This is a genomic window from Flavimaribacter sediminis (assembly GCF_019492055.1).
GTDB lineage: Bacteria > Pseudomonadota > Alphaproteobacteria > Rhizobiales > Rhizobiaceae > Flavimaribacter > Flavimaribacter sediminis.
Map to the genome: position 1 here is coordinate 1,368,136 of NZ_JAICBX010000001.1, position 57,671 is coordinate 1,425,806.

Below are 57,671 nucleotides of genomic sequence, written 5' to 3' on the forward strand. Positions count from 1 at the left end.
GCGCGCTGTCAAGTCCGAACGGGAACTCGACTACATGCGCATCGCCGGCCGCATCGTCGAAAAGATGCACCAGCGCATCTGGGACACGGTCAAGCCGGGTATCCGTAAATGCGATCTGGTGGCGGAGATCTATGATGCGTCCATTCGCGGCGTCGGCGAATTCGGCGGCGACTATCCGGCCATCGTTCCGCTTCTGCCGTCGGGCGAGGACGCGGCCGCTCCGCATCTGACATGGGACGACAAGCCTATGCAGACGGGAGAGGGCACCTTCTTCGAAATCGCCGGCTGCTACCGCCGCTATCACTGCCCGCTCTCCCGAACCGTGTTTCTTGGCAAGCCGACCCAGACCTTTCTCGACGCAGAAAAGGCCGTTCAGGAAGGGCTTGCAGCCGGTCTCGAAATGGCGAAACCCGGCAATCTCGCTGAAGATGTCGTCAACGCCTACTTCGCCATCCTGAAGAAGTACGGGATCGTGAAGGACAATCGCAGCGGCTATCCGATCGGTATTTCCTATCCTCCGGATTGGGGCGAGCGCACCTACAGCCTGCGACCGGGCGACAAGACCGTGCTTCAGGAGAACATGACGTTCCATTTCATGACAGGGCTGTGGATGGATGATTGGGGCTTCGAGATTACAGAGAGCGTCGCAATCACGGATGGCGATCCGGAGTGTCTCGCCGATCTGCCGCGGGAACTGGTCGTGAGAGGCTAGAAATGCAGGCAGTCGATCTCTCCCTGGACGTGGCCGAAGCACAGCAGCGCGCGGTTGATATTCTCGATCAACTGGTGCGCTTCCCGACCCTGTCAGGCGAAACCAATCTCGATATGATTGCTTTCGTCACCCGATATCTGGCCGATCACGGCGTTGTGTCTTCAATCTCACATGACGAATCCGGACTGCGCGCCAATCTTTACGCGACAATCGGGCCGGAGATCGACGGCGGCGTGCTCCTCAACGGCCACACCGACGTCGTGCCGGTGGAAGGTCAGGAATGGTCGAGCGATCCCTTCGAATTGCGCATCGCCGATGATCGACTGTACGGGCGCGGAAGCGTCGACATGAAGGGGTTTCTGGCCTGCATGCTCGCCATGGCGCCGGATTTCAAGGCGATGCCGCTTGCCAGGCCTGTCCATCTTTCGATGTGCTACGACGAGGAAAATGGCGGCTTTGGCGCGCCGGTGCTGGCGGACGATATCGTGTCCAAAACCTGGCGCCCGTCCGTCGCCATCGTCGGCGAGCCCACAGAGATGCGCATGGTCGGGGCGCACAAGGGCGGGCTGGAACTCCGCACGGAAGTCACCGGGTTCGCCGCCCATGCCTGCGATCCTTCCAAGGGCGTGAACGCCATCATGATCGCGGCAGACATGATCGCCCATCTGCGGAAACTGGCGCATGATCTTTCAGGGCAGATCGATTCCGAGAGTCCCTGCGATCCGCCGCATGTCACCATCAATGTCGGCACGGTTCACGGCGGCGCCGCCCGTAATGTTGTGGCCGGCGATTGCGCCTTCGATTGGGAAATTCGCCCGACGCGCAGCGGCCAGGCGGAGACGTTACTTGAAGAAATCGACGCCTATTTCAGCGCAAATCTGACGCCGGCCGGCGCTTCTTTCCAGACCACGGTTGAAGCCGTCGTTCCGCCGCTAATGTATGATCCTCAATCAGCCGCGGCCCAGCTGGTCGGGAAACTGACGGGCATGAACTCTGTCGGAGCAGTGTCTTTCGGAACCGACGCGGGACACTTTCAGGCGAACGGCATGTCGACCATCGTTTTCGGTCCGGGTTCCATCGATCAGGCGCACAAGCCGGACGAATTCATCGAACTCGATCAGATCAGGCAATGTCTGCGATTTCTGCACAAGCTGGGCGGTGAACTCTCCGCCTGACCGGCCATCATTCGACCAAATTGCTTTGAGACATTGTTACCAGTGTCGAAAGACCGGAATGGGCAATGGGCGGCTCGGTGTTATCCGGAATTATTGCGGAAAGACCTCTCAGGGGGCCAGTCGATCAGACAGGCTCGCCTGCGACCGGGGTCGTGGCGTCCGTTTTCGTCCACTTCCTCTTTTTCCTTCTGATCCTTATGCTGTTGCCTCTTCCCAAGCCGTTGAATCCTCTGATTCCCGACGTGGTCCGGGTGACGGTTGTATCCAGGCTTCCCGCACTTCAGCAGCAATCGCTAAAAGATGCGCCGCCTGAGGCTGCGCTTCAGCGTCCGTCAAAGCAGGTTTCAATCAATCCCGAACGGCTTCGGCCGCGACCGTCGGAGCCTCCGGCTCGGAAGGCGCCGGAGGAAAACAAGATGGTGCGCGCGACGCAGATCTTTGCCGGCGCGGTGCTCGCGACGCCGGAAGCCCGCCAGGCGCGGATGGCCTTGCCGACTCTCGTTGACGAAGACCGCAAGCTTCAGCTTTGCGGACTGGAAGCGATGGAGCAGATCCACGTCTGGGACAATACGTTCCAGCCGGAGCGGCTCGTCGCCTACGCGATGGAAGACGCGAGGGTCAGCGGAAACAGCGTCATCGCCGAAGGCGCGGCTTTCCGAAGCCGCAACCGCTGGTACAATCTGCAATTTCGCTGTGACGTGACGCCGGACATGCGCGATGTCGTCGCGTTCGAGTTTGCGCTCGGCGAACCAATTCCCTACGAGGACTGGCTCTCGCACAACCTGGCTGCCATTCACTGATGTAAAAAATCAGGAATAGCCCACCAAACCTATGTCCTAGTTATCACGAAAGCGGCGGGATCCTGAGCACCTGACCCGGATAGATCTTGTCCGGGTCGGACAGCATTGGCTTGTTGGCCTCAAAAATCGCATTGTATTTCGTTCCGTCGCCATAGGCCTTCTTTGCTACCGCCCAAAGGGTATCGCCCTTTTCGACAGTGTGGAAGGTTGAACCGTCAGCCGTGTCGTCCGTCTCGATATTTTCCTCGACCTTCGCGATTCCCTCGATGTTTCCGGCGGCGAGGATGAGCTTCTCCTTCACTTCCTGCGACGGCGCCTTGCCGTTGATGACGACCTTATCGCCCTCGACCTTCACGTCGAGATCGTCTTTCAGCCCTAGCATTCCGGCTTCCTTTGCGATGACTTCGGAGGCGTCGTCATCGTCTGATCCCCAGAGTTTCTTGCCTGCATCTTTTACGAAATCGAAAATTCCCATGGTGTGTTTCCTCTCTTGAAGCCGGTTGGTCTCCCACGGCGATATTACAATTCGGAGACTATAGAAATATTTCAAGTAAAACAGTGTAAATGCCGAGTATGCGTCGTTCTGAGGATCTGCGTTAATCTTCAGGTAGTACGAGAACAAAAAACTGGAAATGACTGGAACCTGGGCGTTGCGGGCTTGCAATGCCCGTTTTGGAGTTCGTGCCGTTCAGTTCGACGCTTCTTGGAGGCGCTGTCTGTCTGATCGCCATAGCTTTGGCGGCGAAAGACGGCGTAGTGGGCTTCCTTGCCCTGATCACCATGTGTGGGCTCGCCGTTGCGATGGCCACTGGCTTTTAACTTGGGCGGAAGCGGCCATTGGCCATCCGCTTCCGCCTGACAAGACGATACTATTCGGTCCAGACAAAGCGCCGTCTGGCTGATACGCCGAACATCACGTCGCCTCGCGCGATGGCGATGTCGCGATAGACATGCTCAGGCATGTCCAGCAGCGCTTCATTTTCCAGACGGCTGCGATTTGCCGCCCGCAGCCTTCCCGGCAGTCCAAAGATGCGATTCCACATCGAACCGCTCCGGCTTTTTTCCGTTCCACGATCGATGAAAGTAGTCATTTTCCTGTTTCCTTCCCGCTCAAATGTTGATCGGTCAGCCTGCAATCTAATGGAGTTCTGCGCGAGCCTCTGTGAGAAATGATACAGTTCGGAAAATTGCCGCAATGGTTAGGATTGACCGAATGGTTGGTTAATTTATACTGTCTGAATGGGATTGAACGGGAGGAAACGATGGGAGTGATGCAGGTATCGAGCTTTGCGGCAGGGCAGTGGATTGCGCCTTCCGGAACAACATCCAAATTATATTCTGCCGCAAATGGCCAGATGATCGGAGAGGCTGGCTGCGACAGTCTTGATTTCCAGCAGATGCTGGATTTCGCGCGGGACAAGGGCGGTCCGGCGCTCAGAAAGATGACCTTCCATGATCGCGCGAGAATGCTTAAGGCCCTGGCGCTTTATCTCAACGAGCGCCGTGACGGGCTCTATGCGTTGTCTCATATGACCGGGGCGACTTTGGCCGACAGCCGCATCGATATCGATGGCGGTATTGGCACGCTGCTGGTCTATGCGTCGAAGGGCCGGCGTGAAATGCCCGCTGATCAGGTCTATGTCGATGGCGAAACCGAAATGCTGTCGCGGGAGGGTACATTTATCGGGCGACATGTCTGCACCCCGTTGACCGGCGCTGCGGTCCACATAAACGCATTCAATTTTCCGGTCTGGGGCATGCTTGAAAAGCTGGCGCCCACATTGCTCGCCGGAGTGCCGGCAATCGTCAAACCGGCGACGGCCACCTGCTGGCTGACCGAGGCCTGTTTCAAGCTGATGATTGAAAGCGGCGTATTGCCGGAAGGGTCGATCCAGTTGATATCCGGCCGGACGGGTGATCTGCTCGACCGGCTCGACAGCCGGGACGTTGTCAGTTTTACCGGATCCGCGGCGACTGCGCTGTCTCTGCGGTCGAAGAACAATATATTGGCAAACTCTGTTCGGTTCACGGCAGAGCAGGACAGCCTCAACGCTTCAGTCCTCGGAACGGACATCGATCCCGGCACGCCGGATTTTGATATTTTCATCAAGGAAGCGGCGACCGAGATCACCACCAAGGCCGGCCAGAAATGCACGGCGATAAGGCGGATCATCGCGCCTGCGTCGCGGATTGATGCTGTTGTGGAAGCCCTGACAAAGCGGCTGGAAGCCGTCACCATCGGCGATCCCGCGCTCAAGGAATCAAGAATGGGAGCGCTCGCTTCTGCAGCGCAAAAACGCGATACGCTGGAAAACGCCGCGCGGATCGGCGTGGAGTGCGAGCGCGTCTTCGGTGACGAAGAGGCGCCGGAACTGACCGGCGTCGGTGTCGAGTACGGCTATTATCTGAAACCCATGCTCTTCGTCTGCAATGATCCAGACGCCGCCAAGGCGGTCCACGAGGTCGAAGCCTTTGGCCCCGTATCAACCGTCATGGGATATCGCGACGCCGAACACGCCATCGCGCTTGCAAACCGCGGCGGCGGGTCTCTGGTCGCCTCCGTCGTCACGCGCGATCCGCAGACGGCGCGGGAATTCGTCCTTGGGGCGGGGGCCTCCCACGGCCGGATCTACTTCAACAACGGGGATTCCGCGAAGGAAGCGACAGGTCACGGTTCGCCCTTGCCGCACATGGTTCATGGCGGTCCAGGCAGGGCGGGCGGCGGCGAGGAGCTTGGCGGCGTGCGCGGGGTCATGCATTACATGCAGCGCACCGCGATCCAGGCAAGCCCGGATCTGATGACCGGGATCACCGGAAATTGGTTCCGGGGCTCGAAGGAAATCACCGCACCGGCGCATCCCTTTACCCGGAGTTTTGGCGAACTTCAGATTGGCGAGACTATTCATACCCCGTCGCGGGAAGTCACGCTGGAGGATATCGAGCACTTTGCCAGTTTCACCGGCGATACCTTCTATGCGCATATGGATGAGGCGGCGGCGAAGGCGAACCCGTTCTTTCCCGGTCGCGTCGCGCACGGCTATCTGCTGTTGAGCTTCGCCGCCGGTCTCTTCGTGGAGCCGAATCCCGGTCCGGTATTGGCGAACACAGGGTTGAACAGCCTGAGTTTTCAAAAGCCTGTCAGTCCCGGTGATGCGATATCGGTTCGTCTCACGGTCAAGCGTAAGACGCCGCGCAATGAAGAGTATGGAGAAGTTGCCTGGGATGTCGTGCTGACCAATCAGGACGGAGAGCAGGTGGCGGAGTACGAATTGCTGACGATGGTTTCCCTCTGAATTTGCGTTGTCAAAGTTGCTGGCGTCGCCGATACTGCCGCGATGTGCGCACTGTCATCCGAAACGCATGAAGGCGGGTGCTTCTGCGGGGCGATCCGGTACAGGACGCTCGGCAAACCTGACCGTGTTTCCCTGTGCTCCTGCGAGTGGTGCACGAAGCGAACCGGCAGCGCCTTCGGGATTTCAGTCTATTTCCCGGAGGATCACATCGCCTTCTTTGGGGAAGACTGGAAGACCTTCCGGTTGACGTCCGACGCCGGGCGTTGGCTTGAAACCCGGTTTTGTGGAAATTGCGGCACGACTGTTGGCTGGACGCTCGAATTCCTGCCCGGCCACTGCGGCGTTGCCGGAGGCACCTTCGACAATCCAAAATTCTGGTATACGCCCGAACGATACGGTTTCGCCCGCTCCAAGCCAGACTGGCTGGAGGTTCCGGACGGTCTCCACGTTTTTCAGGCAATGCCCGGATCGCCGAATGAGTGATAAGGACGGCTCAGCCGCCGAAGGGGCCGAGCAACATAAGTGATTGCGGACCATAGACGGCCGACCATTCATCCATGATTTCTCTGACCAGAGGCAGGTTCCAGCCGGCTTCAGCCCAAAGCGGTGGGTTGAACTCCACATCGGTCTGCCATCTGCGCATTGCGGCGAGGGCGGCTTCCGGAGCGTCGATGTTGGAGAGGTTGGCGATCAACACGAGAGCGTTCGCCGAACCCTTCGCAGAGGCCGGAGACCAGGCAAGGAGGAACGGGCCGCGTCCGTCGATTTCAATTCCGGTCAGTTCCGCTTCGTAAATCGCCTGGTCCGCAGTTGCTGCGCCATAGTTCAGCACGGCGGTTTCGCATTTTTCGACGTCATTCAGTCTGGAAAGGGCGTCTGTATCCACGGAAGCCGACACCGGCCAGACGGTCGCCATGCGGGGCGCCGACGCCGGCAAGCCTTGCACAGGCTCATGCTTTCCGCTCTCGACATAGGCTGCACAGAATTGCGCCAGTCTCTCCGGGTTTCGTCTTGCCGTATCCAGAGGAAACGCCACCAGTCCATAAGCGGCAAAGCGGTCATCCGGACCGGCCTCCGGTTTCATGTAGACACGCGCCGAAGGCGCCGGAGCGATTATGGTTTCCCGACGGGACTGGACTTCTTCCTTTTCCTGCGCGGAGATTTGTTTCGTCACACGGCCGGTTCGCTTGTCAACAACCGTCGTTTTCACGACCGTGTCGGTGCGTTCACGGATTTCTTCCGTTTCGGCGACAACGCCCGTGCCGGTGTCGGCGATGACAGTGTCGATATCTTCCTCGGTCGTGATAGTTTCCTCGACACGTTCGACAATTGCTTCCGGCGTTTCGACGATTTCGACGGTTGAATCCGTCTTGCCCGGCGTTTCGGTCACGCGCACGGCTTCGACAATTTCTTCGGATGCAGGCTCCTCAGGCGATTTCTCAGCGGCCATCTCGGTGGCAGCCATTTTGGATGGATTCACAGATTCTTCCACTGTGTCGGAGCCCGCGACAGTTGTTGTCGTCGATTGAGTCTCGGTCTCGACTTCAGGCTCAGCGCCGGCCGCCAGCGTAGCCTTCGAGCCCTCATCCTGGGTTGCCGGCGTCTCCGCTGATGCGACTTGTGAAGGCGTCGTCCTTACGGGCGGCGCAGACTGTGCGGTCGTTGCGGAATTGTGGCTGCTGCAGCCGTGCAAAACGGCGCTTCCAGCCAGAAGCAAGGCGGTCGTCAAAAGATATTTTGAACCATGCGCCACTGGACCGTCCCCCGGTTGTATCCAGATGTTTGTGCATTCCGTCTTTCCTATAGTATGGCAAGTCTCGCGTTTCCGCAATCGAGGAGAAAACAGGACAATGAACACCGACACAATCCATTCACTGGCATGCCTGACAATTGCGATCGTATGGACAATGCTGTCTCTGTCTGGCGCATCGCTTGCTGCGAGTTTCGACTGCGCCAAAGCGGCGGCGCCGGATGAAAAGGCCATTTGCGCCAATCCCGATCTGTCGGCGCTCGATTCCGAAATGGCTGGATTGTATTACGGCTACAAGGCCTTGCCGCTGCTTATGGGCGCCAGCGGCATCCGTCAGGACGAGGCGGAGGCATTCCTGAAACAACGGTCCGGCTGCGGTTCGGACGTCTCCTGCCTGCGTTCGGCCTACACCCAACGCATCAGTGCTCTGAAATCGGATATCACCGAAGGCGTGAAGAATTACTGCGTCGGAAACTGACCGGAATTCATTACTTGTCTTCAAGCAACAACTCACCTGCGCGGAGATAGTCTGACTGCGCCTTTTCCATCCTGCCGATCTTTTCGTAGGCCGCCGCCCGGCTCAGAATGGTCTGGTAATCGTCAGGCTCCAGTTCCAGGGCGCGATTGTAATCGTCTATCGCCAGGGCGAATTCCTGGCCGTCGAAATAGGCGTTTCCGCGATAGGTGTAGGCAAGTTGGAAATCGGGCGCGAGGGCGATCGCCTGCGTGAGGTCTCTGATCGCCTCCCGGTCGGATTTCTCGATCCGATAGGACCAGCCCCGCATGAAATAGACGTGGGCGGTGTTCTCGCCCAGAGAGATGGCTTTGTCGAAGGTTTCGAGCGCTTGCCGCACATTCTGGGTGTCAAACTCGACAAGGCCGAGAACGTAGTAGGCGCCGGAAACAGTCGGATCGAGTTCCAGCACCTTTTCGATATCGCTCCGGGCATGATCGTAGTCGCCCGTATCGTGATAGGCGCTGGCGCGCTCCAGGTAGGACTCGACGTAGTCATCCCTGACGGCAATCGCCGAAGTATAGTATTCGATGGCCTTTTCGTAGCGCGCCTGGGCGTGGAGAACATTGCCCTGCGCAACGAGATAGTCAGGATCTTCCGGCTGCAACAGGGCGCCTTTGGCGAAATCCGCGAACGCCAGCGCATAGCGGCCGGCGCGATAGTGGATATATCCGCGATTGAACATCGCGCTCGACAAGGCAGGTTCGAGCCTGAGCGCCGTGTTGTAGTCCGCGAGGGCGGCTTCGTCGTCGCCCAGTTCGGCGTGAATGAAGGCGCGTCTGAAGTAGTAGCGGGATTGTTTCTCATCGAGCGCGAGCGCCTTGTCTATATCTGAAAGCGCGGCGCGCACGTCTCCCGCGCTGTCCAGCAATTCAGCGCGGTAGAAAAACGCCTCGTGGTAGTTTTCGTCGTTCTGGACGGTCCTGCTGAAATGCTCGACGGCCTTCTCCAAATCGCCGGCGTCCTTGTAGAGAAGGCCGCGATTGAAATAGGCGGTTGCGTAATGCGGATCGATCCGAATGGCCGCGTCGTAATCCATCGCCGCCAAATCCTGCAGACCGCTGCGTTCATAGGTTACGCCGCGATTGTTGTGGTAGGAGGCGACGGGTTCCAGGCCAATCGCCCGGTCATAAGCCGTAATGGCGAGACGGTACTCGTCGATTTCGCCATAGGCGTCGCCGAGTTTCGCCAGGCAGGAATGATTTTCCGGCTCCATATCAATGGCTTGCTTGTATGACTTCGCGGCTTCGTCGAAGCGATCCATGCCAAACATCAGATCGGCGAAGCTTTCCTTGTAGTAGGATACGTCCGGCTCGATCTCGGACGCCTTCTTGAGATCGATCATGGCCAGCATGTCATCGCCGAGCTCGTGATGCGCCCAGCCGCGACTGTCATAGGCGGCGGCGAATTTCGGGTAGAGGCGAATGGCTTCGTCATAATCAGGAATGGCCTTGCGATAATCTTCGGCGAAGAAACGGGCTTCTCCACGCCGGAAATAAACGTCGGCGTCATGCGGATCGATCGCGGCCGCCAGCGTAAAGTCGGCTATCGCCTTCTGATATTCCTCCAGGGAGTAATGCGCCAGGCCGCGATGGTAGAGAACAAAGAAATAGCGTTCATTGTCCTCTAACGCCTTGTTGAAGTCCTCGATCGCCTGGCGGTACTGGCCGCGATCCAGACGATATTTGCCGCGGCGGGCGAATTCATACGGGGTCTTTGGTCCGATCTGATAAGCTTCGTCGCCACGCTCGCGCTCCATGCGGTCGATCTCGCGGCTGGAGGGCGACTCCGCGAGCCAAAACCGGCTTTCGGCGTCGCCAGGCGGGGCGGTTAAGAAAAACGCTGACAGAAAGCCGAGAACAAGAGGTGTCATGCCGATGCAACTGCGATTGAAGCCTGTCCGCAATTGAACCGTAGTCGACGATCCGTTTCAACTGCAAATACGCGCGTCGCCGCTGCGTCTCGCCTGATGGGCTCCGACGACGCATAATTTATGCCGGCCGCGGCGATTGCAGCAGCATGACAATGCGGCTAGTGCAATGAATCTGTTCGGGATTTGAATGCGAAATGGATCTGAGACGCACGTTAACCGTCATCTTAATTCTGCTGGCGGGTTTCTACGCCGGCGGGCAGTTGGGCAAGATCGCGCCGGTGGTGCTGCTGCTGCGGGAGCAGCATGGCTATTCGCTGACCTATCTGGGATGGCTCACATCGCTGATCGGCCTGTTCGTGGCAGTCGCCGCGCTTCCGGTCGCCTTTGCAATTCGTTATTTCGGCGTCCGTCTGTCTCTGAACGCCGGCGCGCTGCTCTTGTTTGTCGGCGCGTTGTTCCTGTGGCCAACCACGGACCAGTTCCTGGCGCTCTTCGCGCGCGGCATTGAGGCGATCGGCTATGTGCTGGTGGTGATAGCCGCGCCGGCGGTTCTGAACGACATCGCGCCTGAACGGTTGAAGGCGCCGGCACTGGCTATTTGGGGCGGCTTCGTTCCAATCGGGTATGCGCTGGCGAACTATCAGGCTGCGGCCGTGCTTCCCGGGTTTGGACTGTCCGGTTTCTATCTCAGCATGGCGCTTGGCTACGGTCTGTTCGGCGTGCTTTCCGGTGTTCTGTTGTCGACGCTGCCGCGCGCGCAGCCAATCGCGCCTGCAGCCGAAACGACGAAAGCCAGAGGCAGGCTGCCTGCGCGAGCCTACTGGTTGGCCGGCGCATTCGGGTTTTACGTCATAGCGTCCTTGCCCCTGTTCACCTTCCTGCCAACCTATATCGGCTTGCTTGACGACAGGCTGGCGCTCTCGGCGGCTGCAATCGCACTCTTCGTCCCCGTGGGCAATATCGGGACAGGCTTTCTTGTCGTTGGCCGTCTGCGCAGCCATACGGCCAGCCTTACGATGTTCGCTCTCGTCGCGCTCGCCCTGGGGACGGCGGCGATATTTCTGCTCGATGCGCCTTCGGTAAAACTCGCCGGCGCAATCCTGTTTTCTCTTGCAAGCGGCGTCGTGGGGTCGGCCGTCTTTGCGACGCTTCCGGCGATTGTCCGCGATGGTCAATCGGCCTCCATCGCAATGGGCGCGATTGCGCAGACCGGAGGCGTTGGCACGGTGATCGGCCCGCCGATCGCCGGATTTGTCATCGAGGCCTACGGCTGGTCGGGCCTGAGCATCTATGTTGTCATTGTCTGCCTGCTGGGCGTCGTTTGCGCCTGGAAGGCGGTTGAGCAAAAGCGCTAGCGTCCCATCGGGAGCAATTCCTGACGCGCAATGTGTCAGTCGCCGTTGTGCGGCTTCAACTGGTTTCGCATAAAATTTGTGCAGCATGATGACGGCTGCGGCGTTTCCAGCCGCCTTTCAACCCAATAAATCCGATTTTATGGCTCGATCGCGAATTGGCATGGAACCTGCATCGCCAATGTTGAGTAGAAGCGGTCAGGATTAACGGCAGTCCGGGACATTGCTCGGCATTAACATTGCGGAACAGGTGTCCAATGCCGTCTTCTATTTCACAAGTAAAACTCTCCCAAGACTGCCGGGCAGGCGCTTTCAGCGTCTGCCCGGTGCTTTGGCGATGACGAAACGCCAGCAGTCACGAAAGGTAGTTCCATGCTGAAACACTCAATGAAACTTTTAACCGGAGCAGCCTTGGCGGCAGTGCTGCAAGTCTCCTACGCCGGCGCGGCTGACAAGGTCGTTTACCAGCTCGACTGGTTGCCCGGCGGCGACAAGGCTCCGATCTATGTTTGCATCCAGAACGGGTTCTGCGAAGAGGAAGGCATCGAAGTCTCCATCGAACCCGGCAAGGGATCGACCGAGGCCATCACCAAGATGGCGACCGGAACCTCGGACATCGGCACGGCCGGCATCAGCGCCCTCATGGCCGCCAAGGCCAACGAAGATGTGCCGGTGACGGCCGTCATGTCCTATTTCAACAAGGGACCGCACGCTTTCTTCGCCACCAAGGACTCCGGCATTGCAGAAGTCGCCGACGTCAAGGGCAAGAAGGTCGCGACGTCTCCCTTCACGTCCTCGAACGTGTTCCTGCCGCTGGTGCTGGACGATGTGGGATTGACGGAAGGCGACATTACGCTCACCAAGGCCGATCCGGCCGCGCTTGGTCCGATGCTGATGACCGGCAGCGCCGACTCCGTCATCGCTTGGCTCACCAACGTGACCGTTTTCACCAACCAGGCCAAGGAGGCCGGTAAAGAACTGGTCGTGCTGCCGTGGTCGGCCGCCGGTCTCGATCTCTATGAGGCAAGCGTCCTTGCATCCGACAAGTTCCTGACTGAACGTCCGGACGTGGCGAAGCGCTTCCTCAAGGCCTACAAGAAGTCCATCGAATTCACCCGCGATAATCCGGAAGAAGCGGCCAAAGCTGTGACCGCCATGATCCCGGAAATGTCGGCCGCAGATGTCGCCGGCGGCATCAACGACGCTTTCGTGCTGGTCTTCAACGACGTGACGGACACGGACGGATTTGGCGTGTTCGAGCCTGGCCGTCTTCAGGCGACCTGGGAACGCGTTTCGGCGTCTCAGGGTCTGGAGCCGGGCGCGCTTGATCCGGAGTCCATTGTTGACCGCAGCTACATGCCGGAGAGCTGAGAGTGACATTGCCTGAAATACCTGCCCTCGAATTCGACGATGTAGGGCAGGTATTCGATACGGCCTCGGGCCAGCTGGAGGCCCTCAGGGGCGTCAGCATGAAAGTGAGCCGCCACGAATTCGTGGCGGTTCTCGGACCCTCCGGCTGTGGCAAGTCGACCCTGTTGCGCCTGACGTCAGGACTGATTGCGCCGACCTCGGGATCAGTCCGGGTTTTCGGCAAGGAAGTGGACGGGCCGCGCGATGACGTCGGGATCGTCTTCCAGAAACCGACGCTACTGCCCTGGGCCAATGTCGAGGACAATGTCGTCTTTCCGATCCGCCACAAGACGGGGCGCGTCAGGCCCGAACACCGGGAGACCGCGCGAGAACTGTTGCGCAAGGTCGGCCTCGAAGGCTTCGAGAAGCGTCTGCCTTCCGAGCTTTCCGGCGGCATGCAACAGCGCGTCGGCATTGCGCGCGCCATGCTGCTCAATCCCGATATCCTGCTCATGGACGAACCGTTTTCGGCGCTCGATGCGTTGACCCGCGAGGAGATGGGATTCGAACTCCTCGATATCTGGCAGGCGCAGCCCAAAACCGTGATGTTCATCACCCATTCGATTTCGGAAGCGGCGCTGCTGGCCGACCGGGTGTTGGTGATGAGCGAGCGTCCCGGACATTTCATCGCGGATTTCGAAGTGCCGCTTCCGCGACCACGTAGCGTCGAAACCAGCACGCGCAAGGAAATGCATGAATTCGCAGCCCAGCTCCGCAGCCTCCTCCTCAAGCGCGCAGCCTGAGAAGAAGCCAGCAGGAAACCCGATGAAAGCGATCCTCGCACTGCCCATCTTGAGGCCGATTGCGACCTTCGCCGCTATCCTCGTCATATGGGAGCTATCGACGATCGTGTTCGAGATCCCGTCGTTCCTGCTGCCGGCCCCGACGCGAATCCTCACCGGATTCGACGCCGTCGAGTTTTCCCGCTGGATCGAGCACATATGGGCGACGCTTCGGGTCGCGCTTTACGGCTATATCACGGCGATCGTCATCGCCCTGCCGCTGGCGATCGTGCTGTCGCGGTCCAAGGTCGTGTCGGACTGTCTTTATCCGCTTCTGGTCGTGATCCAGTCGACGCCGGTCGTCGCCGTCGCGCCCATCATCATCGTCGTGCTCGGATCGGGCGACGCGCCGCGCATCGTGATCACCTTTCTGATCACCTTCTTTCCGCTTGTCGTTTCCATGACGACCGGGCTGATGGCGACGCCGCCGGAGCTTATCGAACTGTCGCGCAGCCTTCGCGCGCCGGTCTCGCGTGAGCTGAGCCAGATCCGCATTCCCTATGCGATTCCCTACATCTTCTCCGGTTTGAAAATCTCCATTACACTGTCGATCATCGGCGCCGTGGTGGCGGAGTTCGTCGCGGCGGAAAAGGGCATCGGGTATTTCATCCAGTTCTCGACATCCTATTTCAAGATACCGCAGGCATGGGCCGGACTGTTCCTTCTGGTGCTGATTTCTCTGCTTTTGTTCCAGATCATCTCGGCGATCCAGAAACAGTTTTTCCCCTGGAGCCTGCCGAAGGATAACAACTGACGAAAGGAGACCGAAAAAGGCCAAAAGGCCGGCAACGACTGTCAATGGCAACGGAGTAGAAGCAGTCAACGTCAAACGACGTGGTCATTGCTCCATAGGAAACACGGGGTTACCCGTATTGGAGAATAAAATGAACACAACTGTATCCGAAAAGAACTACAGCCTCGACGAGCTGAACAAGGAAACGACGTTCGGCGGCGCAGGCTCGGAAAAAATGCGCGACATTCCCCGCATCGATCTGTCGGATTTCGACGCCAGAAAGGCCGAAATCGCCGATGCGCTCTGGTCGGCGTCGACCGACATCGGATTTTTCCAGCTCATCAATCACGGCATTCCCCAGGACATGATCGACGACGCCTTCGAGGCTTCGGAAGCCTTCTTTTCGCTTCCGGAAGAGGTCAAGGCGCGCTTTCCGCTGTTGTCCGGCACAAACGCCGGCTGGGAATACAAGGCGCAGGTCCGCCCGTCGACCGGCACTGCGGACCAGAAGGAGTCCTACCAGATCACGCTGCCGCGCATGGCCGAGCTGTGGCCAAGCGAAGCAGAACTGGCCGGCTTCAAGACGACTATGCTCGCCTTTGAAAGGGCCAACTGGGAACTCGGCATGCGGGTTTTGTCCTGCTTTGCTCTAAAGCTCGGCTTTGTTGAAGACTTCTTCACCGAGCGCCACGATCCCGAGTCGCCGGAATACCAAAGCACGCTGCGCCTGCTGCACTATCTCGAACTGGTCAACGCCAAACCGGAGGACTTCACGTCATTCTGGCGCGCCGGCGCTCATACGGATTTCGACTGCCTGACGCTGTTGCACCAGCGGCCGGGGCAGGGCGGCCTGCAGCTCTGTCCGGGCAAGGAATCCAGCGAGCTCGCCTGGACGGATGTCCCGCCGCTGCCAGGCGTTGTCACCTGCAATATCGGCGACATGCTGATGCGCTGGAGCGACGACAAGCTGCAATCGACCCTGCATCGGGTGCGGATGCCGAAGCCGGAGGAGTCGCGCGGATCGCGCTATTCCATGGCCTTCTTCTGTCAGGCCAACAAGGATGCGATCATCGAGGGGCCGGAAAAGCACTACGCGCCGATCACGGCGCACGATTACCTCCAGCAACGCATAGCCGCGAACTTCGCGAAGTAGCAAATCCGAAAAATCCAGTCCCGCCTTCTTTTCGAAGGCGGGGCAGTCTTGCTTTACCTGGGATCTCGTTTCACGAGCAGCACCCAGTTTTCGCCTTCGCAGTCCCAGCCGTCTTCCTTGACGATCGGTCGGGCGTCGGTTTCGACGTAGCCGGTCTTCTCGTAAAGGCGTCGCGCGTTGGTATTACCATCTGAAACGATGATGCTCATCGGGCGTCCATCGGCCATTCGCTCGGCTTCAGCCAGGAGATGTGTTCCGCACCCCATCCCGCGAAACTCCGGATGGGTCGCCAGCACGTTGACGTACTGCGTGTCCGGAGCAAGGTTTTCAAGTTCCTGCAGCGGAACGAACATCGCCGGCATCGTATCGTAGTCGATTGGCTCCGGCTTGTCCGGAAGCGGGTAGGTGACCAGGCACGCCGCGACATCTCCCTCAACTTCAGCGATCACTGCATTCCTGTAAGTGAATGCGCCCTCGATGCGCCGGGCCCGAATGCGGCCGACCTCCCAGGGGTCCATGCCGGCCTCCGCGCTCTTTTGCCATACATGATAAGGCATGCCTTCGCCGGCGTAGTTGATCAGGCGAGCCAGATGATCGGCGTCATCCGGCGTCGCTGGCCTTGTCGGGAATATCTGATCAGTGTGCTTTTGATGCGCTGAATCAGCCATCAGGCGGCCTTTCTGTGCCCGTTACAGGCGTCGTGGATTGCCGCTACATGGCGGATATCCGTGCCACAGCATCCGCCGAGCACCATGAGATTGGGCAGCATATGCATGAGCTCGTGGTACTCCCGGCCAAGCTCATGCGGGTCGCCGGCGTCGAGTTCCTCGGCGTTGTCCAGTTCCGCATGGCTCATTTTGGAGGCGTTAGCCCTAAGGCCGCCGATGCGGGACAGCCAGCCTTCTCGATTGTCCACCACATCTCTGAAATGGGTCGGATGAGCGCAGTTGATCATGTAATAGGCCGGGTAGTTTCCGGTCTCCCTGTCGGTCTGTTCAATCGCGTCTCCAAGCGACTGGCCGGTCGGCAACTTTCCGTCGGTCTCAACGGTATAAGCCAGAATGACAGGCATGTCCGCCTTTTTTGCGGCATGCGCTATTCCGAGGGCTTCCTCGACATAGTTCATTGTCACGGCCGAGATGACATCGACGCCGGCGTCGGCAAACAGTCCGATTTGCCAGGAGTGGTAGTCACAGGCTTCTTCAACGGACATCATTGCGGTAGGGCTGTATCCGTCGCCGCGCGGGCCGAGATTGCCACTGATGACGAACGGGGACTCGGCGGTCTCGAACGCATCGCGAATTTCTTCAAGCAGCGTCACGCTGGCCCGATTGGCCTGCTCCAGTTGCGCGGTGGAATATCCCAGAAGCTTGCCCCAGTCAGGACTTGCCCGCCAGGTCGCGGATTCAAGAACGAAACCCATCTTCTGCGCCCGCGCCAGTTCGGCGTAGGGACGATAGTAATTCTTTGTCGCCGCGCGACCTTCATCGGTCTTCAGCACATCGAAGGAGGCGAAATGGGGAAGATCCATTCCTTCGAGAAAGATCAATGTCGTCTCCAGGCCTCCATCCGTCAGCATGGTCTTGCCGTTCATTTGCGGCAGGCTGTTTCTGTATTTTGCATTCAACATGATTTGGCTCCTTGTTTCGTGGAAGTGATATAGCCGGTGACCTTCCACACGTGCAGTGCGATTACAGTACGGTTTTCCGAGGCTGTATTTCCTGTTTGAAAACAATCCTCTGTGAGAATTCGCACCGAACGCCCCAATCAAGCCCATAAAATAACTGCACCAAAGGTACGGAAACTGCTTTGCGCAACGCAGGCTTTGACTTCCGCCGCAACACGCTCCATCAAGGCGAGCGTTCAGGAAAGGCGGTTTGCATGCGTTCATCGGTAATCATTTCGGCGCTCGTCGCGGTGTTGGTGGGGTTTGGTAGCTCTGTCGCGATTATCATCGCGGCGGCGCAGGCCGTGGGCGCAACGGAAGCGCAGACAGCCTCATGGATCGCCGGCGTCTGCGTTGCGACGATGTTTTCCACCGCAGTTCTCAGCATCCGGTTCCGCATCCCGATCGTCGCCGCCTGGTCGACGCCCGGCGCCGCCATGATTGCGACGACCACCGGAATCACCATGCCGGAAGCCGCCGGCGCATTCATCCTCGCCGCTGTGCTGATCCTCGCGACCGCGGCTTTCCGGCCGATCAACGCGATAATCTCCAAAATTCCGCAGGCCGTCGCGTCCGCCATGCTTGCCGGTGTTCTTTTTGGCTTTGTGGTCGCTGTCTTCATGCACCTGAACGCCATTCCGCAGCTGGTGCTGCCGATGGTCATCCTGTTCATTGTGGCGCGAATATTCTCGCCCTCCTGGGCTGTGCTGGCGGTGCTGGCGCTTGGGGTGGCGCTGGTCTATGCGCTCGGCATGGCCAAGCCTCTGGAAGACCTTCGTCTTTCGACATTCGAGATCATTGTGCCGGAATTCAAGGCCTCAATCCTCATTGGTCTCGGATTGCCTCTCTATCTGGTCACGATGGCCTCGCAGAATCTGCCGGGATTCGCAGTGTTGCGCTCCGCAGGCTACGATGCGCCGACGCGTTCAATCCTTGCCGTAACGGGATTTGGGTCGCTCGTAACCGCGCTGATTGGCGCGCACACAACAAACCTCGCCGCAATCACGGCTTCGATCTGCACCGGCGAGGATGCGCATCCGGACAAGGACAAGAGATGGCTCACCGGTCCGGTCTACGCTGCAGCTTATGGGATGTTGACGTTGATTGGCGCATCGGTAGTGGCCTTGTTCGCCAGCTTCCCGCCTGAGCTTGTCGCGACGATCGCCGGCATCGCCCTGCTTGGGCCGCTGGTCGGGGCGCTCGGAAACAGTCTGGACAGTCACGGCGACCGTTTCGCGGCGGTCATCACCTTCGTGGTGACGGCGTCCGGCATGAGCCTTTTCGGCATCGGCGCGGCCTTCTGGGGCCTGCTAGCAGGGATAGCCGTTTATGGTCTGGATCGTCTGCTCAAGCGATAGAAGTTATTTGCTCTCGATCCCGAGGGCCTTGCGTTGCGCTCTTGTGAGCTTGGCTGCAACAATGCTGTATGCGGCCTGGATATAGTCTTCGATCTCGTCATTGGCGAGGGCGTTCGGGTCGCGAATCTGAACCCACTTGGCGCGCGCGAGATATGGCGCTGGAACGACGCTGTCCACTTCGCACAGAAGCGTATAAGAGAAATCGCTGCATTTGAAGCTGACGCCGTCTTGCGTATCCGGGCCCCAGTTCGAGCATATAGCGAATATCTTGCCGCCGATTTTCCAGACGGATGCGCCGCCCCATTGTTCGACGCGAGTCACTGCGGGAAGCGTCGCGCAGAACCGGTCGAACTCTTCGCGTGTCATAGTAGAGCGCCGCGTTCGGCCAGCGCCTTGTTTACGGCCTGCGCAGTGGCGGGTTTTGCCGAAGATGCGCTCAGAGCCGCAGCGGTGCCGGCGGCTTCACCGGTGGCGAACGCCGTGCCCATGACCCGGATCGAGCCATAGGCTCTGCCGTCGGCGCCGATGGTGCGTCCGGCGTACCATAGATTGTCGAGGCCATCGGCCGTAATCGCGTCAAGCGGCACGTGGCAATAGCCGGCGCCGCCGACAGAGTGGTAAATAGGCTTGCCGGCCTCGCCATGCAGTTCGATCGGCCAGGCGGCGCGCGCAATCGGAAAGTCGCATGTGCGACCGCTGACAACGTCATCGAACGTCATGCGATAGCGCGCCTTGGGATGGCGGCTTTCGCGAATGCCGATCTGCGGCCCGGTCTGCGCCAGATAGGCGTCCTCGAAGCCGGTGACGTGATCGCGAAGAGCCTTGACGAGCCCGTGCGCCATGACGCGGCCCTGTTGCTCGGCGCGTGTGAAGGAACTGGAGCTCAGATCCTCGATCGGCAGGTCCACGGTCAGCCACCAGAAATCATCCGATCCTGGTACGCGCGTATATATGCCGCCGTCGCTGCGATTGATCTTCAGATCGGTCGTCTCGTTGTATTTTTCCGTCGTCGCGATGATGACCTGCCGGTCGATCCGTGTTCCAGGCGCCAGCCCGCCGATTCTCAGCGGCATGGTGACGGCCTGAAGATGGCCGTTATCGTCGCCGGTCTGGCACTCGACGCCGGCAAGCAGCGCAAGATTGGCGTCGCCGCTCGCGTCCACGAACGCGTTTGCGATAACGCGCCTGCGTCCGTCCATCCCGGCGAGCATGACCGATTCCAGGTGGCGCCCGGTGCGGGAAACCGAGGCGACGCGGGTGTGGAGCAGAACGTCGATGCCATGCTCGGCGCAAATGCGGTCGAGCGACAGTTTCAGCACTTCCGGATCGAGAAGGATGATCCAGTTGCCGGTGGTCGGAGACCGGTAGGGTTTCGCGTCGAGCCCATGTCGGCGCAATTCCTCAAGCACCAGTTCGCCAGCGCCTGCGACCGCCTGGATAGGTTCAGGGGCCTGCTGAAAGAAGCCGCAATAGGCGAGCACTTGCGCATTGGTCGCGGCGCCTCCGAGGAAGCCGTACTTCTCCACGAGACACACCTTGGCGCCCGTGAGGGCCGCCCCGATAGCCGCGCCAACGCCAGCGGCTCCGCCGCCGGCGACAACCACGTCATAGTCGGGTTGCCAGCTTTCGTCGGAAGACAATCGATAATACTCCTATTTACGCCAGCGCAGGAAATACTGTTCGGCAAGCGAAATCAGGTAGCTGACAACCAACCCGAGGATCGAAAGCAGGATGACGCCTGCGATAAGCTGATCGGTGGACATCAGGTTGCCTGCGAGCAGCACGTAGGCGCCTATGCCATATTCCGCGCCGATCATTTCTGCCGCCACCAGCAGAATGATCGAAATGGAGGCCGAAATGCGCATGCCGTTGAGAATGGCGGGCAGGGCGCTCGGGAAGATGATCTTGCGAATGATAGACCATCGCGACAGGTTGAAGCTTTGCCCCATGTTGATCAGCGACCGGTCGACGGCGTCGATCCCGCCATAGGTGGCGATGACCGTCGGAAAAAAGGATCCGAACAGGATTGTCGCGACCTTTGATCCTTCGCCAATGCCGAACCAGATGATGAACAGCGGAAGCAGCGCGATCTTCGGTATCGGGAAGATGGCCGCGACAAGCGGCCGCAAAGCCGCGCGCGGATAGGACCAGAGCCCGATCAGCGCGCCGGCGGCGAGACCCAGAATGGTGCCGCAGGTAAAGCCGATGATGAGCCGGTAGAGAGAAGCGCTGAGATGCTTCCACAGCAGGCCGCTCTGGACGAGATCCTTCAGCGCTTGCAGCACTTCCGACGGCGACGGCAATACAATCGGCGGAATCAAGCCGAAATGGCTTCCGATTTCCCAGATGACAACGAGGACGAGGAAAACGATCGGCGCGATAAACGCGCGTGGTTTCGGCGAGAAGCCGCCGCCGCGATAGCGGACTTTCCGGGTTTCGTCATCCTGGGTGGGCGTCACGACATCATCGCGGCGTTGCGCAAGATCAGACATCCGCCAACTCCCTGTCCGCTGAAAGCGCTTCTTCGCGCATCATTTCCCACAACTGGTCCTGGATCTCGATCAATTCGGGACTGCCATGCTGTCTCTCGCCGATTGGAACCGGTATTTCGACGACATTCCTGATAACGCCGGGACGACGCGACAGCACGATGATCTTGTGGCCGAGCGCAACAGCCTCGGCCAGATTGTGCGTTACATAGCAGGCGGTGAAGGCTTCGCGCTGCCAGAGCGCGACGAAATCGTCCATCAGCAATTCACGTGTCTGGCTGTCGAGCGCCGAAAGCGGTTCGTCCATCAGCAGAACCGCCGGGTTCACCGCCAGGGCGCGGGCGATCGCCACACGCTGCTTCATGCCGCCTGAAAGCTGACGCGGATAGGCGTTTGCAAATTCCGTCAGGCGGGTGCGTTCGAGCACATTTTCAATGCGTTCGCGAACCGCTTCCGCGCCAAGATTGTGTTCTTCGAGGACCAGCGAGATATTGCCCCATGCGGTGCGCCAGGGCAGCAGCGCGAAATCCTGGAAGATATAGGTCAGAGGGTTGAGACTGTCGGCCGGAGGCTCTCCGATCTGGTAGACGCCTCCGGAAGTCGGCTGTTCAAGGCCGCCGATCATTCTCAGAAGTGTGGACTTGCCGCACCCGGATGGACCCACGATACAGACGATTTGGCCACTGCGAATCTCCAGACTGATCGATTTCAGCACTTCGAGATCGTTGTATTTGTGGCTTAGATTCCTGATTTCGAGGTCCACGGGCCGGCAAGCTCCCTGTCAGGCTGGTCAGTAGGTTTCGACGAAGCTTGGATCGACCAACATCTCGATTGTCAGCGACGGTGAAACCAGACCTGCGTCCTGGAACCATTTCATCTGCTTTTCAGCGTCAGTCAGGTCCAGCGATGCATTGTCGTTCAGGTTCATGGCGCCATTCTGGATAGAGGGCGCAGCCTTTTCATATGGACGATCCTGGTAGACATATTTGTGAATCATCTTCGTCATGTCTTCCAGTTCCTGCGGGTCGGCGTCCTCGGCCAGCATCACGCGATTGAAATCCGCAATGCCTCTTGCATAAGCCTTGACGAACCGCTCGACCATGTCGCGGCGCTCTTCGGTGTTCTTCGTTGACGTAAAGAGAGCCGAAATCTGGTATTCCGCATAGTCGTAAAGCCAGCCAAGCATCTTGGCGTCGCCATTTTCAACAAGCGGCTTGGCGATATGCGGCACCATGATCATGGAGTCGACCTGTCCGCTCTTCAGCGCGCCGATCATCGAGCCGACCTTCTGCAGGGGCACGAGTTTCAGTTCATCGATCGAGAAACCGGATTTCTCGGCGATACGGGCCGACATATAATGGAAGGTAGAACCGACCTGCGTCATTGCGACAGAGTGGCCCTTCAGCTTTTCGACTGAATCCAAGCCATTCTCATAGGCGTCGTTAGAGGCAAGAATCATCATGCCGTCGATGCCCTTCTTTTCATGAAGAACGCCGGCGACAACCTTGACCGATCCTTTCTCGGCAAGGTTCATCAGACCGCCGGTCAGGCCGGCGATGCCGAAGTCGGCGTCTCCCGCCGCAACGGCGACGGCGATTGGCTGGGCCGCCTGAAAGAACTTGAACTCGACATCGAGCCCTTCGTCCTTGAAGTAGCCTTTCTCGTAGGCGATGAAGCCTGCCGAGTGGGACGTGAAGCGCAAGGCGCCCACAACGACCTTGTCGTCCGCCAGCGCGTAACTGGTGGAAACGATCGTGGCCGCAGCAACAGTGACTGCAAGAGTGGCGCGCCGCAGGAGCGCGGAAATTTCAAGAAATCTTTTCATCATATCCTCCTCAGGAAAGCCCACGGTCTGTGCCGGGAGCCGTGGCGGGACTTTGGTTGACGCCGTTGTTATTTGGTAGGCAAGTCTGCTGTCAAAGCAATAGCCTCAAGCTATGGGCAGCTTAATCCATCACAATTGCATGTCGAAGCCCGTTCGGGAAGCCAGAAGTGCGAACTGACCCTGGGCCATGTCTTCGCCGGTCATGACTGGATTGCCGCGTGCACGGGCTGCCCGCAACCAGGCGGTCAAACTACCTGAGGAAACGATATCCGCAATGACGGCGCCCGGCGATATCGTCTCGAGAGGGCAAATTTGTGCGTCGTCGAGAAGTCCGACGGTGGTCGCGTTGACAATCAGATCATAGGATTCGAGCGCGTCTGGCTCGCCGCAGGATATCGACGCCCCGGTGTTGTCTGCAAGGAGTGACGCCAGTCGCCGCATGCGATTGTTATCGGTGTCGTAAAGCTGCAATCTCCTTGCCTTTGCGTTCGACAACGCGAGGGCGATCGCGGCTCCAGCCCCTCCGCAGCCAAAAATCAAAGCGGGGCCGGAGGCCGGGTCATGACCCTTCGACTGCATTGCCCGAACGAACCCGTCTCCATCGACATTGTCCCCGATCAGGCTTCCGTCCGCGTTTCGCGTCACGACGTTGACGGCTTGCAGCAATGCGGCTCTTTGCGTGGCGCTGTCGACCAGTTCAAGGCAGGCCTGCTTGTGCGGCGCCGTCACCACGGCGCCGTTGCAGTTGGTCCAGCCGCGCAGGAATCGGAAGAAGGCGCCGAGATCATCTGCAGGTATGTCCATGGGCGTCATCAAAGCAGCCATATTGTGATCTGCGAACCACCTGTTGAATATGGCCGGCGACTTTGCGTGGGCGATCGGCGAACCGATCATCGCCACAATCCGGGCCTTGCCCGTCAGCATGGCTGCGACGATTCGGTCATCCGCATGATTTTCGTGAGTGTTGTTCAATCTGCGCCTCTGAATGGAAAGATCTATTAAATTGCTGACCTGGTACAACCATGATAACTGTGCCGGCTCCCTGAGTGCAGACATGTGTAGCCATGCTTTCATTTCGTCAACTGGAAGTATTCCGATCCGTCATGGTGAGCGGTTCCATCAGCGCCGCTTCGCAACAGCTCAACATCGCGCAGCCGACGGTGAGCAACACCATCAAGCGGCTCGAGGACGTGCTTGGCGTTCGGCTCTTCCATCGCAACGCCGGCCGTCTCACGCCGACGCGCACAGCCCGTCAGATTTTCGAGATCGTCCAGCCTTCCATGACCGGCCTGGAGCAGCTGTCGAGCACTGTCTTCGAAATTGCGTCCGGTCAGTCCGTCACGTTGCGCATGGGCGTCTCGCCAAGCGTCTCACAGGCTCTCGGTCCAAAGGCGCTGGCCAAGCTTGCGCGCCGCAATCCAGGCGCCAAGTTGCGCATGGACACCTTGTCGCTGACCCAGATCAAGGACTATCTCTGGCTTGCCGAAGGCGATTGCGTCGTCACCATCTATCCGGTGAACGACGCCATGATCGTGTCCCAGAAAATCGCCGAGATATCGATGGCCTGCATGGTGCCGCGCGACCATCCGATGGCGAACAATGAAAGCGTGTACATCGACCAGCTTGCCGACGAACGCCTGATTTTCTTTCACCCCAACACGCCGCACGGTCGCTGGGTGAAGGACATGTTCGAGGAACGCGACATCAAGCCGAATATCACCATCGAGACCCGTTTTGCGGAGAGCGCCATATCTCTGATGTACGAGGATTTCGGCATCGCGATTGTCGACGAATTGACGGCGACCGGCGTCAAGGATCCCGACATCAAGCCCATTCCCTTCGCTGATGGGCCGCGGCTTCCTGTTCTCCTGCATCATCACAAGGACCATGGCGCACGGCGGGTCATCGAAACCATCCGGGAAAGCCTGACCGAGGCGGCGCGGGAAATCGGTCTGGAGTTTGTAACATAGCTTTACGCTATGCCGACTCGTTGATTTTGTGCTGGCGACTGGCCGGTCTTCAAGCAAGTTTCCTCCCGTCAAACGGAGATAATCGGAATGAAGATACCGGGAGGAGCCAGGAGCCTGCTATCGGCTGCTGCGGACACCGACTTGCCTTTCGCCCTGTGGCGCAGGCCGGATACGGTGCACTGGGAGGCGCTCGTCAGTTGCAATGGTATGACGAAACGGCCGGTGTTCGCGAAAACGCACAAACGGCCGTTCTTCGCAATCAACCGCGTCGATGTCGAAGACGCCAACTTTGCGGACGCAATCGAGGGCGATGTCCGGCTGGATAAGGACGGCGTGAAATTCTGGAACGGAGCCGCCTACGGCGACGATCCCGTTTCCGACCATCAGAAGAGTTTGCTGGAGCTTTCCGACGATCGGATGGACGTTCCCGTCCAGTCGCGGTCCAAAGTCGAGGGGCCGCTTGCGACCGATCGCCAGACCTATGAGTTACTGGTTGAACGCTGCGTTCAGCAGATCAAGGCGGGACGCATGCGCAAGCTCGTCACGTCGCGCGTGGAAAATCGCGCGCTGCCGCCGGAATATGATCTGCTCGATATGGCAGAACGGCTCGCCGCCAAGCTGCCGTCCGCATTCGTTGCGCTCGTTCACTTGCCTGAAACCGGTAGCTGGCTCGTAGGAACGCCGGAGATCTTGCTTTCGTCCACGCCGGACGGCGTTGACACTATGGCGCTTGCGGGCACGCAGTGGGTCGGGCCAGACCCGGATCTGAGAAACATCGGTTGGCCGGACGGTCTGATCGAGGAACAGGCGCTCGTCAGCAACTATATTCGGCGCGCATTCCTGGAACAGGGCATCGACGATTTCGAAGAGATCGGACCGCGCACGGTTTCGGCGGCCAATCTGGTGCATCTCAGAACGATTTTCCGCAGAAGCGCGGACGGCCTTGACGCCGATCGACTGGCGGGTCTGCTGCGCAGCCTGCACCCCACATCAGCTGTTTGCGGCATGCCGAAGCCGCCTGCAATTGAATTCCTGAAGCGGTTTGAGGGCTATGATCGCGGGTACTACACCGGATATCTCGGACCGGTGGACTGGGACGGCTCGACAAAGCTCTACGTAAACCTGCGCACCGCGCAAATTCTCGGGCAGGAAATCAGCCTCTATGTCGGGGGCGGAATTGTCGAGACATCAAACCCTGCCCGCGAATGGATTGAGACAGTCGAAAAGACAAAGACGGTCGGGTCGATTATTTGAGGAGGACGCGAGCAGGCGAAACTGCTCGCTTTTTCCTAATTGTAGGTGCGGATAAGCCCGACGAGCTTGCCCTGGATCTTGACCTGGTCCGGTCCGAAAATCCGCGTCTCATAAGCCGGATTGGCGGCTTCCAGCGCAATGGACGCGCCCTTGCGCCGAAAGCGCTTGAGCGTGGCTTCCTCGTCGTCGACGAGGGCGACGACGATCTCGCCGGGATTGGCCGTCGACGCATTCTTGATCACCACCGTGTCGCCGTCGAAGATGCCGGCCTCGATCATCGAGTCGCCCTTGACCTCGAGCGCATAGTGCTCGCCATTGCCGAGCATTTCCGGCGGAACGTTGATATTGTGTGTGTTGTTCTGAATGGCGGATATCGGCACGCCGGCTGCGATGCGGCCCATGACAGGCACGCTGACGGAGGAATTCGCCGCCTCCTTCGGCGCTTCCCGCACCGGCTTCGGCTGCGTCTTGCCAAGACTGCCTTCGATAACGCTCGGAGAGAAGCCCTTGCGCGGATGCAATCCCTGCGCCGCCATTTCCGGAAGCCTGATGACCTCCAGCGCTCTGGCGCGATTGGGCAGGCGGCGAATAAAGCCGCGTTCCTCGAGCGCCGTTATCAGGCGGTGGATGCCCGATTTCGACGCGAGATCAAGCGCGTCCTTCATTTCATCAAATGACGGCGGTATGCCGGATTCCTTCATCCGTTCGTGAATGAAAAGAAGCAGTTCGTGCTGCTTGCGCGTCAACATGCCCAATCCTCCGAATCGGCGAAACAAATACAGAACATACACTATATGTTCCATTTGTGTTCTGCAAGTGTATTGCGCAATTTGGTTAAGAATGGATTGAAGCGCTCTAGCAAAATCAAGCCGCGTCGTCAGGATTGCGTGCCTCTATCTACCCTTCGGACTCTGCCTGTTCCGGAATCAGCAGATAGGCGCCCAGCAGGAAACACATTGCGCCTCCTACGGTCCCGGTATTGGCCAGGAACGGTGCCAGCAGGTTGCCAGCGGGTACGACGAAACTCGCGATCGCGGAGACCATGAACAGGATCGATCCGAGCATGTTGGCGGCGACAATCCACCACGGCAATTGGCCGGGTCTGAAGGCGAACCAGCTATGAGCGTATTCCATTATCGCCAGTTGGCTCGCCGCCAGAAAGCAGATGCTGCCGATAATGTCTGGTCTCCAGACGAGCAGATTCTGCTCTCGCCATTCGAGCCCGGGTAGCAGCGCATCGCCGGTACTGCGATTGAACAGAAGCGTTCCGATCAGTTGGACAAGAGCGGCGAGATAGCCAAGGTTGCGCGGGCGCCAGCCGACGAACCGGCGCGGCGACCTTTTCGCGGTGATGTCGCCGTTCAGCACCTCGTAGAACTGCAGGTAGGCAGCCGTTGTAAAAAACAGCGATCCAACGAAAAAAATCGGATTGATTGCCGATGGTGCGATCCAGCGGAGCGCCGACATGTTCGGCCAGGCGGCGCAAAAGCCTCCCAACGCGAACAGCGCTGAACCGATCATGAACAGTGCGGCGATCCACCAGCCAAGCCTTTCCGGCGCCCATATTCTGGACCAGTCGTGGTGAACGTGACCGCATGCGTCGAGCGGTGAACGCGTTGCAGCAGGAATGTGGAGCGGCCTCAGGCGCTTCCGTAGACGCCTGGAGGTTTGCAGCTCGTGCCTTTCACCCGCATGGGACTCGATCCATGTCAAGAAAGGCCCGGGACCGTGTCCGGCAGTTGAAGGGTCGGCGATGCCGTACTGTTCGCTCAATTTACCTGTAGCTCGCCGGTTTTCCGGGAAGAGCGCATAGCTGGCTCAGTGGTGGAAGCCGCCAGCTTCGTCTTCGGTCAGCGCACTGCTGACGGGATGCGCGGCGAGATGCTCCAGGGCGCGATGCATGTCGTCAACAAGCAGCGAGGCGAGATCGCGGCTGATGCTGTGGCGCACCAGGATACGCTGTACCACCAGGTCCTGGCGGTTTGCGGGCATGGAATAAGCCGGCACCTGCCATCCGTAATTGCGCAACCGGTCGGCAAGATCATAGAGCGTATAGCCGACGGTTTCCGGATCCGCATCAAGCGACCACGAGACCGCCGGGATTCCAGCCTTCATGTCGCCGTCGACGATGATTTTGAAGGGACCCATTTTCCCGATCTCGTCGGCCAGATAACGGGCGGTATCGTAACAGGCAGTGTGAACCCGTGTGTAGCCCTCGCGGCCGAGCCGCAAGAAATTGTAATATTGGACAACGATCTGGCCCGCCGGACGCGAAAAATTGAGAGCAAAGGTCGGCATGTCGCCGCCCAGATAGTTGACGTCGAAGATCAGTTCCTCCGGTAGGTCGCTGGAATCATGCCAGACCACCCATCCCACACCCAGCGGCGAAAGGCCGAACTTGTGCCCCGACGCATTGATCGAGCGCACCCGCGGCAGGCGGAAGTCCCATTCGATTTCGGGCGCGCAGAAGGGCGCCAGAAATCCACCGGAGGCAGCATCGACATGGATCGGCACGTCGAGACCCGTCTTTTGCTGCAATGTGTCGAGAGCATCGCTGATCGCCTTCACCGGCTCATAACCGCAGGTGAAGGTGACGCCCATGGTCGGCACGACGAAAATAGTGTTCTCGTCGACCCGCTCGAGCATGGTCTCGGGATCCATCATCAGCCTGTCGCCCTCGAGCGGCACTTCGCGGATCTCGACATCGAAATAGCGGGCGAATTTGTGCCAGCAGATCTGGACGGGACCGCAGACCATGTTCGGCTTGTCGGCCGGCTTGCCTTCCGCTTCCCGCTTCTTGCGCCAGCGCCACTTGGCGGCGAGCCCGCCGAGCATCGCGGCTTCCGACGAGCCCGTTGTCGAACATCCGATCGTCTCGGCCGCTTCCGGCGCATTCCACAGATCCGCGAGCATATGGACGCACCGCCGCTCGATCTCCGCGGTCTGGGGATATTCATCCTTGTCGATCATGTTCTTGTCGGTACACACGCGCATGAGATCGAAGACTTCCTCTTCGGCCCATGTCTGGCAGAACGTCGCCAGGTTCTGGCGTGAATTGCCGTCGAGCATCAGTTCATCGCGCACCAGACCGGCGACGCGTTGCGGATTGTGCTGCTGCTCCGGAAAACGGTACTTCGGCAGCGCGACACCGCCCGCCGCCGCGAAAAGATCATCAAAAAGATGGTCGACCTGTTGTTTCCCCGTGTAGAGGATTTCCTTGTCCTTCGAGTGAAGCGGCATCACTTGTCTCCCGTTTTTTCATATTTATCTCTACCGCCCGTCGCGGCCTCGTTTTCGCGGCGTCCGAATCCAAAGAACAATTGTACGAAGTTGTCTCACCCGGTCGGTGGCGACCCGGGTCCGTCACTGATGGACCTGACAAGCGGGCAACACCAGTCGGCTGATTGTGGCAGGGCGCCAACTGCTGTCGACTTACCGTCCGCAGGTCGTAAGCGGTACGGATTCGACGTCTGAAACGCTTCCACCCGTCATTGTTATCTGTGCGCAGGTCTTGGTCTCTTCATTCCACCAGTTCGAGGTCACCCCTTCAAAGAATTCACGCCGATATCCTCTTTCACCAAGCTCCTTTTCCGCCTGCTCGGCCGGAACGCCGTTGAGGTCGGTGATGTCCGAAACATCGCCATAGGGTTGTGCGGTAAGTCCAGCCGATGCCCATGCCGACAATACAAGGGTTACTGGAATGATGTATTTGAGGTGTTTCACGGGATCTTCCTCCTTTTCGCCGTTGTTCAGACCTGGCTTCGAACCGTTCGCAAAGTTGAATTACATTCGTATTACAGCATAGTTTTAGTAAAACGCCGGAAGCATTTTGTCACATGGGCAGTAAGAAGTGGCTTCGCTCATTTGGAAAACGGCTCGATTTCGTTGATTCGCAGGCCCCAAAAGGAGACGCAAAATGCTCCAGCGGCGGTCAGTTTGGAGGCCTGATGCAGCTTGATCTTGCTTGCTCGTCTCTCAATCCTCGAAAGCGAAAATCCGCTTCCAGTCGTTTTTCATGCTGACGATGATCCATCCCTCTTTCTGACCCAGGTCGTACATCTCCTGCGAGAAGGTGCCGACCGGGCTGTCGGGCAGGCCCTGGGCCGGGCCATAGGCATATTCGCGCGCAGCATCGTCATGCAGGATCGCCACCGAGAGCCGCAGTCCGGGGCTGTTCTTGACGTATTGAAGCGCCTGCTGGTCGTCCGACGAGGAATTGCCGAACTGGGCGTAGGGAGTGCGACCATAGACCATGCGGAAGTTCTCGATCTTCCCGGCTTCAATATTATCGAGCGACAGCTTCGCTTCGCGGATCAGGACCGGCTTGCCGTCCACAATTTCGAACTTCAGGTCCTGTGCGCTGCCAGAGACCTGTTCAGGCGGGATTCCATAGAATTCCCGGCTGTAGGGGGCAACGACGCCGACACTGCCCCCCGTAGCGATAAAGGTCTTGTAGCCATTGGCCCGCAGGAAGGTCAGAACCTCCTGCATCGGCAGGTAGGTCAGGTCGATGTAGGGTCGGCGCCAGCGCGGATCGCGCGCCGTTTTCAGCCAGGCATTGATCTCCTCGCCGAGCGCGTCGGGCGTCATCCCGCTCAGGGTTACAACGAGCGCCTCGAAAAGTTCGCGCGCGTCGAGCGCTGCAATTCGCTTCTCGTCCTTCGAGAGAATCGCCGCGAAGGCGGGTTTGTCAGCCAGTTCCGGATGGGCCTTCACCAGATCCGGCGCCCGGTCGATGACGAACCGGAATTCGGTGTAGATCGGATGCTCGACCCAGAGCGTGCCGTCCTGGTCGAAGGCGGCAATACGATCTTCGGGCGGCACGAAATCCGCGCTGCCTTCGGCGGTGGTGCGGGTGACGAAGTCGAGAATCGCCTGCTTGGCCGCGCCGTCGTTCCAGGATGGCAGCGGGTCCGTCTGGGCGGTCACTGCCGTGACGGAAAGGCTGAGCGCCAGCAGGCCGGATGCGGCAAGGCGCACGATGAACTGGATCGGGAACATGGGTGAGATCCGTTATCTATCGGGTAATCGCGAGGGCCGGCGCAGCCAGCCCTCGCACTATGATTTGAATGCGGACGATCAGTCGCTCGCCTTCAGCATCGCCTCCTTCATTTTTGCGATGTCCGCCTCGCTGAGTTGCGGCCGATCGATCTTGATCGTCAGCTTGTCGAGCTTGGCGGTCAGCGGGAAGGGAGGCAAGTAGTCGGCATCGTTGACGCCGGTGATCGTGTCCGAACCGATGTCGAAGCTCTCGTCCCACTGCAGGATGATGGGGATCGTCTTCTCCATACGCTTTGAATCGACCACCACGCCGTCCACCTTGAAGGTTGTCTCCGCGGGCCGTCCGATGCCCGAGAAGTTGTTGTAGGCCATTGTGCCGACCCCCAGACCTTCATACTTCGACTCGAATTCGATGACATGCTTTCCGGGCGCGAGCGCCTCCTTGCCTTCCCACTTGATGCGATCAAGATCGAGCATGTTCCAGAGAAACACCGGCTTGCCCTCGAGCAGGTACATGCCATAGCCGGCGAAGCGACCGCCCGAGGTCACGATCATGCCTTCGGCGCCGCCCTCGGGCACGGTGATCTCCGCGGTAATGGTGAAGGAGGAGTTCAGCAGATAGGGCGCGTCTCCTTGCGGTACGCCGGTCATGACGGACGTGTAGACCAGTTCGTCACGTCCGGCGATAATGCTCGGTCGCGGCGCGGCAACCCGCGCCCCCACGGAGGCATCCAGCGGCAGCACCTGATACTTCTTGGCCTCCTCGAGGAACATGGCCCGCATTTCCTTCACCTTCTCGGGATGTTGCGCAGCGATATCTTCGGACTGGTTCCAACTGGTCGACAGGTCGTAGAGCTGGAATATCTGGTTGTTCAGCGGATCCGGGTTGGCCGGGGAGAAAGCGTCCCACGGTGTACGGTTGACCTTGGTGCTGAGAAGCCAGCCATCGTGGTAGAGCGCCCACTGGCCCATCATCTCGAAGTATTGCGTCGTATGCCGGGACGGCGCGTCGGCGTTGGCGGCGTCAAAGGTATAGGCATAGCTCGTGCCCTCGATCGGCGTCTGCTTGATGCCGTCCACGATTTCCGGTGCTGCGATCCCGGTAACTTCGAGGATCGTGGGGACATGGTCGATCACATGCATGAACTGATCACGCAGGCCTCCCTTGTCCTTGATGCCTTTCGGCCAGGTCACGACCATATTCTGGTTGACCCCACCAAGCCGCGACGCGTTCTGCTTGAACCAGTCGAACGGTGTGTCGAAGGCCCAGGACCACCCGGCCGACATGTGGTTGTAGGCGAACTCGGTACCCCAGGCATCATAGAATTTCATCTGCGTATCGACCGGCGGCCGTACGCCGTTGAAGAAAGCGACCTCGTTGAAGGTGCCTTCCGGGCCACCCTCGGCACTCGTGCCGTTATCGCCGTTCTGGTAGATAATGAGCGTGTTTTCGTAGCGCCCGAGATCCTTGAAGTGCTGGATCACCCGACCGATCTCGTGGTCGTTGTAGGCGACATAGGCTGCGAAGACTTCAACCTGGCGAATGTAGAGTTTTTTCGCCTCGTCGCTCAGCGTATCCCAGGGCGGCAGAATATCGTCGGGCCAAGGCGTCAGTTCCAGGTCCGGCGGGATCACGCCCATCTTCTGCTGGTTCTCGAAAATGCGCTCGCGCAGCTTCTCGTAACCGTCGTCGAAAAGATGCATTGCGTGGATCTTGTCCACCCACTCCTTGGTCGGGTGGTGCGGTGCATGAGACGAGCCCGGCACGTAATTGATGAAGAGTGGTTGCGAAGGATCGGTCTGGTGAATCCGGTCCATCCAGGCGATCGCGTCATCGGCCATCGCCGTAATCAGGTTCCACGAACTCTCTTTTCCCGTGACCGGCCAGATCTTGGCGTCCGGGTCGGAGCGATCCATCTTGAGGGTGCTCGGGAAGTCGTTGAACGGATAGATCTGCGTCGTGTTGCGGAAGAGGTTCGGCCCCCACTGGTTGGCGTCGCCGCCGACGAAGCCGTAGAAATAGTCGAAGCCCATGCCGGTCGGCCACTGGGTGAACGGCCCGGCCTGGCTCGCCTCATAGGTCGGCGTATTGTGGTCCTTGCCGAACCAGGACGTGGCATAGCCGTTGTCGCGCAGAATACGCCCGATCGTCGCGTTGTCGACACCGATCACACTGTCGTAGCCCGGAAAGCCCGTCGCCTGCTCGGAGATAACACCGAAGCCCACAGAATGATGGTTGCGGCCCGTGATCATCGCAGCGCGCGTTGGAGAGCAAAGGGATGTCGACATCATGCGGGTAAAGCGCAAGCCTTCTGCCGCGAGAGCATCCATCGAAGGTGTTGGAATAACGCCGCCGAAGGTGCTGGGAATGGCAAACCCCGCGTCGTCGGTCATGATCATCAGGATGTTCGGCGCCTCCTTCGGTGGCACAACCCGGGGCGGCCACCATGGTTTGGATTGCAGCGCGTCGTCCTTGATCACACCCTCGAATTTCGGAGCCGGGGGCGGCAGTTGATTGCCCGGAAGAGTTGTGGTGGCGTTTGGGGACCCCAGCGTACCGGTTGTCTGGACGACCGCTTCGTCCGACCCGGATTTCTCCTGGGCATAGGCGTGTCCCGACAGCAGCAGACACACGGCCAGCCCGACAGGGAGCGCTCGACAGTGCGATACTCGTTTCATTGCTTCTCTCCTACTTCAGCAATCGTTTCAACATCCGTTCCTTTTTCGGATGTCTTGGCATTGTTGGTTATGACCGACGTTGGTATTGGGCCGGCTGAACGGACTGGATGTTCGGCAAAGACGAATGAATTCACCCCTTGAGCGTCGGCTTGCCGTTCGCCAGCACAGAATCCGTGCTGGTCGTTTCGATCAAAGATTGCATTTTCTCGAAGCAAGCCCAGCCGCTCGTTTCCCCAAGCAACAGATACTTGAGACATGGCCGGTGATTGCAGGGGCTGGCATTTATGCAATAATATGCTCCTCCCTGGAAGAGAAAACCCCGATCGCGCAAGTGAAAGTTTGGTCAGGGCTGGGTTCAAACTCTTTGATCTTAAGCGTTTTAGCGAATTGACTATTTGCTATTTGCTTTTTTAGGACAATCTCGCAAAATACCTGGCATGGCTGCTTCATATCGCCAACGTGCCACCATTTTGATGGGTCTTCCGCCGCTTCTCGACGAGCTCGGTGTGCCACTGGACCGTGTCCTGGACGGCGCCGGGCTCTCCGCCGCCGATCTAAGCCCGGGCACGTTCCTGCCATATGCCCAATTTCTGGCGCTGCTCGACCGTGCCGCAGAGCTTTCCGGCTGCGATGATCTGGGAGTACGGCTCGCTCGGCGCTTGTCGCTTGCCGCACTTGGACCAGCGGGCCAGGTAATGCGCCATGCCGCCACGCTCGGCGAGGCACTGAACGACTACGTCCAGTTTCAGATCTGGAACTCCACCGGGGGGTCGGCCTATGTCTATCAGACACCGCAGGACGTAGCCTTTGGCTACGGGATCTATGATCCCGCCGGGTACGAAGCCCTGCAGATCCACGATTTGGTCTTGGGCGCCGGCTGCAGGCTCATTTTTCTCCTGACCGATCATCGTGTGAGACCGCTTGAACTCTGGTTGATGCGGCCGCCGTCCGCAGATCCCCGGCCACTTGCGACGTTTGCTGGCTGTCCTGTGTATTATGAGCGGGAACAAACCTGCATCTTCCTGCCGCCGGAAGCTTTGGAATTCCCTTTGAAAGACGCTGACAGCAGGGCGCACAATGAAGCGTTGTCAAGGCTCGCGTCGCTAACTGCAGCAGGGCCGTGGGGAAAGGCCGCCGCCGTGCGACACGCCCTTCGCACCTCGATTACGACCGGGCGGATTGTCATGCCGGAAATTTCAGGCAGGCTTGGCCAACACACACGCAGTCTGCGACGGGCGCTGGAAAAAGAGGGGACAACATTCGCTGCACTTCGGGAGGAAGTACGGTACACTGTCGCCCGCGAACTCCTGTCCTTGACTCCACTCCCGATGAGCGAAATTGCAAGCGCATTGGGCTTTTCAGGTTCCAGCACCTTCTCGCATTCATTTCGCCACTGGTCCGGAACCACACCTACCAACTGGCGCCGCAAGTATACCCGAAATTGTCACAGTGCCGTATCGGTGTAAGGGGATCGGATGGTCAGGATTGGTCGTGATTTGACCGGATGATCGACAATCTGAAACGGTGACATCCGACGGATCGCAAGCCAGTTCTCGGGGCGGCTCCATCGCCGAACAGGGAAAGCGACAGAGGCAGGTGTTGCTTGCGGGTCTTTCATGCTGACGCCACCGTTTCGGTGACAAACCGCTCCACCATCAAAAGCAGTGTATGGAAGCGCTCTTATATGCATTGTCGGGGTCAAGTGCGGCACAAGCGACTCCGCGCGCCGCGAGGCAGGCGGGTGCGTTTGCGAATTGCGCAAATCTGTCCTCAAAAAGCAAATTCATGCAAACACATTCCGCTAAGGAGTCTGAACGGCCGATCGGCCTTGACCCTGCCGTCTGTGGCTGGTGGCGCAAGGGTTCTGTTCAAACAAGGAATACAGTCTTGAGGAAAACCCATTGCCAGGCAAATGCTGCTGAATGCCGCGGTTGCCGCACTGCTAACTGCGCAGGAATACACGATGACAACGCAATTCACGCCGGGATCCGGTTGCCAGGAAGAGGAGACCAGTATGGTCAGCCGTAAACGCGACGAGTTCAGATTTTTGGTTCTTGTGGCTTTGAGCTTTTTCGTTCTGCCGTCATTTGTCGGCGCCGCTGCCGCCGACGAAAACGACGCCAGGAACCTGCTGAAGGCGATGTCCGACTATGTGGGGGCGCAACAGCGCGTCCATTTCGACTACAACGCCAACCTGGAGGTGGTCACATCTGACGGACAGAAGCTTGGCGTTGCAAGTTCCGGCACGGTCACACTCGAAAGACCGGATAAGCTCCGTGCAACAAGAAAGGGCGGTTTCGCCGATCTGGAGATGCTTTTCGACGGCACGACGGTCACGCTCTACGGTCGCGCCGCCAAGCTCTACACGCAGGTCCAGGCGCCCGGAACGATCGATCAACTGATCGATACGCTCAGGGACAAGTACAGCTTTGCCTTGCCGGCGGCGGACCTGTTGCTGTCGAATCCCTATGATGAACTGATGGCCGAGGTGACCGACATCAAAGACCTTGGAAGCGGGTTTATCGATGATGTCGAATGCGACCACCTCGCGTTCCGCACCAAGGACGTCGACTGGCAGATCTGGATCGCCCGGGGCCGGGATCCCTATCCGTGCCGATATGAAATTGCGTCAAAGAAAGTCTCCCAGGCGCCGCAGTACCGGATCGACGTGCGCAACTGGAAGACGGAAGGGCAGGTTCCCATGACCGGTTTCGAGTTCAAGCCCGGAGATGCAACGGAAGTCGATATCAAGACCATCCGTGCCCAGTTTGCAGACCTTCCGCCCAACTTCTCCAAAGGAGATTCGAAATGACCATCAGAAATAGCGTTGTCAAATATGCGCTTGCGGCCGCCCTTGGATATTCCGTACTGGCCGGTGGCTCCTGGATTGATGTTCAGGAATCCGCAAGTCTGGTGAGCGAGGCACAGGCCATCGTAGGACGGCCTCTGACGCCGGTCAGCTATGCCGGCGTTGCCCGACGCACGACGCGGCGTTGCATTTCGGGCGTGTATTATTGCTGAATTCAGCTTGATACACCGGAAGCGATCATTCGCTTCGCCAATGTCGATCGACGCCAAAACGCACCATATGTGAGGGGACACAATGATAAGACCAGGTGTACTGCAGATCGCTTCCTTGTTTTTTGCTGTCCAGATCTGCTTCGGCGCAGTGGAGGCAGCGGATCTCGTGGCGCCCGAGCCGCCGGTTGTTGAAGCGGTATCTGTCGAGTCGCCCTGGTCAGGGCAGCTTGCGATCTATGGCTGGCTGCCCTGGATGAGCGGCGACGCAGGTATCAACAGTCTTCCGCCGGTCAGCTTCTCTCTGGATCCGTCTGACATTCTCAATGCCCTCGACATGACGATACAGGCTACCGGAGACATCAGCTACGATCGCTTCGGGCTGTTTGGCGATATTGTCTACATGAAGATTTCAGGAAGCAACGCAACTTCTGTGGGCCCGCTTGTCGCAAGCGCCGATCTCGGGGTTGCCATGACTGTCGGGACACTGGCAGGCGCCTATGAATTCTACAAGGACGACACGACATCGCTCAAAGCGCTGGCAGGCGCCCGATACTGGTCGGTCGACACCACGCTTAGTTTGGCTCTGATCCCAATCGGAGCCACTTCCGGAAGCGAAACAATCTCATGGTGGGACCCGGTCGTCGGTCTGAGAGGACGAAAGCAGCTAACAGACAAGATCTATGTCACCGCAACGGGACTGATCGGCGGATTCGGTGTTGGATCCGAGTTCATGTGGGACGTCTTCGGCGGCATTGGCTACGAATTCAATGACCACTTGGCCATCACGGCAGGATGGCGCGGCATGGGGGTCGACTATTCCGACGGCGGCGACATCGTTGATATGACGAGCCAGGGTCCGCTGATAGGTGTTGGCTTCAGGTTCTGAACCTCCCGGTCGAGAAAACCGGTTGCCAAAAGATAGTGGAGCCAATACGGACGAAAGTCCCGCCGTGTTGTTCCTGGTAGTCCTGCGTGCGACCGCTATTCTTGCTGCCTTCGCATTCTGCGCTCTGTATGGCTTTGAGACCTTTGCCATCGACCCGAACACGGGTGACGGCGAACAGATCATCCCGACAGAAGAGGAAACTCCGCAGCAGGATTTGCGGCTCCGCGACGGGATGGGATCGAATACCGGATCTATGGCGTCCTGAACAAGGCATTGCTGCACTAATATGACGGCGCTTCTCGAACCTTTGACGAATTGCACGGCGGGAAATTCGGCGTAATCCGATGGCGTCTTCGAGGTCATGTAGGCCGTAGGCGATGTCGTCGGCCAGTTCCATGATAGACGTATCGAGAGATTTGAACTTGGTTTTCTTGTGCTTGTCTGGCCTGGGCTTAGGAAAAATCTCGCAAAATACAGGCCACTCCGGCAGACATTTTGCAATCCAGCCGAGAACTATGTCATCGTGTTCATCGCCCAGATAGCACTTCGGTGGCTTGAAACCGGATGAAACGAACATTGAACCCACGGGCAGCTGGATGTGATAGCGGTCCTTTTTTAGGTCGGATACACGCGCCGCTTCGACTGGATCGTCCCTCATCGGTTTGCCCCGACAACTCCCAATCTACGACTTGGCTGAATGGTGCGGGATACTTTTGCAACCCGAGGACCGCTCGACCGCGTCAGCCAGGCATGGAAACCGCTCCGCGAGACACCGAGCGCCTCGCACATCCAACTGACCCGCCAGATCCCCGTCCTTCGGACCCTCGCAATGAAGGCGAACATCACGCCTGATCCTTTGCAAAGTAGGCAGCGGCTTTTTTTGAATGTCTTGCTTGGCTTTCAGTTTTGCCACTTCGCGTCGAAGCCGCCGCATCTCGTCATCGGCCGGCGTTATCTGCCCCATGCCGGGAAACGCTCCAGCAGGATCGTGCCGGTATTGTTTGATCCAGCGCCGAAGCACCGTCGCATGGACATCAAGGTCACGGGTAGCCTGTGCCACGCTCACACCACGCACCGTTATCAAATGGACCGCTTCTATTTTGAACTCGCGGCTGAACTGTCGTCTCGTCGTCTCTGCTCTCCAATTGCAATAACACCTTACCTCGGTGTACTAAAAATTGGCAGCAGTTCAGTTCTCGATGGAAGTAAACACAATGATCATAGTATGGTATTCTATGGCCGTTACTACATTTCCCTCTGTCGCTGCTGCTCGAAGGTGGAATTAGTGGGCCGGCGTCGCGTCCTGGCGATGGCCGTGATGGGGGCGGTCCTCGCTTCAGCGGCGGCTTTCGTGTCGATCCTCTTCGTGTCTTGGCAACTGACCCTTCAGATCCAAAAGGCTCAGCTCGACCGCGACGCCATGACCGCATTGGCGCGTGTGGAAAGCATCTACGCTGACGCTGTGACAACCCTCCGGGAAATCGCATCCAATACAACCCGGCCTTGCTCACCGGCGAATATCCGCCAGATGGTTAAACTGACCGAAAGCTCGCGCTCCGTCATCAATATTGCCTACGGCGCGAATAACGTCGTTGAATGTAACACATGGGGACTTCTCAACTATGTGATTTCGAAGAACTCCTCGCAGGTTCGGCAATCAGACGGTATCGACGCCGTCTTCAACTGGAAGCCGCAGACTTTTGGTACCTATAGGTCACTGCTCATTCTAAGGCTGAACAACTATAGTGTGCTGGTGGATCAACAGGATCTGTTCAGCGATTGGGTCGGCTCCATGGCATCCAACATTTCCTCCATCCACGCCAACGACGGCACGCCGCTCCGGGCGAATTATAACGATGTGCCTCGTACATCAGAGACCGGCTTCAGCGAGGCGTCCTCTCGCAACGGTCCGAATGGTTGGTCCGTCACCGTACGCCAACCCCGAATCACCTTTCCGTCTTACTTGCGATCGGAGCCCGTAGTCTTTCTACCTCTCTTGATTGCAATCGCTCTGCTGTCCGGATCGATGGCCTGGTTTTGGCTGCGGTGGCGCCTCTCGTTGCGCTACGAACTCGCGGCGGCGGTTCGAAAAGGCGCGTTTATTGCGCATTACCAGCCGATCATCGATCTCACGACCTGGCGTTGCGACGCAGCGGAGGCGCTTGCCCGATGGCAACGCTCAGATGGCTCCCATGTGCCACCGGACGTGTTCGTCCCTCTGGCCGAATCCTTCGGCTTGATGGAAAGGATCACGGACCAGATCGTCGCAGCGGTGATGAGGGATCTAGGCGACTGGCTGAGACAGGACCCGAACGCACTCATCGGCATCAATCTCAGCGCGGCCGATCTGAGTACCGGACGGATCCTGCCCGTGCTTGATCGCGCATTGAGCCGCTCCGGCGTCAACCCGCGACAGATCTGGCTTGAGGTGACCGAGCACGGGATGATCGACATCACGGGTGCGCAAATCACGCTCGCGGAGCTGCACCGACGCGGCCACCTGATTGCGATCGACGATTTCGGGACCGGCTACTCCGGCCTTAGCTATCTTCAGCAATTGCAGATCGACGCGCTGAAGATCGATCGTTCGTTCGTCAAAGTCATCGGCACCGAAGCGCCGACACGCAATGTGACACAACAGATCATCGCCATGGCGCGCGAACTCAACTTGAAGATCGTCGCCGAAGGTGTGGAGACCGAAGAGCAAGCGGCCTACCTGCGAAGCAACGGCGTCGAATTTGCTCAAGGCTGGCTTTTCTCCGCAGCTCTGCCCGCGTCGGACTTTCTCGCATTTCGCTCATCTTGGCCTGGCCCTCAGTCTGCCAGCTAGTTTAAAGGTCGGCATGGCGGTCGGAACTACGGCTGGCCCAAAACACTAACCACTCGACCTGGCAGACGGTGCGAAGGCCATCACGTCCGGAATTTCCTTGGAATGGATGTCTGCTCCGAGCTGCGCAATCACTTGGCCATTCGAGCCACAGGCAACGACCCGATTTTCAATTCCGGTTCTCACACGCCACCGCACCGCGTCTGCTGTCCTTACGCATATTTATAAGGCCCGCTTTTTTCCAGCGCCGCCTTGTAGGCGGGGCGCTCATGCATGGTTTTAACATGCTTGGCAAGTTTGGGATGTATCTCGCCAAAGCCCTGCGCGATCGCGATTTCGGCGGGAAAGCTCATCATGATGTCGACGGCCGACAGATCATCCAGCACGAAATGGCCTGACGGGCGCAAACACTGATCCATATAGGCGAAATGGTTTTTCAGCTCACTGCGTATCCGCGGTTGCAACGGTGCGGCGGCCTCTCCCAATTTGCTGGTGTAAAGCGCCAGCAGGATCGGGATCATGGCGGAGCCTTCAGCGAAATGCATCAGCTCCATATGGCTTATATAGGCGTCGCTATCGGTGTCAGGAATCATATGCGGCCCGTATCTTGCGCAGATATATTCAACTACTGCCGCCGATTCCGCAACGAGGCGGCCATTCTCTTCGATCACAGGTGATTTGCCCAGCGGATGTATCTTCAGCAATTCGGGCGGGGCCAGACCGGTCTTGGCATCGCGCTCGTAGTATTTGATCTCGTAGGGCGCTTCCAGTTCTTCCAACAGCCACAAAATGCGCTGTGAACGGGAATTGTTGAGATGGTGGAGCATCAGCATTTGCGATTCCATTCGGGGAGAGGGCGAGGGCGCCTGTAAGGCGGCCGGCGTTTGTGTCGATCGCGACGACTGTATTTGCCTGCAACCGGGTCTGTGAAGCATTTCGGGCTTGCGCGCAAGCAATTGCGCCTGAACCGGCAAGGATAAAGCACGGGCTGATGACCTACGGGGCGATCTCGCCCAATGGCAGAGGTAGGGACGATGCTGTAGTTGCCGGGCTTCGCAGCGTTATCTGTATTTGACGGTGCGCATTGCGGTTCCTGGTTCAAAATGCAGCGAAGGTCCGCTCCGGGTCATTTGCCCCGTTCTGCCATTGAAATCCTGCTCTGATCGCGCGAACGGGCATACGCTCAACGTGCGAGGCAAGGCCGAGAACACACAACCGGTGGATCTCGAAAGCACCGAAACATTCGGTGTGCGAGCATGGAAACGACTGCTTTCACCGTCGTGTGCTCAAAAGCCTGGTCAGCCATCCAGGACTTTTTTCGATACATGTCCTTCTCGATGTTCATTATTCCACCTTATCGCCTGTCATTCCGCGGGCAGCACTTCATGAACAAGAGGGTTCGGAAATTTCCGACTGATCGTGACGGCCGCGAAGACCTCCCGGACATCGTCAAGACGGGCGTATTCTTTCAGTTGTCCAGCCTCCAGTTCGTCCTGAACAACGATGGGCGGTATGACTGCGACCCCGGCATCGGCGCGCGCCAGCAAGCGCAGCATTGCCATGTCATCGGCTTCCGCTGCAATACGGGGAACGATGACGAGCCGTTCGAGAAGGGCGTCGAACCCGGCGCGAAGCGATGTCTCCGGGGTCGGCAGTACGAGCGGTTCCGACGCCAGAATGCTGGCGACACTGGCTTCCCCACCTGATATTCTGTCCGGCGAGCCGACGAGACTGACCGGTTGATCGGCCAGCGTGTGCACGAGATAGGCGCTGGAGGCGTCCCTTGCTGGGATGAGATTGGTCAATACGATGTCAAGAGATTGCGCCTCGAGGGCGCGGAGGAGCAACTCCTGCGTTCCCGACCTCAAGACCACCTCAACGTCATCGCGCCCGATAAGGGGATCGAGAAACGCGATCTGGAAATTCCTCGACAGGGTGGCAAGCGCACCGATTCTCAGAACACGGCGCTTCGCTTCTGCGCGTTTCAGGGTCGCTGTCAGGTTCTCCGCAGCCCGGAAGATCTCGTCAGCGTGATCGAGAGCGATCCGGCCAGCTTCTGACAAAACAAGGTTCCGCCCGCGTCGTTCGAAAAGATCGTGACCAAGGGCGGCTTCCAACGACTTGATCTGCGTGGATACAGCTGATTGCGAAATGTTGAGCGCCCGCGCGGCTCCGGTCAGTGTTCCGTCTCTTGCCACGGCGCGAAACAGGCGCAGGTGATGAAGGTTGGGTATCGACATAGTTCTATTTTATAGAATGAATTTTGATAGAATATGAATTTTTATTCAAGTGCGCCTTGGCATAACTACAGTCCAACCTGTGTTGGAGAATGTTCATGGAGTTTTCGCTTTCGTTCCTCGCCCCTTGTGTTCTGTCGGTGCTCGCGATCCATGCATGGCGACAGCCAGGCTGCAGGCCGAAGGGTTTGCCGCATCTCGCGGAATACGCAGCGCTTGCAGCTCTTGGTGTCGCCGCACTCGGTCTCGTCCAGGTCGCGGTCGTCGGGACCGCGGTGCTTTCTTTTATTGAAGCCCCCGCATCCCGAGCGCTAAATGCCAATCTCGTGACTTCCGCTCTGGTGCTGCTCGTTGCTTTCATCGGCTGGGTCGTGGTTCGCTACAGTCGCACCTATCTCGACGGCGAAGCGCAGGAGGGTCGGTTCCACGCACTTATGCTCGCTACGCTGGCGGCAGTGCTGCTCTTCGTACAGTCCGGCAATCTGGGGATGCTGATCCTTTCTTCGGCGCTGATCGGTTTTTGTCTCAAACGCCTTCTTCTGTTCTATCGGGAACGTCCCGAAGCCCGTCGGGCGGCCACCAAATTCGCTTTGGTCTGGCACGGCGCGGACGCCGCTTTGGTCATTGCGGCTTTGCTGCTGGTCGCAAACTACGGAACCGGCAATCTCGGAGAGATCGCAACGGTTGCTTCCAAAATTGGCCTGACCTGGTCCTCATCGCTTGGGATCGCCCTCATCGTTTTCGCTGCAGCGCTGAAAACAGCGGCTTTTCCGATGCATGGATGGTTGACCGAAGTCATGGAAGCGCCAACGCCCGTCTCGGCGTTGCTTCATGCCGGCATTATCAATTCGGGCGGTATCCTCCTGATCTTGCTCGCAGGCCTTGTGCAACTCAGCCCCGGCGTCATGGCGGCGCTGGTGATGATCGGCGGTTTCACCGCGATCTTCGGTGCGGCTGTGATGCTGACACAAAGTGCAGTGAAGACATCGCTCGCCTGGTCCACCGTGTCCCAGATGGGCTTCCTGCTGCTGCAATGCGGGCTCGGTCTTTGGGCGCTTGCGCTCCTGCACATCGTTGCGCATTCGCTCTACAAGGCACACGCTTTCCTCTCGTCAGGCGGCGCCGTACAGGCCGTGGCGAGCTTGCGCCGCCCTGGACCGATCGCGGTCCCGAGCTTCGCGGCGGTGCTCAAATCCTTCGCTCTTGCGCTTGTGTTGTATGCGCTGATCGCCACCGCCTTTTCGGTTTTGCTGGGACCGAAGACGGCGCAGGCGCTGGCCCTCGGGGCGATACTGATCTTCGGTGTTGCCTACCTCGTCGCGCAGGGTCTAGCCGATCTGGCGCCGGCCGAACTGACAAAGCGCACGGCGTTGTTGTCGCTGGGTGCGGCAATAGCCTACTTCGCCTTCCAGGCCGGAGCGCAGGCCTTCTGGGGGCCGGCCCTGCCGCTGGCGCCCACTCCCGGTCCTCTTGAATGGGCGCTCATTGTGCTCGCGGTCGCTTCGTTCGGTCTTGTTGCCTTCGCGCAGGCGCTATTCCCGCTCTGGGCGCACCATCCCTCAACCGCCGGGCTCCGTGTCCACCTCGCAAATGGCTTTTACATGAACGCCCTGCTTGACCGCGCCATTGGCGGGTTCCGCAGCGAAAAGGCGTACTGAAACACCGGAGACCGACATGTTTCTGAATCATTCGCACATCGCGCCTGTATCACCGATACTGAAAGCAGCCGAAGATGCTGCGCGGCGCATTCCGCCCGCGTTTCCTCTAGAGGCAACCGTTGCTGTTAATCCGTTTCTTGGACAGACGGGCGAAGACCTCGCGACCGCCTCGGCGCGTCTGCAAAGGGTCGCAGGTGTTCGCGCAACCCAGCCTGTCGCTGCCTATGCCGCAATGCTTGAAAACGGGAGCTTGGCGGACGCCGACCTGGACGCGGCTGTTTTGTCGGCAAAATCGCGGTTAAAGCCCAAAGATGTCGCCGCGCTGAAGGCGGCCTTGGGCAAGGATGACGCCCAAGAACCGGTGGCGCTGCCGACGGTGGCTAACCTCGCCGCCGAATTCACGGGTGTGGACTGGCCTTCGATCATCGAAAAGACCTTTGGCGTTTGGGCAGCGGGACAGTTCGACCGGGGCCAGGCACTCTGGTCACCGACGCCGGGCGCGGACGCCTTCGCCTCCTGGCGCGTTTGGGCCACGCACGACCTGACGCCCGAAATCGCCGGCCTTTCCGGCTTCTGCGCCCATGTGACGGCGGCCCCGGACATGGCGGACCGCGCAATTCTCAGGGCGGCAGAAGCCCTCGGTCTCAACGACCACGCAGCCGAGACCGCATTCCATCGTCTCTACATGGACCTCGGCGGTTGGTCCCAGCATGCGCGCTGGATTCTATGGCAACAGGAACTCGCCGGGGAGACGGACAGGACGCTCGCCGATCTGCTTGCGATCCGGCTGGTCTGGGAGGAAGCGCTTCTCGCGCATGTGCCGGAGATCGGGGGAAAATGGGCTGAAACCGTTGAGGCGCATAGCGCGCCTTTGGAACCCTCGGAACAGGACGTCGCCCTGGCGATCGTTCAGGAGGCGTCCGAGCGGGCGCATCAACGCAGGCTCATCGCGATACTGGACGGAAAGACCGCGACTAACGGGCGCCCCGCGCTCCAGGCGGCCTTCTGCATCGACGTCCGGTCCGAGGTGTTTCGACGAGCGCTTGAAGGCGTCGATCCGACGATCGAGACGATCGGCTTTGCGGGCTTCTTCGGTCTGCCGCTGGCGCACAAGGCACACGGCTCGGATGTCGTCGAGGCACATCTGCCGGTGCTTCTGAACCCGGCCCTCGAATCCGCGAGCCACGCCGATCCGAAGGGCGAACAGGACACCCGGATCGCGGCACGCGCTGCCCGGGCCTGGGGCCGCTTCCGTCAGGCCGCCGTGTCGTCGTTTGCTTTCGTTGAGGCAGCAGGACCGTTATATGCCGGAAAGCTCGTGCGCGATGCCCTTGGGCTGGGGGACAAAGCGACAAAGTCCGCCCCGGCGCCCCGGGTTGCCGGCGGTCTCGATGCAAAGGCAAAAGCGGATACTGCGGAAGCGGTTCTTCGCGCCATGAGCCTGACGACCGGCCATGGCAAGATCGTTCTGCTTTCGGGGCACGGCGCCAGTGTGACCAACAACCCGCACAAGAGCGCCTATCACTGCGGTGCGTGCGGTGGCTACACGGGCGAGGTCTCGGTAAGGCTTTTGGCCATGCTGCTGAATGATCCAGAAACCAGAAGAGGTCTGGCCGGGCGCGGCGTCAGCGTCCCGGACGATACGCTCTTCATCGCCGGCCTTCACGACACCACGACGGACGAAATCACGATCTACGACGACGGATTGCCCTCTGGCCGTGGCGACGACATCCGCCGAATGAAGGGCTGGTTGAAGCAGGCCGGGCGGATTGCGCGGGCCGAACGTGTCGCCGCCTTGCCCGGAGCTACTTCGACAACCATCGCCGATCGTGCGCTCAACTGGGCTGAGGTCCGCCCTGAATGGGGGCTGGCCGGATGCGCGGCCTTTATCGCGGCGCCGCGTGCCGGGACCGCGGGAAAGCACCTCGGGGGCCGTGCCTTTCTGCACAGCTATGACTGGCAGTTGGATGACGGCTTTGGCACACTGGAACTGATCATCACAGCGCCCGTCGTCGTGGCAAGCTGGATCAACCTCCAGTATTATGGGTCGTCCGTGACACCCAACATATTCGGGGGCGGTAACAAGCTCATCCATAACGTCGTTGGCGGCATTGGTGTGATCGAGGGCAACTCGGGTCGCCTGAGGCCGGGATTGCCATGGCAGGCCGTTCACGATGGTGAAAGGCTGATGCACGAACCGCTACGCCTATCCGTCATGATCGAGGCGCCATGCGAGGCGATCAGCGGCGTTCTCGGGCGTCATCCGGAGGTCCGTGATCTCTTTGACAACGGCTGGCTCCACCTTTTCACGTTGAAGGACGGCAAAGTCGATGCCCGATATCGCCCCGGACTTGTCTGGGCGGACGCGACGCAAGACCTTGCAGCGTAGTGCTCCCGAAACGAGCAGTATTTGCTACGATGCACGGCGAGGAGGCGGTGTTTTGATCAGGGGCGAAAGGATAGTCCTTCGAGAACCAAGTCCTTGGATTGATGACCGTCATACGAGACAAAGCTGGATTTGGCATTCCGGGAAAGGGAAGGCATGACGTTGACACATTCTTTTTTTCCTGTGTTCAGGCAAAAAATGTTTACTAATTTTCCGACGATGGCCAGCTTTGGTTCGGTGCGCCGGAAAGGCAGGGTAGGGGGATTTGATGTCGAAGACGCTTGACGCATTCATCCTGAAGGGTCTGCTTGTCGTCTCCGCCGGATTGCTGTGCTGGGGGGCCTTGGGACTTTTGGAATATGTGATTCCCGGTTTGACCATGGGTCTTCAAAACAACAATTTTCCAGCCGGCCTTCAGTTCATACACTTCTTCGCGCTTGTTCTGACCGGATTGTTTTTCGTTCTGGGCTATCTGCGTCGTTGGCCTGTAACGGTGCATGCCTCGATCACAATGTACGCCGTACTTGCGACCATCTGCTTTGTTGAGACGATAGATTTTGGCGCCTTCGGTGGCGGAGCCCGTGGCGTGATTATCATGCTAACTGAGTTTGCCCTTTACGTGGCGCTATCGATTTATCTGCAAAGGTCAGCGGCGGTTTATCATCACTTCGAGAGCGACGGGCAACGGCGCATTGTGTAGACGGTTCATGAAGTCTACTGCGGCTCCGGGCGGACTTTGCCTGAGAAACCTCCGGGTGCCGGAAAGCGGAGGGACCTTGCCACCGATCAATTCCCGTCGATCTCACCAGTCGGTGTCGAGGCGTTCCTTCGGCGGTCGCAGTGACCGGTGGTTGCTGGCCGTCGAACCCGGTCCAACTGGCGTGTCCTGTCCCACACCTGCCCGTTTCAGACACCCACATCAATGCCTACGACAGGCTGATAACAGGGAGTTCTTCGGGAGCACATCACAACTGAAAAGTGCTATGTAACAAACGCGGACATCAGAGGGAGCAGGTCTTGTAGTCCGCGCACGGAAACTTGACGTGGCGCCAGCATAAAGGTTCAACAAGTCGTTCTTGCCGGAGAAACGTACCTATGGACAAAAGGGCCGAGCTTTCTTCTCTCGCGCACTCGCCACCAAGCGAGGCTGAGCTTGTTCATATGCTTTATGACGCGGTCATGGACAATTCGCTTTGGCCGGAAATGATCTCGGAACTGATGGAGTATATCGAGAGGGCGCGCGCGAGTTCGCTTGATACGGACGGTCATCAATTCGAAGGGTTGGTTAAGCATTTTCAGCGGGCGATGAAGTTGAGTGAAAGCTTCGTCGAATTGCAGGAAAAGCACTCCACGCTTGACGGCGTCATGAATGCCCTGGCGCTGGGTGTGAGTGTTTACGATCATGCTGGTAAACGGATTTATGCCAATGCTGCAGCCCAACAGGGTGTTTTGGGCGAGTCGTCGCTGATACAATTGCGAAGAAGCGCAGAAACGCGGCAGGCAGAGCCCATCGGACAGGAACTCTTGCCGGTCTTGCTCAATATCGCCGGACAGGAAATTGCACTAGTCTCAGCCTCTGCGGTTCAGCCGCGTATGTTGCCCGCAAATGTCGCCTATGTTGCGCTCGCCTTGCCGGAAAGCCCGACTTATACGCTGGAGACCATACAGCGGCGTTTTTATCTTTCCAGCTCTGAAATGAAGCTTCTGGAAGCTTTCTATGAACGGCGCAATCTGCGGGAGGCGGCAGGTGATTGCGGACTGACATACGAGAGTGCCCGGACCTATCTCAAACGCATCTACTCAAAAACTGGCGTGAATGATCAGGCCAGGTTGATGGCGCTTTTTGATGTGAACCCCGTGTCGCTGATTAGTGGCGATGTTCAGGTCAGAGCACCGCAAATCGACGTGCGCAATACGCTTACCTTGAAGGATGGCCGGCTGCTCGAATATTTCGCTCTCGGTCCGGAAGATGGTCATACAGTGCTGCATTTCGACGCCCTCACCGGCGTGACAGTCGATCTTATAGGCACCCCTCAAGTTTATGATGAAATGCTGCGGGATCTTGGGTTGCGTATCATAGTTCCATGCCGCCCGGGCACGTTCCGCAGCGATTTCAAACGGCTTTCGGGTTTAACGGGCTTTACGCCTGACATCTTGGAGCTTCTGGATCGTTTTGGCGCTGACAAGGCCACACTATTGTCGCAGGCATTTGGCTCGTGTTCGGCGCTCGCATTTGCCGCATCAGCGCCGGACAGGGTCGAGCGTGTTGTGTTGTGCGCACCCAGCTATCCGCGTCATGAACCTGCCAATTGGCGCAGCAAGGATGTCTTCTATATCATCAGTGGTGTCATTGGCCGTCGCGCTCCAGCGCTGATGAAAGCGATTATTCCCTATCTCATGCGTTCCGTCACGCAGAATACCAGCAAGTATCTTGAACGGCATATCGCGCGTTCCAATTGCGCCGCGGACATCGCGGTTCTGTCCAGCCCGACGCTGCAGGAGCGGATCCCGGAAATGCTTGCTCTTCGTTCAATGAATGGAACAGACGGGCTGGTGCAGGAGAATTTCCTCAATACGCACGGCTGGGATTTTGATCTCGGCGCAATTGCAGCGCCGGTCCATATTCTGCAGGGTGCATTGGATAATGTTTCCGATCCCGTAGGCAGCGTCAAGCTCGCTGGCGCTCTGCCCAATGCGCAGCTGCATCTGTTTTCCGAGCTGGGTCAGTATTTGTTATTCAGCGAATGGCCGTGGATTTTCGAGCTTTGTGCTGGTGGTACGCCGGCGGAGCTTTCAACCGCCAGTGAAGTCCCTTCGCAGCATCTTGATGAAAGGGTCTCCAACACCGCAGTGTAGGCGGTGGTCTGGATGCAGCTTTGCAAAAATTTTGATCCGGCGTCCTCGGATGTCCCCAATTGGGAATATCGATAAAATCCCCGATTTTTTAGGTTCTCGCCAACCAATCTGGTAACCGGGAGAAACCAACGGCATGAAAGCACTTTTTTCGGCAACGGCGCTTGCGCTGCTTCCTGTCACAGCCCTTGCGGCGCCCTCCGACATCCTTTTCATTCTTGACGGTTCTGGCTCCATGTGGGGACAAATCGACAACGTCGCGAAGATAGAATCAGCAAAGTCGACCATGCTGAAGCTCATGGACGAAGTTCCAGCCGACGCGCGCATTGGATTGATGACCTATGGCACACAGTCGAAGAACAGCTGCCAGGATGTCAGTGTGCTGAATGCGATCGGCAGCGATCGCGGTGCGATCAAAACCAGCATTGGTGCGTTGAGGCCTCTGGGTAAAACGCCGATTGAAAAGTCGTTGGTGGAAGGTATCGCAACACTTGCGGGCAAAGAACCTGCCGATGTCGCCAAATCACTTGTGTTGATTTCCGACGGCATCGAAACCTGCGATGGCGACCCCTGCGCCATCGCCGCCAAGGCCACGGATACCGGCGTGGCCTTGAAGGTCCATGTTGTCGGTTTCAACGTCGATGACGAAGCGCGCAATCAGCTTGAGTGCATCGCGAAGGCGGGCGGTGGCAAATATTTCGATGCGGCCGACACCAACGGCTTTACGAGCGCAATGCAGGCCGTTGTTGAAGTGGCGCAGGCGGAATCCGCTCCCAAGCCCGTCGCCGAGGAACCCGCGGGTCCTGTTGTGACGGAATTTTTCCGCGATGATTTCGATGGTGAAACGCTGGGCGAAGTCTGGCGGGTCGATCATGCGAGTGAAGACAATTTCATCGTCGATGATGGTTTCCTGACGGTACTGTCGACCACATTTGGAGACTTCGCCTCGAGCGAGCCGCAAAACCTCTTCACCTATACGGGCGAATTGCCCAAGGGCGATTGGGATATGGAAATCATCTATACCGGAGAATACACCACCGGTGCTGACCGCCTCACTATGGGGCTTCGCAAGGATCAGCAGAACTATCTGGCAACGGGCTATCTGGGTATTCTCACGGGGACCGGCTGTCAAAAGACAGAAATGCGCCTGACAAAAATGTCCAAGGGTACTGCCGACACACGTAATGTGCCGTTCAGGGGAACGTCGGCGAGGGGTCAGTGCTATCACGGGTTCCCTCTGGAAAATGAGGATTGGGCCGCAGTCACCGCCGACCATCAGAATAAACCGATCAAGCTTACCCTCTCCAAACGTGGTCGGGACTATACGTCAAGTGTGGAGCTTCTCGGCTTCACCGATGCCGATGGAAATCCTTATGTTCGGGAAACGGAAAAATACACGTCACTGCGTGCGCCGGGCGTGCCCGCCTTCAATGTCGATCGGGCCAAGAAAAACTATGTTGAGGGCGAAGTCCTGATGAACATCGATTCTTTCGTCATCAACAAGGTGGAGTAATCGTGAGAAATCTTCGCGCAATAGCACTTGTTGCAGGCCTCTCGGGCCTGCTTCCAACTCCGGCTCTGTCGCAAGCGCTGGATGTGCCGGTGATTGAACATGCGGATGAAGATTTCGACACCTGCGCTTTGGGGCGTGTGACGGGGCTGAAAGCAGATGGTGATCGCTTTCTGGCTGTGCGTTCCGGTCCGGGTTCCGACTACACAAAGCTGGACGAGCTGCACAATGGCGACAAGGTCTGGCTGTTTGACCAGAAGGGCAAATGGATCGGCGTCGTTTACGGCGTGGAAGAGGTTTCCTGTAGCCCGGTTGTGAAAGATCGCCCCGTCCCGCATGAGGGTAAGAAGGGCTGGGTTCATGGAAACTGGATCGAAATTCTGGCGGGCTAGTTCACACGCTGTGCCAGCCGCCAGTGTCGTCACTTTTCTGGCGGGTCCTTGTCCTTCCGTCCTTCGTTGCGGTGAATGGTGTGCATCAAGAATTCGAAGGCCGGGAAATCGGGCTGGTCAACAGTGAGAGTGCTCCCCTCTTCTTGCTTTTGCGTGCAGACAACGCGGCGCTGTCCACACTCCATTCCATTCAAGGCGGTCTGGTCGATACGGAGAACCAGATTTGCGCCCGCACTCTCTTAAATCCCGCCAGTGAGGGGCCTTTAAAATGACGATGACATCCAGATCCGGGTTATTTGCGTTTCTTTCGGCCTTCTTTTTTGCTCTGACAATTTTCTCAGCACCCGTAAAGCCGGCTTTTGGGCAGGACTTCTCGCGCCCCGAGGAGGGGGCGACCTGGAGCATGCGCTATCAGGATGAAGTCAACGACATCACGCATCTGGGCGAAGTGACGTATTCCAGTGGGCGTTATCACTTGACGCTGACGGGTCGCCTTGTTGGTGACAAGCTCGTCCGACTTCCGGAGGGTATGCGTGCGACGATGACGTCGGAAGAGGTTCGGGACCATGAAGAGATTGTCTTCAAAGCACCGAAGGTCGAGTTACGCATGGCCTGGCCTTCGATTTTGGGGCTGGTTGAACTCTATTCCAGAGAGCCTCCTTCATGGGCGCCGGAAAATTCTGGTGTCTACCCTGAGTTTGATGCTGAAGACCTTGCAGGGCTTTTCCCTGACAGTCTCAAGCCGGGTGCGTTTGTCGGTGGTAATGCCGTTGACGGTGAGGCATTTGGAGCGGCAGAAGCGGAAATACAGGGCAATCCGCCAAGCCGCAGGCTGCCATTTTCACAGGCTTTCAGTGGCAAAAAATACAGTTCGCCGGACATGGTTGCTTTGGTTCAAATGATGACGGTTAGGACGGTGCGCCACTCCGAGGAGATTGAAATCACACTGCCCTGGAAAGCTGTCTGGCATGAGGGAATAAACAAGCAACTCGAGAAAACCATTGTCGCCCCGACACCGGCCCGCGTTACGACGATTATCAGTTCGGCCGGATATGAATTTGTTCTGAAGCAACCCTGGAAATCCGATGACAGCGGCGAAATCCTTTGGAACTGGTCAATGAAGATCGACGGGGATGGCACGTTTGAATCGAAAGGCGGCTACAACTCGGACCTCAAACATGTCATCTTTGGTGAAAAGCCTGAGATTTTGGCGAGTTTTGTGGCGGAGGACCAGCTGGCCCGCGCAAATTCGTCATTGCGCCGGGCATTGTTTCCCTATCCTTATGATGACGAAGGCAAGAGAGTAAAAGCGCCCCTCGATACCGAAAACGTCGTCGCGCCGGATCATCGCCATCTCTTCCTTGTCGGTCGTAATCTGACCAGTGATACGTTGGGCGCGACGTCCGATATTGGCAATGAGGATGATGCTCTCACCTATTTTGTAAGCAAAACCCACAGGGGGTCGGAAGGGGCGAAGGCATTTGTTGAATCCAATGCGCCTGACGGGTCCAGGTCAGGGTTAGCGGAAGAAGTTGCCGCAGCGGCTGAGCCGTTGGGCAAAGACGCTGAAATCATAGTGCTGGACGTGAAGCTCTATCAAACTGTGGTCGCCGGCGAAAAGCGGTTCTACTTTCTTGGAGAAGACGTCGATTGGACGCTTGGTTTCGGAGATAACGGTCTCTATCTGCGTTTTGTGCGTGTTGGGCTTTCGCCAAATCTGCAACCGTCGGGGCGAACGATTTCGGTCGGTCGCACCAAAGGGTCCGTGCGCGAGGAAGCGCGTCATTTGATGATGCGAGACCAGATTGTGGTCGAGGCTCAGGTCGAAGGTGAACACCCGCTTCAGCCTTTTGAAATCGCTCTGGTCAGATCCTCCGACGGGCACAAGCAGTTGCAGGAGGGGACCGGGCGTATTCAGCTTGCGCCCGTCGATGGCGAGAAACGGCTTCTTCGTTCGCGGCGTTACGTGGTGGCCGATCGCGAAAAGCTTGACGGGCGCACCTGGGCAGATTTGCCTGAGTCCGATCAAGCCAGTGATGTCTATATTCCGAAGGAAATGGCTTTGGCGTTACGGCCAGAGACGACCATGCGCGCGGTCTTGCTGGATAATCCGATCGATCTGTTTCAGGTGCGCTATGCGGGCGACACGGTTACGATCTCGCATGACGAGAAAGAGGTGCACGGTCGCTTTGTCGATGCATTGAGGCGGTCTTTCGAGTGCAGTAATGAGGAGTTTGCCGAGCGCTACTGGGAAGAGTTGAGCCTGGAGGATGAAAACGAAATTTCCAGAAGATATTATTTCAAGACCAGCACGCTGACGACCAAAATCAACCACGGTGAACATGCGGCCTTACTCATGATACGTGATCTCTTTGTGAAGAAATTGCGCCATGTGCGGGACATGAACACCAGGCTGCGTGGCAACAAACAGGCGCTGCTCGCATATTTCGAGCGTTGGCGCAAGCGCAGTGTGGACCCGGATGCGCCGAAGTCAATCTTGCGGGAGGTTCTGGATGTTCCCAATCTGGATGGGTCCCGCAGTTTTGAATATTGGCTGGACAACGCGGAGGAACTGAAGCTCACGGAGTTGCAGAAAGTCTATGTTGCCTCGGTGTCGATCGAGAAGCAGATCGGTTACATCGAGAAGGCGCTTGATACGGTCGGAGATCCTTTGGATTGCGACAGTCCGGGGCTCGTCTCCTATTTTGCTGGAAGTGCCGAAAATCTGATTAATGAAATTGTGTCGACCCTGATGCGCCGGGAACTCAATGGCAACGGCGTCTGGATTGTGCAGCCGGATCCGGTGGCGCGCGCGCATTTCAATGCACTCAAATCTCTGAAGTTGCAGGCGGACCTGAATGCGCAGATATCGGATCAGGACACCAATATGATCAAGGCTTGCCTGTTTGTTGCAAGCGCCCCCTTCGGTTTTGGCTTGCCCATGGCCGGTGGAGCGCTCGGCATCGAAGCAACCACCGGAACATTGATTTCAGGCATTGCCTTTGCTGCAGAAGCGGGGGATGCGGCCCTCACCGTGGCGGCCAATTTGCAGACGCACTGGCAGGATGACGCCCTTCTGGAATTTGCACGCGGCGCTTCGCCGGTTTTGGGAGAACAGCTTCTGCTGGACGCCGAGGCGGCGCAAAGCTCAAAGGCAATGTTGGCGATCGATACCATGGTTTCGTTGGTTGGTGCGGCAGGCTCTGCACTCGACGTTGCAAAGGATCTTTCAAATGTCGGGGAAGGCGTTTTGGGCGCATCGAAAACGGCGGACGAGCTGGCGTTTCACAGAATTTCCCAGTCCGTGAGTGAAATGGATGCGCCAGCCAGGAAAGACGCGGCCCTGGCAGGCGCCTACTGGGCAGAGGGACTCATCAACGTACCCAACGGTTTTGACCCCGCAGTCGTTTATCAAACACTGCCTTACAGACTAAAGGACATGGAGCCGGCACAAGCACGCGATCTGATTGCCTTCCTTTCGGTCAAGCCTGATGAATTTGGCGACGCGGCAAAAGCTGCATTGCAAAGCCGTTTCATGGAAGCAATGGAAACCTCCAGTTTGCAGATGAAACAGACAATTGGCCAGCTTGAGGCTCAGTCAAAACCTGGATTAGCATCTCGGGCATTGCGCGGAACACAGGCGCTGACAAACCAGGCAATTAACCAGCTTGCGCCCTTGGGAAAAGCAATAGATGAAAGCGGCGCAGCCGTGCTCCATGACTTGCCGGCCCTTGAATATGAAGTCATTGACAATGTGGATGGTTTGCCGTCACCGGAAGAGTTTCTGAATGCGCTTCCAAATTCACTGAATGCTGGACCTGAAAATCTGGAGGGCAACTGATCGGCGATGGTCATCCGATCGGGCGTAATCGCTGATGTCCAGGTCTTGTTCTTGTGACCGGGTTGCAAGTCAATTCTGAAGGGCGGTTGGCAGGGATGACCGAAGCCGGATGATCCCGTATATCGCCGATCAATTCCCTTCATACTCGTGCAATCGGATTTTTCACACCGGGATACAGGTGTCTGTTGCCGGTGGTTGTGCGGCTCGTACAAAAACAAACGGCCGGAGTTCAATCCAGCCGCTGATGTCAAATCGATTTGCCCGTTTGGACCGGAGCGTCACTTCACGGGAAACGGGATCCTCAGATTGAGCGTGCCTCCGTAAGACGTGGAGTCCGAGTTGTAGGCTGCGGTGAAGCGGCCGGTGAGGCTGGCTTTTCCATCGAAATCGATCGCAAGTTCCGCTCCCCCGGTAAAGAACGTTCCGTCGATGTCGTTCGGCGCCGTGAAACTCGTTGAGAAACCGATCGCCGTCAGGCTGAAAGGATCGTCGCTGAAACCAGCGAATGTCACGCCGGCAAATGGCTTGAAGCGGATCGTGTTGCCTCCTGACTGCATTTCGAAGGGCAGGCCGGCTTCCAGCGTTCCGAAATAGTAGGCCGAATCCCGCGCGCCGATCGTCGCGCCGTCGAATCCGGACACCCGGTAGCTGTCGGCCCAGTTCCAGAGCGCGCCTGCCTGACCAAGCAGTTCCAGGCCGACATAGCCGCCCATTTCGGCTGCCGGTATTTCGTAGGCGAAGCCGCCGGTCGTCGCCAGGAACGAGCCGTCTCCCGAGCCGCTGCCGGTGCGGTAGTCGGGGCTCGACAGGCTGGTCTGCGTGACGCCGCCCAGAATAGCTGCATTCAGCGTGAACCGGCTGTTCGGGAAGTAGAAGGCGCGAACGCCGCCAAAGCCGGAGGTAAGGTCCGTGTCGTGTTCTCCGTCGTCAATGCTCGCGGAATAGGATGCGCCGCCGCCGAACAGGCCGATGCTCCACATGGCGTTGACGGCGTGATCGTACCCGCCGACGCCGCCTCCGCCGGAAGTGTCGTAGCCGCTGTAGATGGTGGATGATCCGAAATCCGCTGCGCTGCCGAACCCGGTCAGCCAGAAGCCGCTTTCTCCGGCTTCAGGCCGGTCGTGATAGAGCGTGTCGGTCATGTCGAAGAAGAATGAGCGCATCAGCGCATCGCCGCTCTGGAAGGGCGCGGGATCAATCGTCGCAATTTGCGTTGACGTCACGATCGCCGCAAAACCGTTGAGATCGACGATTTCCGGCGCGGAGACGAAGTTGACAAGCGACGCGACGGGGCTGTCGATGCTGAAACTGTCCGTGCCGTCGCCAAGGTCGACGAGACCGACGATCCGCGAACCGGTCCCGATCTGCAGCGCATCGTCACCGTCTCCGAGATTGATTGCCACGCCGCCGAACCCTTCGAGATAACCGTAATTGTAGATGGTTTGCGACTTTGTGTTCAGGGGATCGGTATTGACCGCATGGTAGCCGATAATGCTGCCGGTATTGGTGATGTATGACGCCGCCGCGCCGTCTTCATCGAAATCGATGCCGTCCTGTGAATCGGCGCCGCCATTCTCGACCTCAATCAGGCCGGTGTTCAGCACCACGCCGTCGTCGAGGTCTATCCCGTCCTGAGGATCGCCGGCGTTGTAGGGAATGTAGATCGAGCCGTTGTTTTCGATCCAGGAATTGGTTGCCGTGTGGATGCCGTCGTCAAGCGCGGTGATCGATCCGTTGTTGATGACCACGGCGCCGTCCGCATCGAGGTTTATCCCTTCGTCCGTGGCGTAGATCGCGCCGTTGTTGATCGCTGTGCTGTACAGGTCCGCCTGAATGCCGTCGTCGGAGGCGGTGAGCGTCCCGTCATTCTCGATATATGCGCCGTCCCCGGCCTTTATTCCGTCGCCGTCATAGGCGGTCACATCGCCCGAATTGTAGACCTCACCGTTTTCCTCGACCTGAATGCCGTCGGAGTACCCGATCGCAGCGCCCTCGTTCATGATATAGGCGCCGTTTTCGGCTTTCAGGGCGTCGCCGTCGTAGGCGGTTACTGTTCCCGTATTGACGATCTCGCCGTCGTTCTCCACCTGTATTCCGTCATCGGAACCGGTGGCTGTTCCTTCATTGAGGATATAGGCGCCGTCGGCGGCCTTCAGGGCGTCGCCGTCATTCGCGGTTACGGTTCCTTCGTTATAGATCTCTCCGTCTTCTTCGATCTGGACGCCGTCATCCGCTCCGATAACTTCACCGGTTTCACTGTTGAGGACATAC

50 protein-coding genes and 1 pseudogene (2 of these 51 only partly in view) are annotated in these 57,671 nt (G+C 58.4%); 27 read left to right on the top strand and 24 right to left on the bottom strand.

What is annotated here, in order from left to right:
* From doeA to K1W69_RS06560, 3 genes are all read left to right on the top strand, one after another.
* On the top strand, positions 1-712 hold the 3' portion of the coding sequence (doeA, locus tag K1W69_RS06550) for an ectoine hydrolase DoeA (protein ID WP_370688194.1). It extends 479 nt beyond the left edge of the window; 712 of the gene's 1,191 nt are visible here — the last part of the coding sequence; its start codon lies off the left edge, out of view; it ends in the stop codon at positions 710-712.
* A 2-nt stretch (positions 713-714) separates the two neighbouring features.
* Entirely contained in the window at positions 715-1,887 is a 1,173-nt protein-coding gene (gene argE / locus K1W69_RS06555) for an acetylornithine deacetylase (protein WP_220227490.1), read from the top strand.
* Positions 1,888-2,303: 416 nt separating this feature from the next.
* Positions 2,304-2,687, top strand: a complete 384-nt coding sequence (locus K1W69_RS06560) for a DUF930 domain-containing protein (protein WP_220227491.1) — start codon at positions 2,304-2,306, stop codon at positions 2,685-2,687.
* A 43-nt stretch (positions 2,688-2,730) separates the two neighbouring features.
* Here the strand turns inward: K1W69_RS06560 and lysM are convergent, their stop codons facing one another.
* Positions 2,731-3,162, bottom strand: coding sequence for a peptidoglycan-binding protein LysM (lysM, locus tag K1W69_RS06565; RefSeq protein ID WP_220227492.1), 432 nt, complete (start codon positions 3,160-3,162; stop codon positions 2,731-2,733).
* A 188-nt stretch (positions 3,163-3,350) separates the two neighbouring features.
* Here lysM and K1W69_RS06570 point away from each other — a divergent pair, with 188 nt between their 5' ends.
* On the top strand, positions 3,351-3,506 hold the full coding sequence (locus K1W69_RS06570) for an exopolysaccharide biosynthesis protein (RefSeq protein WP_220227493.1): 156 nt from the start codon (positions 3,351-3,353) through the stop codon (positions 3,504-3,506).
* 50 nt (positions 3,507-3,556) lie between these two features.
* Here K1W69_RS06570 and K1W69_RS06575 read toward each other — a convergent pair whose 3' ends face one another.
* Positions 3,557-3,778 (bottom strand): hypothetical protein, encoded by a 222-nt coding sequence (locus tag K1W69_RS06575; protein ID WP_220227494.1) that lies wholly within the window; start codon positions 3,776-3,778, stop codon positions 3,557-3,559.
* Positions 3,779-3,949: 171 nt separating this feature from the next.
* Here K1W69_RS06575 and paaZ point away from each other — a divergent pair, with 171 nt between their 5' ends.
* Positions 3,950-5,980, top strand: a complete 2,031-nt coding sequence (gene paaZ / locus K1W69_RS06580) for a phenylacetic acid degradation bifunctional protein PaaZ (protein WP_220227495.1) — start codon at positions 3,950-3,952, stop codon at positions 5,978-5,980.
* 42 nt (positions 5,981-6,022) lie between these two features.
* Positions 6,023-6,463, top strand: a complete 441-nt coding sequence (locus K1W69_RS06585; protein ID WP_220227496.1) for a GFA family protein — start codon at positions 6,023-6,025, stop codon at positions 6,461-6,463.
* Between the two features lie 10 nt (positions 6,464-6,473).
* Here K1W69_RS06585 and K1W69_RS06590 read toward each other — a convergent pair whose 3' ends face one another.
* Positions 6,474-7,733, bottom strand: a complete 1,260-nt coding sequence (locus tag K1W69_RS06590; protein WP_220227497.1) for a hypothetical protein — start codon at positions 7,731-7,733, stop codon at positions 6,474-6,476.
* 97 nt (positions 7,734-7,830) lie between these two features.
* Between K1W69_RS06590 and K1W69_RS06595 the strand changes: the two genes are divergently transcribed.
* Positions 7,831-8,208: a lysozyme inhibitor LprI family protein gene (locus tag K1W69_RS06595; RefSeq protein ID WP_220227498.1), complete on the top strand. Its 378-nt coding sequence runs from the start codon at positions 7,831-7,833 to the stop codon at positions 8,206-8,208.
* 10 nt (positions 8,209-8,218) lie between these two features.
* Here the strand turns inward: K1W69_RS06595 and K1W69_RS06600 are convergent, their stop codons facing one another.
* Entirely contained in the window at positions 8,219-10,117 is a 1,899-nt protein-coding gene (locus K1W69_RS06600; protein WP_220227499.1) for a tetratricopeptide repeat protein, read from the bottom strand.
* A gap of 194 nt (positions 10,118-10,311) precedes the next feature.
* Here K1W69_RS06600 and K1W69_RS06605 point away from each other — a divergent pair, with 194 nt between their 5' ends.
* The 5 genes from K1W69_RS06605 to K1W69_RS06625 all read left to right on the top strand — a co-directional run bounded on the left by K1W69_RS06605 (position 10,312) and on the right by K1W69_RS06625 (position 15,547).
* Positions 10,312-11,472, top strand: a complete 1,161-nt coding sequence (locus tag K1W69_RS06605) for an MFS transporter (protein WP_220227500.1) — start codon at positions 10,312-10,314, stop codon at positions 11,470-11,472.
* Positions 11,473-11,856: 384 nt separating this feature from the next.
* Entirely contained in the window at positions 11,857-12,840 is a 984-nt protein-coding gene (locus K1W69_RS06610) for an ABC transporter substrate-binding protein (protein ID WP_220227501.1), read from the top strand.
* Between the two features lie 2 nt (positions 12,841-12,842).
* Positions 12,843-13,622 carry an ABC transporter ATP-binding protein gene (locus tag K1W69_RS06615; protein WP_370688195.1) on the top strand — a complete coding sequence of 260 codons (780 nt, stop codon included), beginning with the start codon at positions 12,843-12,845 and terminating at the stop codon, positions 13,620-13,622.
* A gap of 22 nt (positions 13,623-13,644) precedes the next feature.
* A complete protein-coding gene (locus tag K1W69_RS06620) occupies positions 13,645-14,415 on the top strand; it encodes an ABC transporter permease (RefSeq protein WP_258570821.1) in 771 nt (256 codons plus the stop codon).
* A 130-nt stretch (positions 14,416-14,545) separates the two neighbouring features.
* On the top strand, positions 14,546-15,547 hold the full coding sequence (locus K1W69_RS06625; protein WP_220227503.1) for an isopenicillin N synthase family dioxygenase: 1,002 nt from the start codon (positions 14,546-14,548) through the stop codon (positions 15,545-15,547).
* Between the two features lie 53 nt (positions 15,548-15,600).
* Here K1W69_RS06625 and K1W69_RS06630 read toward each other — a convergent pair whose 3' ends face one another.
* Both K1W69_RS06630 and K1W69_RS06635 read right to left on the bottom strand, forming a co-directional pair.
* A complete protein-coding gene (locus K1W69_RS06630) occupies positions 15,601-16,215 on the bottom strand; it encodes a GNAT family N-acetyltransferase (RefSeq protein ID WP_220227504.1) in 615 nt (204 codons plus the stop codon).
* Entirely contained in the window at positions 16,215-17,177 is a 963-nt protein-coding gene (locus K1W69_RS06635; protein ID WP_220227505.1) for a homocysteine S-methyltransferase family protein, read from the bottom strand. The genes K1W69_RS06630 and K1W69_RS06635 overlap by 1 nt, the downstream gene beginning before the upstream one ends.
* A 251-nt stretch (positions 17,178-17,428) precedes the next feature.
* On the opposite strand from K1W69_RS06635, the gene K1W69_RS06640 reads away from it, so the two are divergent.
* On the top strand, positions 17,429-18,571 hold the full coding sequence (locus tag K1W69_RS06640) for a benzoate/H(+) symporter BenE family transporter (RefSeq protein WP_220227506.1): 1,143 nt from the start codon (positions 17,429-17,431) through the stop codon (positions 18,569-18,571).
* Between the two features lie 3 nt (positions 18,572-18,574).
* Here K1W69_RS06640 and K1W69_RS06645 read toward each other — a convergent pair whose 3' ends face one another.
* The 6 genes from K1W69_RS06645 to K1W69_RS06670 form a co-directional block, all read right to left on the bottom strand.
* Positions 18,575-18,937: an MmcQ/YjbR family DNA-binding protein gene (locus K1W69_RS06645; protein ID WP_220227507.1), complete on the bottom strand. Its 363-nt coding sequence runs from the start codon at positions 18,935-18,937 to the stop codon at positions 18,575-18,577.
* Positions 18,934-20,211, bottom strand: a complete 1,278-nt coding sequence (locus K1W69_RS06650) for an FAD-dependent oxidoreductase (protein WP_220227508.1) — start codon at positions 20,209-20,211, stop codon at positions 18,934-18,936. Before K1W69_RS06650 ends, K1W69_RS06645 begins: the two co-directional genes overlap by 4 nt.
* Positions 20,212-20,223: 12 nt before the next feature.
* Positions 20,224-21,063 (bottom strand): ABC transporter permease, encoded by an 840-nt coding sequence (locus K1W69_RS06655; protein WP_220227509.1) that lies wholly within the window; start codon positions 21,061-21,063, stop codon positions 20,224-20,226.
* Positions 21,056-21,823: an ABC transporter ATP-binding protein gene (locus tag K1W69_RS06660; protein WP_220227510.1), complete on the bottom strand. Its 768-nt coding sequence runs from the start codon at positions 21,821-21,823 to the stop codon at positions 21,056-21,058. The genes K1W69_RS06655 and K1W69_RS06660 overlap by 8 nt, the downstream gene beginning before the upstream one ends.
* A 27-nt stretch (positions 21,824-21,850) precedes the next feature.
* On the bottom strand, positions 21,851-22,885 hold the full coding sequence (locus K1W69_RS06665) for an ABC transporter substrate-binding protein (protein ID WP_220227511.1): 1,035 nt from the start codon (positions 22,883-22,885) through the stop codon (positions 21,851-21,853).
* Positions 22,886-23,014: 129 nt separating this feature from the next.
* A complete protein-coding gene (locus K1W69_RS06670) occupies positions 23,015-23,857 on the bottom strand; it encodes a shikimate dehydrogenase family protein (protein ID WP_220227512.1) in 843 nt (280 codons plus the stop codon).
* A 92-nt stretch (positions 23,858-23,949) separates the two neighbouring features.
* Between K1W69_RS06670 and K1W69_RS06675 the strand changes: the two genes are divergently transcribed.
* Together K1W69_RS06675 and K1W69_RS06680 are read left to right on the top strand one after the other, a co-directional pair.
* Complete coding sequence (locus tag K1W69_RS06675; RefSeq protein WP_220227513.1) at positions 23,950-24,855, top strand: LysR family transcriptional regulator; 906 nt, start codon at positions 23,950-23,952, stop codon at positions 24,853-24,855.
* Positions 24,856-24,942: 87 nt separating this feature from the next.
* Positions 24,943-26,109 carry a chorismate-binding protein gene (locus K1W69_RS06680; protein WP_220227514.1) on the top strand — a complete coding sequence of 389 codons (1,167 nt, stop codon included), beginning with the start codon at positions 24,943-24,945 and terminating at the stop codon, positions 26,107-26,109.
* Between the two features lie 35 nt (positions 26,110-26,144).
* Here K1W69_RS06680 and lexA read toward each other — a convergent pair whose 3' ends face one another.
* From lexA to K1W69_RS06715, 7 genes are all read right to left on the bottom strand, one after another.
* A complete protein-coding gene (gene lexA / locus K1W69_RS06685; RefSeq protein ID WP_220227515.1) occupies positions 26,145-26,858 on the bottom strand; it encodes a transcriptional repressor LexA in 714 nt (237 codons plus the stop codon).
* 148 nt (positions 26,859-27,006) lie between these two features.
* The gene (locus tag K1W69_RS06690) at positions 27,007-27,882 is read right to left on the bottom strand and encodes a hypothetical protein (protein ID WP_220227516.1); all 876 of its coding nucleotides are present in this window, start codon (positions 27,880-27,882) and stop codon (positions 27,007-27,009) included.
* A 45-nt stretch (positions 27,883-27,927) separates the two neighbouring features.
* Positions 27,928-29,349 (bottom strand): glutamate decarboxylase, encoded by a 1,422-nt coding sequence (gene gad / locus K1W69_RS06695; RefSeq protein ID WP_220227517.1) that lies wholly within the window; start codon positions 29,347-29,349, stop codon positions 27,928-27,930.
* 192 nt (positions 29,350-29,541) lie between these two features.
* Positions 29,542-29,832 (bottom strand): hypothetical protein, encoded by a 291-nt coding sequence (locus K1W69_RS06700; RefSeq protein WP_220227518.1) that lies wholly within the window; start codon positions 29,830-29,832, stop codon positions 29,542-29,544.
* 252 nt (positions 29,833-30,084) lie between these two features.
* Positions 30,085-31,110 (bottom strand): HAD family hydrolase, encoded by a 1,026-nt coding sequence (locus K1W69_RS06705; RefSeq protein ID WP_220227519.1) that lies wholly within the window; start codon positions 31,108-31,110, stop codon positions 30,085-30,087.
* Positions 31,111-31,188: 78 nt separating this feature from the next.
* Positions 31,189-33,789: an arylsulfatase gene (locus tag K1W69_RS06710; RefSeq protein ID WP_220227520.1), complete on the bottom strand. Its 2,601-nt coding sequence runs from the start codon at positions 33,787-33,789 to the stop codon at positions 31,189-31,191.
* Positions 33,786-34,046 (bottom strand): hypothetical protein, encoded by a 261-nt coding sequence (locus K1W69_RS06715; RefSeq protein ID WP_220227521.1) that lies wholly within the window; start codon positions 34,044-34,046, stop codon positions 33,786-33,788. Before K1W69_RS06715 ends, K1W69_RS06710 begins: the two co-directional genes overlap by 4 nt.
* A gap of 180 nt (positions 34,047-34,226) precedes the next feature.
* Here K1W69_RS06715 and K1W69_RS06720 point away from each other — a divergent pair, with 180 nt between their 5' ends.
* From K1W69_RS06720 to K1W69_RS06735, 4 genes are all read left to right on the top strand, one after another.
* Positions 34,227-35,255 carry an AraC family transcriptional regulator gene (locus K1W69_RS06720; RefSeq protein ID WP_220227522.1) on the top strand — a complete coding sequence of 343 codons (1,029 nt, stop codon included), beginning with the start codon at positions 34,227-34,229 and terminating at the stop codon, positions 35,253-35,255.
* A gap of 497 nt (positions 35,256-35,752) precedes the next feature.
* The gene (locus K1W69_RS06725; RefSeq protein WP_258570822.1) at positions 35,753-36,601 is read left to right on the top strand and encodes a DUF2092 domain-containing protein; all 849 of its coding nucleotides are present in this window, start codon (positions 35,753-35,755) and stop codon (positions 36,599-36,601) included.
* Positions 36,598-36,810: a hypothetical protein gene (locus K1W69_RS06730; RefSeq protein ID WP_220227523.1), complete on the top strand. Its 213-nt coding sequence runs from the start codon at positions 36,598-36,600 to the stop codon at positions 36,808-36,810. Before K1W69_RS06725 ends, K1W69_RS06730 begins: the two co-directional genes overlap by 4 nt.
* Positions 36,811-36,892: 82 nt before the next feature.
* The gene (locus tag K1W69_RS06735; RefSeq protein WP_220227524.1) at positions 36,893-37,696 is read left to right on the top strand and encodes a hypothetical protein; all 804 of its coding nucleotides are present in this window, start codon (positions 36,893-36,895) and stop codon (positions 37,694-37,696) included.
* Here the strand turns inward: K1W69_RS06735 and K1W69_RS06740 are convergent.
* Both K1W69_RS06740 and K1W69_RS26970 read right to left on the bottom strand, forming a co-directional pair.
* Complete coding sequence (locus K1W69_RS06740) at positions 37,686-38,354, bottom strand: deoxyguanosinetriphosphate triphosphohydrolase family protein (protein WP_220227525.1); 669 nt, start codon at positions 38,352-38,354, stop codon at positions 37,686-37,688. The two genes, K1W69_RS06735 and K1W69_RS06740, sit on opposite strands and share 11 nt — an antisense overlap.
* A gap of 62 nt (positions 38,355-38,416) precedes the next feature.
* Positions 38,417-38,795, bottom strand: a pseudogene (locus tag K1W69_RS26970) (transposase); the annotation flags it as partial.
* Positions 38,796-39,014: 219 nt separating this feature from the next.
* Here K1W69_RS26970 and K1W69_RS06745 point away from each other — a divergent pair.
* Entirely contained in the window at positions 39,015-40,526 is a 1,512-nt protein-coding gene (locus K1W69_RS06745) for an EAL domain-containing protein (protein ID WP_258570923.1), read from the top strand.
* A 209-nt stretch (positions 40,527-40,735) separates the two neighbouring features.
* Here K1W69_RS06745 and K1W69_RS06750 read toward each other — a convergent pair whose 3' ends face one another.
* Both K1W69_RS06750 and K1W69_RS06755 read right to left on the bottom strand, forming a co-directional pair.
* Positions 40,736-41,356 (bottom strand): glutathione S-transferase family protein, encoded by a 621-nt coding sequence (locus tag K1W69_RS06750; protein ID WP_220227527.1) that lies wholly within the window; start codon positions 41,354-41,356, stop codon positions 40,736-40,738.
* Between the two features lie 531 nt (positions 41,357-41,887).
* Positions 41,888-42,763 (bottom strand): LysR family transcriptional regulator, encoded by an 876-nt coding sequence (locus K1W69_RS06755; protein ID WP_220227528.1) that lies wholly within the window; start codon positions 42,761-42,763, stop codon positions 41,888-41,890.
* Between the two features lie 89 nt (positions 42,764-42,852).
* On the opposite strand from K1W69_RS06755, the gene K1W69_RS06760 reads away from it, so the two are divergent.
* The 7 genes from K1W69_RS06760 to K1W69_RS06790 all read left to right on the top strand — a co-directional run bounded on the left by K1W69_RS06760 (position 42,853) and on the right by K1W69_RS06790 (position 55,400).
* Positions 42,853-44,418: a proton-conducting transporter transmembrane domain-containing protein gene (locus tag K1W69_RS06760; protein ID WP_220227529.1), complete on the top strand. Its 1,566-nt coding sequence runs from the start codon at positions 42,853-42,855 to the stop codon at positions 44,416-44,418.
* A gap of 16 nt (positions 44,419-44,434) precedes the next feature.
* Positions 44,435-46,807 (top strand): YbcC family protein, encoded by a 2,373-nt coding sequence (locus K1W69_RS06765; RefSeq protein ID WP_220227530.1) that lies wholly within the window; start codon positions 44,435-44,437, stop codon positions 46,805-46,807.
* Between the two features lie 265 nt (positions 46,808-47,072).
* Positions 47,073-47,504, top strand: a complete 432-nt coding sequence (locus K1W69_RS06770) for a hypothetical protein (protein WP_220227531.1) — start codon at positions 47,073-47,075, stop codon at positions 47,502-47,504.
* A gap of 395 nt (positions 47,505-47,899) precedes the next feature.
* Complete coding sequence (locus K1W69_RS06775) at positions 47,900-49,660, top strand: bifunctional helix-turn-helix transcriptional regulator/alpha/beta hydrolase (RefSeq protein WP_220227532.1); 1,761 nt, start codon at positions 47,900-47,902, stop codon at positions 49,658-49,660.
* A gap of 133 nt (positions 49,661-49,793) precedes the next feature.
* Positions 49,794-51,170, top strand: coding sequence for a vWA domain-containing protein (locus K1W69_RS06780; protein ID WP_220227533.1), 1,377 nt, complete (start codon positions 49,794-49,796; stop codon positions 51,168-51,170).
* A 2-nt stretch (positions 51,171-51,172) separates the two neighbouring features.
* Entirely contained in the window at positions 51,173-51,559 is a 387-nt protein-coding gene (locus K1W69_RS06785) for an SH3 domain-containing protein (RefSeq protein WP_370688196.1), read from the top strand.
* Between the two features lie 268 nt (positions 51,560-51,827).
* Entirely contained in the window at positions 51,828-55,400 is a 3,573-nt protein-coding gene (locus K1W69_RS06790; RefSeq protein ID WP_220227534.1) for a hypothetical protein, read from the top strand.
* Positions 55,401-55,678: 278 nt separating this feature from the next.
* Here the strand turns inward: K1W69_RS06790 and K1W69_RS06795 are convergent, their stop codons facing one another.
* A protein-coding gene (locus tag K1W69_RS06795) for an autotransporter outer membrane beta-barrel domain-containing protein (protein ID WP_220227535.1) crosses the window boundary here: on the bottom strand, positions 55,679-57,671 show its 3' portion. 380 nt of this gene lie beyond the right edge of the window; the window shows 1,993 of its 2,373 coding nt (coding positions 381-2,373); its start codon lies off the right edge, out of view; the stop codon is at positions 55,679-55,681.

Excerpts from the sequence above, each read along its gene's own strand:
- K1W69_RS06740 (WP_220227525.1), bottom strand. The coding sequence starts at position 38,354 with ATGAGGGACGATCCAGTCGAAGCGGCGCGTGTATCCGACCTAAAAAAG.
- K1W69_RS06640 (WP_220227506.1), top strand. The coding sequence starts at position 17,429 with ATGCGTTCATCGGTAATCATTTCGGCGCTCGTCGCGGTGTTGGTGGGG.
- K1W69_RS06760 (WP_220227529.1), top strand. The coding sequence starts at position 42,853 with ATGTTCATGGAGTTTTCGCTTTCGTTCCTCGCCCCTTGTGTTCTGTCG.
- K1W69_RS06715 (WP_220227521.1), bottom strand. The coding sequence starts at position 34,046 with ATGTCTCAAGTATCTGTTGCTTGGGGAAACGAGCGGCTGGGCTTGCTT.
- gad (WP_220227517.1), bottom strand. The coding sequence starts at position 29,349 with ATGCCGCTTCACTCGAAGGACAAGGAAATCCTCTACACGGGGAAACAA.
- K1W69_RS06655 (WP_220227509.1), bottom strand. The coding sequence starts at position 21,063 with ATGTCTGATCTTGCGCAACGCCGCGATGATGTCGTGACGCCCACCCAG.
- K1W69_RS06780 (WP_220227533.1), top strand. The coding sequence starts at position 49,794 with ATGAAAGCACTTTTTTCGGCAACGGCGCTTGCGCTGCTTCCTGTCACA.
- K1W69_RS06725 (WP_258570822.1), top strand. The coding sequence starts at position 35,753 with ATGACAACGCAATTCACGCCGGGATCCGGTTGCCAGGAAGAGGAGACC.
- K1W69_RS06560 (WP_220227491.1), top strand. The coding sequence starts at position 2,304 with ATGGTGCGCGCGACGCAGATCTTTGCCGGCGCGGTGCTCGCGACGCCG.
- K1W69_RS06620 (WP_258570821.1), top strand. The coding sequence starts at position 13,645 with ATGAAAGCGATCCTCGCACTGCCCATCTTGAGGCCGATTGCGACCTTC.
- K1W69_RS06705 (WP_220227519.1), bottom strand. The coding sequence starts at position 31,110 with ATGTTCCCGATCCAGTTCATCGTGCGCCTTGCCGCATCCGGCCTGCTG.
- K1W69_RS06750 (WP_220227527.1), bottom strand. The coding sequence starts at position 41,356 with ATGCTGATGCTCCACCATCTCAACAATTCCCGTTCACAGCGCATTTTG.
- K1W69_RS06755 (WP_220227528.1), bottom strand. The coding sequence starts at position 42,763 with ATGTCGATACCCAACCTTCATCACCTGCGCCTGTTTCGCGCCGTGGCA.
- K1W69_RS06665 (WP_220227511.1), bottom strand. The coding sequence starts at position 22,885 with ATGAAAAGATTTCTTGAAATTTCCGCGCTCCTGCGGCGCGCCACTCTT.
- K1W69_RS06605 (WP_220227500.1), top strand. The coding sequence starts at position 10,312 with ATGGATCTGAGACGCACGTTAACCGTCATCTTAATTCTGCTGGCGGGT.
- K1W69_RS06710 (WP_220227520.1), bottom strand. The coding sequence starts at position 33,789 with ATGAAACGAGTATCGCACTGTCGAGCGCTCCCTGTCGGGCTGGCCGTG.
- paaZ (WP_220227495.1), top strand. The coding sequence starts at position 3,950 with ATGGGAGTGATGCAGGTATCGAGCTTTGCGGCAGGGCAGTGGATTGCG.
- lexA (WP_220227515.1), bottom strand. The coding sequence starts at position 26,858 with ATGTTGACGCGCAAGCAGCACGAACTGCTTCTTTTCATTCACGAACGG.
- K1W69_RS06675 (WP_220227513.1), top strand. The coding sequence starts at position 23,950 with ATGCTTTCATTTCGTCAACTGGAAGTATTCCGATCCGTCATGGTGAGC.
- K1W69_RS06595 (WP_220227498.1), top strand. The coding sequence starts at position 7,831 with ATGAACACCGACACAATCCATTCACTGGCATGCCTGACAATTGCGATC.
- K1W69_RS06790 (WP_220227534.1), top strand. The coding sequence starts at position 51,828 with ATGACGATGACATCCAGATCCGGGTTATTTGCGTTTCTTTCGGCCTTC.
- K1W69_RS06645 (WP_220227507.1), bottom strand. The coding sequence starts at position 18,937 with ATGACACGCGAAGAGTTCGACCGGTTCTGCGCGACGCTTCCCGCAGTG.
- K1W69_RS06570 (WP_220227493.1), top strand. The coding sequence starts at position 3,351 with ATGCCCGTTTTGGAGTTCGTGCCGTTCAGTTCGACGCTTCTTGGAGGC.
- K1W69_RS06575 (WP_220227494.1), bottom strand. The coding sequence starts at position 3,778 with ATGACTACTTTCATCGATCGTGGAACGGAAAAAAGCCGGAGCGGTTCG.
- K1W69_RS06720 (WP_220227522.1), top strand. The coding sequence starts at position 34,227 with ATGGCTGCTTCATATCGCCAACGTGCCACCATTTTGATGGGTCTTCCG.
- K1W69_RS06630 (WP_220227504.1), bottom strand. The coding sequence starts at position 16,215 with ATGGCTGATTCAGCGCATCAAAAGCACACTGATCAGATATTCCCGACA.
- K1W69_RS06730 (WP_220227523.1), top strand. The coding sequence starts at position 36,598 with ATGACCATCAGAAATAGCGTTGTCAAATATGCGCTTGCGGCCGCCCTT.
- K1W69_RS06600 (WP_220227499.1), bottom strand. The coding sequence starts at position 10,117 with ATGACACCTCTTGTTCTCGGCTTTCTGTCAGCGTTTTTCTTAACCGCC.
- K1W69_RS06680 (WP_220227514.1), top strand. The coding sequence starts at position 24,943 with ATGAAGATACCGGGAGGAGCCAGGAGCCTGCTATCGGCTGCTGCGGAC.
- K1W69_RS06625 (WP_220227503.1), top strand. The coding sequence starts at position 14,546 with ATGAACACAACTGTATCCGAAAAGAACTACAGCCTCGACGAGCTGAAC.
- K1W69_RS06610 (WP_220227501.1), top strand. The coding sequence starts at position 11,857 with ATGAAACTTTTAACCGGAGCAGCCTTGGCGGCAGTGCTGCAAGTCTCC.
- K1W69_RS06745 (WP_258570923.1), top strand. The coding sequence starts at position 39,015 with ATGGGGGCGGTCCTCGCTTCAGCGGCGGCTTTCGTGTCGATCCTCTTC.
- argE (WP_220227490.1), top strand. The coding sequence starts at position 715 with ATGCAGGCAGTCGATCTCTCCCTGGACGTGGCCGAAGCACAGCAGCGC.
- K1W69_RS06770 (WP_220227531.1), top strand. The coding sequence starts at position 47,073 with ATGTCGAAGACGCTTGACGCATTCATCCTGAAGGGTCTGCTTGTCGTC.
- K1W69_RS06635 (WP_220227505.1), bottom strand. The coding sequence starts at position 17,177 with ATGTTGAATGCAAAATACAGAAACAGCCTGCCGCAAATGAACGGCAAG.
- K1W69_RS06735 (WP_220227524.1), top strand. The coding sequence starts at position 36,893 with ATGATAAGACCAGGTGTACTGCAGATCGCTTCCTTGTTTTTTGCTGTC.
- K1W69_RS06765 (WP_220227530.1), top strand. The coding sequence starts at position 44,435 with ATGTTTCTGAATCATTCGCACATCGCGCCTGTATCACCGATACTGAAA.
- K1W69_RS06585 (WP_220227496.1), top strand. The coding sequence starts at position 6,023 with ATGTGCGCACTGTCATCCGAAACGCATGAAGGCGGGTGCTTCTGCGGG.
- lysM (WP_220227492.1), bottom strand. The coding sequence starts at position 3,162 with ATGGGAATTTTCGATTTCGTAAAAGATGCAGGCAAGAAACTCTGGGGA.
- K1W69_RS06775 (WP_220227532.1), top strand. The coding sequence starts at position 47,900 with ATGGACAAAAGGGCCGAGCTTTCTTCTCTCGCGCACTCGCCACCAAGC.